The sequence below is a fragment of the Streptomyces sp. NPDC102467 genome, from assembly GCF_044765445.1.
Classification (GTDB): domain Bacteria; phylum Actinomycetota; class Actinomycetes; order Streptomycetales; family Streptomycetaceae; genus Streptomyces.
Genome location: NZ_JBIWKA010000006.1, coordinates 261,019 through 318,689, shown reverse-complemented (window position 1 = coordinate 318,689; position 57,671 = coordinate 261,019). Strand labels below are relative to the sequence as shown.

Here is a 57,671-nt window from a genome sequence, read left to right as displayed (position 1 = left end):
CCGAGCGTCGACAGGACGACCTCGCAGCCGCCGCCGTCGGGGGCGATGACCCGCTCTCCGACCACCTCGCGGACGCGGTCGAGCATGAGGTCGCCGATGTACGTGAAGTAGCCGCCGAGTACCACCAGGCCCGGGTTGAGCAGATCGGCCAGCAGGGCGATGCCGAGGCCGAGCCCGTCGGCGACCCGGTCCATCGCCTCCAGGGTGCGGGTGTCGCCCGACTCGGCGCGGCGGTGCAGCTCGGCGAGGCGGGTCGCCAACTCGACTCCGGCGTCGTGTACTTGGTCGTCGGGGTCGGCGGCGAGGCGCAGGATCGCGTCCAGGCCCACCATCGTCTCCCAGCAGCCGTGGCGTCCGCAGACGCAGGCGCGGCGCTCCGGGTCGAGGGGCATGTGACCGACCTCGCCCGCGAAACCGGCGGAGCCGCGCAGCAGCCGGCCGTCGCTGATGATGCCCGCGCCGATGCCGCGCTCGCCGGTGACGCAGACCATGTCGTGCACCTGTGTGTCCTGCGCCCGCAGGTACTCGGCGACGGCGCCGAGCTTCGCGTCGTTCTCCACGGTGAGGGGGAGCGGGAGGTCCGCGAGGCGGCTGCGCAGACCCGCGGTCACGGGGACGTCGCGCCACCCCAGGGCGGGTGCGTACGCGACGACGCCGGCGGCCGTGTCGACGACGCCGGGCACGGCGAGGGTGAGGCCGACCGGGCGCACGCCGGCGCGGGCGAGGGCCGTGGTGCAGTCGGCGACGGCCCGCGCCGTCAGGTCGAGCACGGCGTCGGCGCCGGCCTGCCCCGCGGCCACGGGGCTGCGGTGTTCGTAGGCGTGGTCGCCGTTCAGGGTGAGGGCGAGGACATGGACGTAACTCGTGCTGATCTCCACGCCGATGCCGCAGATGTCCCGGCCGTCGACGTGGACCAGCGTGCCGGGCCGGCCCACGGCGCCTTCCCGCCGCGTCGTGCCCTCGCCGGCCAGGCCGAGCGCGACGAGCTCGGCCACGAGGCTGGTGACCGTCGGTTTGGGCAGCCCCGTGTCGGTGGCGATCCGGGCGCGTGAACGCGGCCCCGCGTCGCGCAGGATGCGCAGCACCAGGGCCAGGTTGGTGCGCCGGACGGAGCTCCGGTCGTGGGGCCGGGAGGGCCCGAAGAGGGTCGCGTCCGGCACCGCCGTCGCGCGCAGGTCGGCCTTCACCGGTCCGTCTCGGCCTTCACCCGGTCCTCGTCTCTCGTCGGTCACAGCCGCCCTCATCATGGCAAACCCCTCGGAACGCCGGGCAGTTGCCCCATCTTCTCCGGCCTGTGTCTTGACAGCCCCTCGTATTAGTTCGGATTGTAGTCGAACTAATTGATGCGGGAGAGGAGCACGTGTGTCAGCCCGTTCGAGACATTCCGGAGCAAGGACCGTCGCCGCCCTCGTGGCGGTGGCCGCCGTGTTGGCCGGCGCGGCGGCGTCGGGACCGGCCGTCGCAAACGCCCCGTCGACAGGCACGTACACGGTGAGCATCGGACAGAAGGGCCCGTGGACGCACCCCGACGACTCGCCCGCCGCGACATTCGTCGACAAGGACGGCTCGTTCCACTACCAGTCGGCCCACGCCCTGTACGACGCGAAGGACCCGCGGGAGTGGATGTTCTACAGCGGCAAGGACTTCGACTCAGCCACGCGTGACGCCGGGTTGAGCGACGCGGTGAACCCCGCCAACGCGAACGACCGCAACAACGACACCACTTGGCGGTGCGACAACAGCCCCACCGGCCGCGAGGCCAGTAACGCTCCCGCCGGTTCGCACTACGCGCAGAAGAACTACTGCGACCTGATGGGCGTGTGGGTCGACCCGGACAGCGGCGACTGGTACGGGCTCGTCCACAACGAGTTCACCCCGGAGCCCTTCGGTGACGGCCTGCACTACGACGCGATCGACTACGCCGTCTCGAAGGACCAGGGCCGCACCTGGGACATCAAGGACCACGTCCTCACCTCGCCGTACAGCACGAAACGCGGCGACACCAAGGCCTTCCCGCACGAGACGTACTACTACGGCGACGGCGACCCGCGGCTGTTCGTGGACACCGCCTCCGGCTACTTCTACGTCTACTACAACTCGCGCGTGATACCGAAGGGCGGCGTCCCCGGCGGTTGGACGGACGGCAGCCGGGCGCACGTCGCCCGCGCTCCCATGTCCGGCAAGATGGCGCCCGGCTCGTGGAAGAAGTGGTACGACGGCGCCTGGTCGCAGCCAGGGACCGGCGGCCTGGAGAGCAACATGGAGCCGGTCGACGGCGCCCACCCGACGGGCTACACCGCCGTCGCGCACGATTACGACCCGGCCAACAAGGGGTCTGTGCGGGAGCAGCAGGATGCCGGTGAACTCCCCGCCAAGTCGGACCTGTTGACCATGAATGTCGCCTACGACGCCCACCTCGGCCTGTACATCGGCGAGCCCGAGGCGATCACCCAGGACAGCAACGAGCCGCAGCGCTTCTACGCCACCGACGACCTCGCCACACAGAGGTGGCGGCTGCTCGGCGACTCGGGAGACTACAAGACGGGCTCCTGGTACCGCTGGCTCCTCGACCCGGTCAGCAGGACGGGCTCCACGATCGTGGGCAAGACGTTCCGCAGCTACTGCTCGTTCCAGTGCTCGGGCGGCGTCGACGGCGAGTACTACGACACCACCATCGGTACCAGTACTCCTGCCGCCCCCGTTGCCACCGGCACCGAGTACACCGTCGGCAGCGGCGGGGGCCGCGTCCTCGCGGCGACCGGAGGGGGCGGTACGGTCACCTCGCTGCCCGTCAACACCGTTTCGCGGCAGGGGCGTTGGATCTTCTCGGCGAACGGTGACGGTTCGTACCGCATCGCCAACGCGGCCACCGGGCGTCTCCTCGGCGTCGACTCCACGGGTGACAAGGGGCGTGCCTGGGGCGCCGCGCCGACGGTGACGGCGGCGCCGCGCGGCGGGCCCACGGCCGGGCAGCAATGGTTCGTCGTCCCGGGCCGCACCACCGACGGCCACGCCACGGGCACCTTCCACCTGGTCAACCGCTACAGCGGCCTGGTCGTCGGGATGTCGGGCGTGCGGGGGCGCCTCGCCGAGACCACGCCCACCCGCGCCTGGACCGACACCGGGGGCAGCCGAGTCGGGGGTGGACGCACCGCTGCCGAGCAGACGCTGACCCTCACCCCCGCCGCGCATGTGAAGCACTGACCGCGCGCGGGCGGGGCGCCGCATCCCGCGACGCCCCGCCCGCGCCCACCCACCCCCCATTGAGCCCGCCGCATCAAGAGGAGACCCCGCGTGCCCGCCCGGTACCACCTGCGGTTTCAGATCCCTCCTGGCCCGGACGCCGGCCAAAGGGCCCTGGAACTCGCCGAGTTCTGTCACGAGACGGGTGTCGACGAGGTCGTTCTGCTGCTCGCCGCGGAGGAGTTCCACGACGGGCACCCGGCGGGCGCCGACGAGGACCGGCTGTACGACACCGCGGCCGTCACCACCGGGGCCCTGCGCGCCGCCGGCCTCGACGTGAGCCTCAACCCCTGGGTGACCACCGGGCACGCCGACCGAGGACGCCGGGACCGGCACGGGTTCGCGCCGATGGTCGGCCCGGACGGCACGGTCGCCACCGGGCAGGCGTCCTTCGCCTGCCCGCTCTGGCGGTCCTGGATCACTGCTCACTACGCCCGGTTCGCCGACCTCGGCTGCCGCGTTCTCTGGCTGGAGGACGACTTCCGCTACCACAACCACGCCCCGCTCACCTGGGGCGGCGGCTTCGAACCGGCGATGCTGGAGCGCCTCGCCCGGCTGGTCGGCGCCCCCGTCGGCCGCGCCCAGGTCGTGGCCGCCGTGACCGCCCCCGGGCCTCCGCACCCGTGGCGCGCCCTGCTCCAACAGGTGTGGCGCACGGCCCAGTTGGAGACGGCCACACTTGTCGCCGAGGCTGTCGACAAGCACTCCGGCGGCCGCGCCCGGCTCGGTCTGATGACCTCCGTGCCGGGCGCGCACGGCGTCGAGGGGCGGGACTGGACCGCGCTCTTCGACGCGCTCTCCGTGGCCGGGGAGAGCGTGCAGCGTCCGCACTTCGCCGGGTACGAGGATGCCCCGGGCCGCGAACTCAGCCGCTCCGTATGGCTGTTGGAGCAGCAGCGGGCGCTGCGCCCCTCGCACGTACGCTGCGAACCGGAGATCGAGAACTGGCCGCACACCGCCTGGTCCAAGTCCGACACCCAGACTTGGTCGGAGCTGGTCGCCGCGCAACTCGGCGGCGCCGACGCGCTGTTGCTCAACCTGCACCCCACGTACTCCGGCCGCGCCGGTCGCCATCCGCGCGTCGCCGAGCTGCTGCGCCGGGCGCGCCCCGCCGTGGACCTGGTGGCCGACCGCGCCGCCGACCTGGGTACCGCGGGGGTTTCCCTGGCCGTCCATCCGCAGGCCGCGGGCCACGTCCGCACCCGCCGCCCGGGGCACCTGGCGGACTTGATGGTCGACCCGGGCCCCGGCGCGGACTTCCTGTTGCGCTACGGCGTCCCTGTCACCGCCGGTGACGCCCCGGTACGGGCGCTGTTCGGGGAGACGGCCCGCGCTTTCGACGACGCCGAGACGCGCCGCATGCTCGCCGGGGGCCTCCTGCTGGACGGCACCGCCGCGCACATCCTCGCCGAGCGCGGATTCGCCGGGCTGCTGGGTGTCACCGTCTCCGGGATCGTCGACCGCGAGGAGCCCTGCGAACCCGGCCCGTACGCGTACGAGAGCGCGGGCGATGTCGTCCTCAGTGTCAATGTCCAGCCCGCGCTGGCCCGGCTGCTCCCCGGCGACGACACCGAGGTGTGGAGCACCGTCCGCACACCGGGCGGACAGGACTGGGGAGTTGGGCGCTGCGTCCACACCAACTCCCTGGGCGGCAGAGTCGGTGTCCTCGCCGCGACCGCCCCGCACCTGTTGCCGTACGACGACGAAGGGCAGCGCCTGTTGCACGCCATGGTCCGGTACCTGGAGGGAGCCGAACCCCGGCTTCCGCTGATCGGCGGCGGCCCTCACCTCATTCCGCGCCTCGGCCGCACGGCGACCGGTCTCTCCCTGGCCATCGCCAACGGCAGCGCCGACCCGGCCAGGCCGCGCATCGCCCTGCCCGGGGGCGCGGCCGACGCCCGGGGGACGCTGCTCGCCCCGCTCCGCGCCCCCGTGGACGTACCGGTCGAGGCAGTGGGCCGGATCCTCGCCGTCGACGCGGAGGTGCCGTACCGGGGGTGGCTGCTGGTGGAGTGGACGGACCGGCGCGGATCCCACACGGAGTGGCGCGTTCCATTGACGGATGCCCGCTGACGCCGTATTGGTATACCAAAGGTGTCGGCGGGTGGGGTCTTCCTGTGGAGACGTGCGCCAAATGCCCGATTCCGCAGGCGAGTTGCGCAGGTCTTATCCGCACAATCTTCGCGAACGCCTATTGACCGCCGATTCGGTACATCCGTACCGTCTCTCCGCGAAGAGGAAAACAACTTCCTCATTGTGGAAACTTAGGAGCGCGTCATGGTCGCCGTGCACGAACAGACCTCCACAACCGCGGCAGCCGGGCCGGCCGGGACCAGTCCCGGCCTCTACAGTCCCGATCTCGCCCCCACCCGCAGGGAAGGGCGCCGCTGGGGCGCGTACAACGTGTTCACGTTGTGGGGCAACGACGTGCACAGCCTGGGCAACTACGCCTTCGCCATGGGTCTCTTCGCGCTCGGGATGAGCGTCTGGCAGATCCTCATCGCCTTCGCCATCGCCTCCGCGCTGCTCTTCGGGCTGCTCACGCTCTCCGGGTACATGGGCCACAAAACGGGCGTCCCCTTCCCGGTGATGAGCCGGATCTCCTTCGGAACCCGGGGCGCGCAGCTCCCGGCGGCGGTGCGCGGCGCCGTCGCGATCGCCTGGTTCGGCATCCAGACCTACCTGGCGGCGTCCGTCCTGCGCGCCGTCGTCAAGAAGCTCGCACCCGGCGCCGCCTCCCTCGACCACAACTCGATCCTGGGCCTGTCGACGCTCGGCTGGATCACCTTCCTCGCGCTCTGGGCGATCCAGGTCGTGATCGTCAGCTACGGCATGGAGCTGATCCGCAAATACATGGCGTTCGCCGCGCCCGCCATCCTGATCACGATGTGCGGCCTGGCCGCCTGGATCCTCACCAAGACGGACTTCTCCCTCGCGGTCTCCACCGGCAACGCGCCCACCGGCCTCGACGCCTGGCGCCAGATCTTCGAGAGCGCCGCCCTGTGGGTGGTCATCTACGGCACGTTCGTCCTGAACTTCTGCGATTTCACCCGCTCGGCGAAGAGCCGCCGCGCCATCGTCGTCGGCAACCTCGTGGGCATCCCGCTCAACATGCTCTTCTTCGCCGGAATCGTCGTGGTGCTGTCCGGCGGCCAGTTCAAGCTCGACGGGCATGTGGTCACCGGGCCCGAGGACATCGTCGCCACGATCCCCAGCACGCCGCTGATGGTGCTCGCCTCGCTCGCCTTCATCACCCTGACCATCGCAGTGAACCTCCTCGCGAACTTCGTCGCCCCCATCTACGCCCTGGTCAACCTCTTCCCGCGCAAGCTCGACTTCCGCCGCGCAGGCCTGGTCAGCGCCGTCATCGGCCTGGTCATCCTGCCGTGGAACCTCTACAACAGCCCGACCGTCGTCAACTACTTCCTCGGCGGACTCGGTGCCCTGCTCGGGCCCGCCTTCGGTGTCGTCATGGCCGACTACTGGCTGGTGCGCAAGGCCCGCGTCAACGTTCCCGCCCTGTACACCGACGCCGCCGACGGCGACTACCACTACCGGTCCGGCTTCCACCTGCGGGCCATCGGCGCCTTCGGACCCGCCGCCGGTGTGGCCGTGGTCGTCGCCCTCGTACCCGCCTTCACGTCCGTCTCCGGTTTCTCCTGGTTCATCGGCGCGGGCCTCGCCGCCCTGCTCTACGTGGTCCTCGCCGACCGCACGCGCCCGGCGTGCGACGTGGACGGCGAGTCGATCGCGGTCGACGCCGTCTGAGCCGCCGCACCGAGAAGAACAGCAACACCCATGGCCGAGGGCCCGGTTCGAGTCCTCGGCTCCGCACAGAAAGCAGCACCGACACCGCCATGCGCATACTCGTCTGCAACGTCAACACCACCGGGACGATGACCGAGGCCATCGGCGCCCAGGCGCGGGCCGTCGCCGCGCCCGGCACCGAGATCGTGGCGCTCACCCCGGCGTTCGGCGCCGAATCCGTCGAGGGCAACTACGAGAGCTACCTCGCCGCGATCGCCGTCATGGAGACGGTGCGCGCCTACCCGGAGCCGTTCGACGCCGTCATCCAGGCCGGATACGGCGAGCACGGGCGCGAGGGGCTGCAGGAGATCCTCGACGTGCCGGTCGTCGACATCACCGAGGCCGCCGCCTCCACCGCGCAGTACCTCGGGCACCGCTACTCCGTCGTCACCACCCTGGACCGGGCCGTACCCCTCATCGAGGACCGGCTCAAGCTCGCCGGGCTCACCGACCGGTGCGCCTCGGTGCGGGCCAGCGGCATGGCCGTTCTCGACCTCGAGCGCGACCCGGACGCAGCGCTCGAGGCGATCGTCGAGGAGGCCGCGCGCGCCGTCGACACCGACCGGGCCGAGGTGATCTGCCTGGGCTGCGGCGGCATGGCCGGGCTCGCCGAGCGGGTCAGGGAGCGCACCGGCGTCCCGGTCGTCGACGGCGTCGCGGCCGCCGTGACCGTCGCCGAGTCGCTCGTACGGCTCGGGCTCACGACGTCCAAGGTGCGCACGTACGCGTCGCCCCGGTCGAAGAAGATCCGGAACTGGCCGCCCCTCATCGGCAGTTGAGGGTAGCCGGGCTTCGAGACACCGGTCCCGCGGGGCTCAGCGCAGCGTCCACCAGTCGACGGCGACGACACCGTGCCCGCCGCCGCCCGCGCCGACCAGGTACACGTCGTGCGTGCCGGAGACCGGCGCCCGCAGCGTCACCGACCGTTCCTGCCAGCTGTCCGCCGAGCCGGTGCCGGCCACGGGCAGCGTGCCCACGACCCGGCCGCCCGGGGAACCGAGCCGCAACTCCAGGCGGGCGCCCTTCGCCGGACGCGCGGCGGCGAGCCGGACGGTGAGCCGGTCCGCGCCGGCCGCGAAGGACACGTCCTGGAAGCCGAGCGCGGCCCCGGAGCGCAGCATCCCGCTCGCCGCCCCCGCGCGGCCGACGCCGTACGTTCGCTGCGCCTGCTCCGCCTGGACCGGGGTCGCGGCGTCCGCGCCGGCCGCGTAGAGACGTACGTCGCCGACCTGCCAGGGGGCCGAACCGTCCGCCGTCAGCGTGAAGCGCAGATAGCGGGCCGTGGTCCTGGCGAAGGTGGCGTCCTGCGCGAAGGCGCGGCCCGCCACCGTCGCGAGCGGCTCACCGAAGTGCTGACCGTCGGCGCCGGCGGACACCGTCCACCCGGACGGCTGGCCGGTCGCGTCGTACCCCGCGTCGAGGACGGCCCGGTCGAACGTCTTGGCCTCGCCCAGGTCCACGGTGAGCGACTGGCCCGCGCGCTGCGCGGCGGCCGACTCCCAGCGGGTCGTGTTCTGGCCGTCGGCGACCGCCGACGCGTCCGAACCGTCGCTCGACGTCGCCCGCCACGCGCCGCGCCGCACCTGTGACGCGCAGCCGGGCAGCGAGCAGCCCGCGGACCAGATCGCGTCGCCGTACTCGTACGCGCCCTGGTCGGGCGCCGCGCCCCGGTACCCGTCCGTGACGCCGGGGACCGTCTCGCCCGCGTCGACGGCGGGGGAGCCGTCGCGCAGCCACAACTCGCCGTTCAGCGGATCCTCGTAGCGCGGATCGGCGGGCGGAGTGAGGTTGGTGCGGGCGACGGCGGGTGGGTCGCCCGGTCCGCCGGTGATCTCCACCGACTGCCGCACGATGTTGTTGCTGAACACGGTGCCGGACGCGTCCAGCGAGCCGTTCATCCGGATCGTCGGGCCGGTGATGCCCAGGCCGTAGCTGGAGTTCTGGTCGCGGTTGCCGACGCTGGACGCGCCGTGGGCGTTGAAGAAGGAGCCGTTGCGGCCGATGTTCCAGGCGACGTTGTGGTGGAGAGAGAAGTTGGCCGAGGAGTTGTCGACGTAGTAGCCGATCTGTCCGTCGTGGTCGTGCGTGGTGTTGTGGTCGACGGACGTGCCGGTGGCGTCCAGGTTGCAGCACACGTAGAAGGAGCTACCGTCGCGGGACGAACGCATGCCTTCCGACAGGTCGTTGTAGGCGATGCGGTTGTCGTGGAACGGGACGCCGTTGAGCTGCCAGGCCGTGTCGATGCCCGAACGGCCGGTGCGTCGCACGGTGTTGTGCGTGACGGTCTGGCCGCTGCCGTTCACCTCGATGCCGGGCGTGTAGCTGCCCATCCAACCGACGTCGTGAATCAGGTTGTCGCTGACGGTGTTGTCGTCGCCGCGCACCAGGACGCCCGTGCCCGCCGAGTCGGAGATCTCGCTGTCGCGCAGCGTGTTGCCGTGCCCGCGGATCTGCACGCCTGAGTCCAGGATCCGGGAGGCCACGATGTGGCCCTCGCCCGGCTCGATCGCCAGATCCTCGTCCCTGGGCATGGGGAGCGTGGAGAACTCCGATACGTAGCGGGCGCGCAGGCCGCTGACCGTGACGCCGGCGGAGTCGTCACCGGTGCGGAGCGAGGTGCCCCACAGGCTCAGGCCGCGGACGTCCACGTGCGAGCGGCCGGTGAGGTCCACGCCCCACGCGCGGTGCTTGGCGGTGACGGTGTGCCCGGCGATGCCGCCCTTCGGCGGGACCAGGTAGAGGCGGTGCGCCTGCTGGTCGTAGTACCACTCGCCCGGCTGGTCGAGGGCGGCCTTCGCGCCTACGAGGTAGTAGTTGCGGTAGTTCTGGTCGCCCATGCACAGCGGGTCGCAGCGGTGATCGCCGCCCTTGAAGTCCAGGACGCCGGCGCCGGACGCGGTGACCGTGCCGGTCTGCTGGGCCCAGGGATTGGAGCCCGCCCACAGATGTACGGTCGCGCCGGACCAGTCGGTACCTGCGGGCAGTGCGGGGTCGTCGATGTGCTGGGAGGTGGAGGTGCGCTCGGCCACCGCCCATGTGGTGTCGAGCGGGTCGGCGCCCGCGTTCGGCCAGCGGCCCTCGGCGGCCCGCTCGCCGTCCATGAACAGCGCGTTCTCGCTCGGGTCGAGCGGCAGATCGGTGTCGGCCGCGACGAGCCCGCCGCCCGCGTCGTGCCAGCCGGTCACCTTCTCCGTGCCGTCCACGACGACCTCACCGTCACCGGCCGCCGCCAGGGTGACGGGCGCGTCGCTCGTGCCGGACGGCGGCACGACGCGCTCGCGGTAGCGGCCCGCGTGGATCAGGCAGGTGTCGCCCGGCCGTACCCGGTCGGTGCAGCGGCCGATGGTGCGCAAGGGGCTCGCGGATGTACCGGACGCGCGATCGGAGCCGCCCGGAGCGACGTGGTAGACGCGGCCCGGCGCCGCGCCCGCCGCCGGTGCGGTGAGTGCGGCGCCGGTGAGCAGCAGGGCGGTGGACGCCGTCACCGCCGCCAGGGCGGCGCGCGGTCTGGAGCGGGCGGTGGGCATGGCGGCTCATCAACTCCCAGCAGCATCGACGAATGGCCGTAACGTAGGAGAGACATCGGATGTCGTCAAGAAGGCCCAGGTGTATTTCGGGGAGCTGAAGCACGTATCGGGTGGCGCCAAGGCGCCTGAAAGATGCCACTGAACAGGGTGTTTATGTGAATGAGTGGAGCTCACTCCTGCGCTTGGCCCGAGCCAGGAGATCCGATGTATCTGCGGAGTTGGGGCCGTCGTGCTCAGCGCCGCGTCAGCCGCACCACCGTGCTCGGCCGGTCACCCTTGGGCAGGCGCAGCGGCAGACCGTGCGTCAGCAGCGTCGCCGCTTCGTGCTCGGTGCCGGTGGCGTCATCGACGTAGACCGCCGATGGGGAGAGGCCGGCCAGGCGCAGGTCGCGGTCCCGGCCCCATGCCAGGACGACGACCCGGTCGCCCGCCCGGTACTGCACGGCGTCCGCGAGCCGGTACTGCTCGCCGAACTGCACGACCGGGCGGATCTCCTTGTACAGCTCCACCAGGTCGCGCGCTTGGGCGAGTTGGGGCCCGGTCCAGCGCGAGAGGTCGCCGCCGATGCCGAGCGCGCCCGCCATCGCGACATGGAAGCGGTACGCCAGTGGCGTGCTGCGACCGGTGTGCGGGTTGGGGCTGTCGGTGACCCACGCGGACATGGTGCGGGCCGGGTAGATCTGGCTGTAGCCGTGCTGGATGGCGACGCGGTCGTCGGCGTCCGTGTTGTCGGAGATCCAGGTCTGGTCGGTACGGGCCAGCATCCCGAGGTCCGCGCGGCCGCCACCGCCCGAGCAGCCCTCGACGCGCAGTCCCGGGTGCGCGCGGCGCAACCGGTCGAGGACCGCGTAGACACCGCGCGTGTGGTCGGTCCACAGCCGTTCGGCGTCGGGGTGTCCTGGCCAACCCGCCTCGGTGAACGCCCTGTTCATGTCCCACTTCAGGAAGTCGATCGCGTACGTCGCCACGAGCCGGTCGAGCCAGCCGTACGCCCACTCGGTGACGTCGGTGCGGGCGAAGTTGAGGACGAGTTGGTGGCGCAGTTCGGTGCGGCGGCGGTGCGGCATGTGCAGCACCCAGTCGGGGTGCGCCCGGTACAGGTCGCTGTCCGGGTTGGTCATCTCCGGCTCGACCCACAGGCCGAACCGCATCCCGAGCCGCCGCACCTCATCGGTCAGCGGGCCGAGTCCGTGCGGGAACCGTTCGGGATTCGGCTGCCAGTCGCCGAGCCCGGCCCGGTCGCTGACCCGGCGCCCGAACCAGCCGTCGTCCACCACGAACAACTCGACGCCGAGGCCCGCGGCGCGCTCGGCCAGGGCCCGCTGGCCCTCCAGGGTGACGTCCCAGCCCGTCGCCTCCCAGCTGTTGTAGACCACGGGCCGTACCTCGTCGGGGCGCGGCAGCACGTGCGCGGCGGTGTACCGGTGCCAGCCACGACTCGTCGCGCCGAAGCCGCCGACACTGAACTGCCCGGCGAACACCGGGGTTTCATGACTTTCGCCGGGTTGCAGCCGCCAGCTCAAGCCATCGTGACCGGCGCCACCGGTCACCGTGAAAGGTCCGCCCGTGTGGTCGCGCTGCGCCGTGATCCGCCAACTCCCGGACCAGGCGAGGACCATGCTCCACACCTCGCCGTGCGTCTCGTCCGCGTCGCCCGCGTCGACCATCAGCCAAGGGTTCGCGTAGTGGCCCGACACTCCACGCCTACTGGTGAACACGGTCTCTGCGTACGGGGCTTCGGTGCGCCGCAGCTGGGTCTCGCCGGACCATTCACCGACCGCGTGGCTCAGCCGCACCCCGGACCCGGCGGGCACGGACCAGCTCGCCGCGTCGCAGCGCAGGATCTCGATGGCGTCGTCGCCGGCCTCGGCCGACCCCAAGTGGCGCAGGGTCAGGGAGCGTTCGATGACGTCGCTGTCCGCGTGGACCGTGTAGTGCAGCGTGCAGCCGAGTGGGTAGTGGCGGTCGCGCAGCCGTACGTGCAGCCGGTCGCCCTCGATCTCGTGGCCCTCGTGCACCCACTCGACGCCGCGTGTCCCGTCCGCGTACCGCACGAGCAGCGACGGCACCCCGAACCGGGCGCCGCCCTCAACAGCCAGTTCCTCACCGCTCGTCGAGGCGAAGCTGCTGGTCGCACCGTCATATGTGGGCAGGGCCGCCGCCTGGCCGAGCGTGAGGCGCGCGCCCCAGTGCACATGCCGTGGTCCCTCGTCCGCGCCGATGCGCAGCGCGTACGAGGTGGCGGGGGTGGTGAGCAGGAACGTACGGCTGGGCTCGTCGAAGAACACCTGAGAGTCGTAGGACATCTGAGACATGAGCCGGAGCCTAGATGCGAAAACCCTGAATTTAAATATTGACGAAGGAAATTATTGCCCCTACGTTTCCCCCATGTTGCTGAACCGAGCGAAGCTGCTCGCGTCTCCGGCGGCCAACTCGGTGTTCACGACAGTGCTCACGCGTGGTCCGGTCGTCCGTCCCGAGATAGCCCGGATCACCGGTCTCTCCTCCGCCGCCGTCACCAAGGCGGTCAAGCCGATGATCGAAGCCGGATACCTGGAGGAGCTCCCGCAGGGGCCGCGAACCGTCGAGGGCGCGGGCCGGCCCGCACACCCCCTCGCGGTCCGTGCCGACCGGGAGTTCTTCGTGGGCGTCAAGGTCACGGCCGACGAACTCATCGGTGTCGTCACCGACTTGAGGGCGCAGGTGAGGGCCGCCCACCGGATGCCCGTGTCCGGGCGGTCCGCCGCTCGGGTCGTGGGCGACATCGCCGCGCTCGTCGCGGAGCTGACCCCCGCGCACGCCGAGCGGACACACCACATCGGAGTCTCCGTCTCCGGTGACGTGGACCGGCCGGGCGGCGTCGTGCGCTACTCGCCGTTCCTCGGCTGGCGCGATGTCCCACTGGCCGAACTGGTCGGCACGGCAACGGGGTTGACGGTCACGGTCGAGAACGACGTGAAGGCGCTCACCGTCGCCGAGCAGTGGTTCGGCGAGGGCGTGGGCACCGACTCCTTTGCTCTCGCCACGGTCGGGGTCGGCATCGGCTGCGCGCTCGTCGTCAACGGCCGCCTGGTGGCCGGGGGTTACGGCGTGGCCGGCGAGATCGGCCACATTCCGGTCGCGGCCGGGGACGGGCCCGCCTGCCACTGCGGCGCCCGCGGCTGCGTCGAGGCGATCGCCTCCGAGGAGGCCATCGTCGGCCGGGCCCGGCGGGCGGCAGCCGACCCCGGCCTCGACATGGCCGGGGCGATCGACCGCGCACACGGCGGCGACGCCGCGGTGCGGGCCGTGTTCGACGAGGCGGGCGAGGCCATCGGGCTCGGCCTCGCCGCCATGGTCAACCTGGTCGGACCCGAGCGGGTCGTCGTCTCCGGGGAGGGCGTGGCCGCGTACGACCTCTTCGAGGAGCAGATCCGCGCCGCCTTCACCCGGCAGGCCTTCGGGGCCGCCGCCCGCTGCCCGCTCGTCGTGCGCCCCCTGCCCTGGGAGGAATGGGCGCGCGGGGCGGCGGCCGTCAGCATCCAGTCACTCTTCGCCGCGTGAACCCGTCTGCCGACCGACCCCTCGCACGTCTCCGTCCCCGGAAGGACCCTGTCATGACTGCCAGTTCCGCCCTGTCCCGCCGGGGATTTCTCGGCACGTCCCTGCTGTTCGTGGCCGGTGCGGCCGTCGCCTGCTCCAGCAACCCGCAGGAGACCGCCTCCGCCAAGGGGGCCAAGGTCACGCTCACGCAGTGGTACCACCAGTACGGAGAGGAAGGCACCCAGGCAGCGGTGAAGCGGTACGCCGAAAAGTTCACCAAGGCCAACCCGGACATCGCGGTCAACGTGGTGTGGGGCGCGGACGTCTCCCAGTACGAGACCAAGCTCAACGCTGCGCTGCTCGGCGCCGACGCCCCCGACATCTTCGAACTCGGCGACTTCCGCGCCGAGATGGCCCGCAAGGGACAGCTCGAACCCCTCGACGACGTGTACGGCTCCGCCAAGGACGGTTTCAACAAGGCGGACCTCGACTACCTCACCGTCGACGGCAAGCTCTACGGCATCAAGACCATCGACGACATCATGGTGCTGTACTACCGCAAGTCGATGCTGAAGAAGGCCGGCGTCACCCCGCCCACCACCTTCGCCGAACTCGCCGACGCAGCACGCAAGTTGACATCCGGTGGCGCGAAGGGCCTCTTCATAGGCAACGACGGCATCGGCGACAGTCCCTACCTGCTCGCCTGGTCCCAGGGCGTCGACCTCATCGACGGCAAGAAGGTCGTCTACGCGGACGCCGCCAAGTCCATCGGCGGCCTGCACGACCTGCACTCCGACAAGTCGGTGCTGCTCGGCTTCACCACCGACTGGTACGACCCCGGGGCGTTCAACCAGGGCGCCGCCGCCATGCAGTGGTGCGGCCTGTGGGCACTGCCCGCCGTCGAGAAGGCGCTCGGTGACGATTTCGGGGTGGTGCCCTGGCCCGCGTACGACTCCGCCGGCAAGGCCGTCGCCCGGCTCGGCGGCTGGACACAGGCGATCCACTCCAAGAGCAAGCACGTCGCCGAGGCCAAGAAGTACCTCCGGTGGCTGTGGGTCGAGCAGGCCGACATCCAGATCGACTGGGCCGTCAAGTACGGCTTCCACGTGCCGCCGCAGGCCGAAGTCGCGGCCAAGACACCGGAGTTGAGCAAGGGCGCCGCCAAGGATGCCGTCGCCATCGCGAACAAGAACGGCATCTCCTTCCCGGCGGAATGGACGCAGGCCATGCAGGCCGAGTTCATCGCCGCGGCCGCCGACATCGCGAAGGGCGAGGGCGCCGAGAAGGCCCTGAACAAGGCCCAGTCCAAGGCGCAGTCCGACCTCGACAAGCAGATGGGCTGAGGGTCATGACCGCCACCGGCACCGCGCCCGCGCGCAAGAGTGCCGCCCGGCCGTCGCCCGCCCCGGCGCCGCGCCGCCGGCGGCTGACCGAGCGGCAGTCGAAGGGCATCGCCTTCGCCGTCCTCACCGCGCCGATCCTCCTCGGCCTCGGCCTCTTCCGTTACGTCGCCATCGCCTGGAGCTTCCTGCTCAGCTTCAGCGAGGCGCGCCGCACCATCTCCCTCGGCAACTGGGTCGGCCTGGACAACTACAAGGAGCTCCTCAGCGACGAGCGGTTCCGCGACTCCCTCACGATGATCGTGCTGTTCACGGCGCTCATCGTGCCGCTCACCTTCGCCGCGTCCCTGGGCCTCGCCGTCCTCGTCAACCGGGTACGGCGCGGCCGGGCCTTCTTCCGCACCGCGTTCCTGCTGCCCGCCGCCGTCAGCTACGTCGCTGCCGCGATGATCTGGAAGATGGCCCTGTTCAGCGGGGTGCCGTCCGGCCTCGCCAACACCCTCGGCGCGCTCTTCGGCGCCGACCCCACACCCTGGATCCAGACCCAGAGCCCGCCCCTGTACTGGATCGTGCTGGTCACGCTGCGCCTGTGGCTCCAGGTCGGCCTCTACATGATCCTGTTCATCGCCGGCCTCCAGTCCATCCCGCCCCACCTGTACGAAGCGGCGTCCCTCGACGGCGCCGGCGCCTGGCGCACCTTCCGCAGCATCACCTTCCCCATGCTGCGCAACACCTCGGTGGCGATCCTGCTGCTGATGCTCATCGCCGCGCTCCAGGCCTTCGACGAGTTCTACGCGATCTTCTCCACCGGCGCCTCCCTCGGCAGCGAACCCGTGCGCACCCCGCTCATGCACCTGTACGGCGTCGCCCTCCAGGACCAGGACTACGGCGTCGGCTCCGCCGGAGCCTTCCTGCTCACCCTCCTGATCGTGCTGGTCACGCTCCTCCAGGGCCGGATCCTCGGGTTCGCCCGCGACAAGGACTGATCCATGAACCGTATGCGAGGCGGCGTCCTCGGCTCCGCCGCCACCTACCTGGGCCTGTGCCTGATGTCCGTGGTCTTCCTGATCCCGTTCTACGTGCTGCTGCGCAACGCCTTCATGACGACGCCGGAGGTCACGGCCACCGACTGGCACTGGCTGCCCTCATCGTTGAGCTGGTCCAACTTCACGTCCCTGTTCGACAACCCGGAGCGCCCCTTCGGCCGCTCGATCCTCAACTCCCTGTTGATCGCGGTCGTTTCGGCCCCCGTGTCGACGCTGCTCGCCTCGATGGCCGGATACGCGCTCGCCCGCATCGCCGTACCGGGACGGGCGGTCGTGCTCTCGCTCATCGTCGGCACGCTGATGATCCCGCAGGCCGTCACGTTCCTGCCGACGTTCGTCGTGGTCGGCTCCATGGGCGGCGTCAACACGATGTGGGGGCTGATCGCGCCGGGCCTGTTCAACGCGTTCGCCGTCGTCCTCTTCCGCAGCTTCTACGTGTCGTTCCCCGCCGAGATCGAGGAGGCGGGCCGCATCGACGGCCTCAGCTACCTCGGCGTCTACGGGCGCATCATCCTGCCCAACTCCGTCACGATGATCGCCTCCCTCGGCGCGCTCTCCTTCATCGACGCGTGGAACTCCTTCCTGTGGCCGCTGATGATCGGCCAGGACCCGAACAGCTGGACCGTGCAGATCGCGCTCTCCAGCTTCCTCACCTCCCAGACCGTCAACCTGCCCGAACTGTTCGCGGGCACGGCCGTGGCGATCCTCCCTCTCGTCGTCATGTTCCTGGTCGCCCAGCGCCACATCGTCCAGGGCATCGCGATGTCCGGCCTCAAATCCTGAACTCCCTCTTCCCCGGAGGTACTTCCAGTGATCGGAACCACCCGCCGCGCGGTCCTCACCGCCGCCTGCGCGCTGCCCCTCGCCCTCGCCCTGCCCTCGGGCGCCGCCGAGGCGAGAACCCCGTACGTCAAGCCCTTCATGGGCTGGAGCAGCTGGAGCGTGGAGTCGTCCACGCGCGGCGGCTACGGCACCCACTGGCTGAACGAGGGCAACATCAAGAACGCCGCCGACTCGCTCAGCGGCAAGCTCTCCTCGGCCGGATACCGGAACCTCAACATCGACGCCGGCTGGAACTTCGACTACGACTGGAACTTCCACACCGACGCGAACGGCATCCCGAACGCCGACAAGGACCGTTTCCCCAGCGGCATGTCCGCGCTCTCCGACTACGTCCATGGCAAGGACCTCAAACTCGGCCTGTACGGCGCCGCGGGCCTGGAGAAGGAGGTCTACGACAAGAACGCGCCGATCCTCGGCACCGACTGTCATGCGCAGGACATCGCGGTGCAGCCGCTGACGCCGACCAACAAGTGGGGCGGCAGCTGGAAGATCGACTACAGCAACCCCTGCGCGCAGGAGTACATCGACTCGATCGTCGCCCGGTACGCCTCCTGGGGCATCGACTTCATCAAGATCGACGGCGTGACGAAGGACAACGTCGCCGACATCAAGGCATGGTCCACGGCGATCGACCACAGCGGCCGCGGCATGTGGCTCTCCGCCAGTGCCTGGCCCGTCGACCTGGAGGCCGGTGACGGCCTGCGCCCTTACGCCAACGGCGTCCGCGTCGACACCGACATCGAGTGCTACTGCGAGACGACCAGCACCTGGACCAGCTCCGTCGACGACCGCTTCGCCGACCTGCCCCAGTGGCTGCCCAAGCTGTCCGCTCCCCACTACCTCGCCGACCTCGACTCGATGCCGATCAACAACAACACCGGCAGCGGCCTCCAGGACGGCATCGACGACACCGAGCGGCAGACCGTCATGACGTTCTGGTCGATGGCGTCGTCCCCGCTCTACGTCGGCGGTGACATCTGGTTCCTCGACGACAAGGCCAAGGCGATCCTCACCAACCCCGAGGTCATCGCTGTCGACCAGGCGGCGGTCCTGCCCAAGCAGCTCCGCGCCGGGGACACGCAGGTGTGGACGAAGCGCGTCGGCGGCGCCACGTACCTCGCGGTCTACAACCTCGGCTCCACGGCCACGGACATCACCGTCGACCTCACGTCCGCGGGCGTGCACGGCAAGCAGCGACTGCGTGACGTCGTCGCCCGTAAGGACATCGGCTCGGCCACCCGCTCCTGGACCGCGACGGACGTCCCCGCGCACGGCTCCCGCCTCATCAAGCTCTCCTGACCGCCCGCCGCGCCCGACTTGAGGAGCCGCACATGAGCAACGGACCGTCCCGGCGCCTGGTCCTCGGAGGACTCGGTACCGCACTCGCCCTGAACGCGCTGCCCGCTTTCACGGCACACGCCGCGCCCCACCGCCCTGCCACCTCCGCCCTCGTCCCCGCCGACGAGGCGACGACCCTGTGGTATCCGGAACCGGCGGACGAGGACCTCCTCGTCGAGCAGGGCCTGCCGCTCGGCAACGGTCGGCTCGGCGCCCTCGTCGGCGCCGACCCCGCCCGGGAGCTCCTGCACGTCACCGACGCCACCCTGTGGACCGGCGGCGCCAACGCGACCCTCGACGGCGACGGCCAATTCCCGTACGGCAGAGACGACTTCGGCAGTTTCACCCTTCTCGCCCGGGTCATGGTCAGCCTGCCGGGACACGAGCGCTCCGCCGTCACCGACTACCGCCGCACCCTCGACCTGAGCAACGGGCTCGTCACCACGGCGTACACCAAGGGCAAGGTCCGCCACGTCCGCGAGATGTTCGCCAGCGGCCCCGACGACGCCATCGTGATCCGCATGAGGCAGAGCGGCGGTGGCTCCCTCACCGGCGCCGTCATCCTCTCCGGCACCCACGGCGAGACGACGGGCGTGGACAGGGACCGCGGGATCGCCGCCTTCACCGCGGCCCTCGGCAACAAGCTGCGGTACGCCGCCGCCGTCACCGCCGCCGGGGACGGCACCATCGCCGCCACCGGCACCCGCGTCACGTTCACCGACTGCACCGAGGTCACCCTCGTCATCAGCGGCGGCACGGACTACGCGCCGGACCACGCCGCCGGCTACCGCGACCCGGGCACCGACCCGCTCGCGCTCGCCCAGGACAAGGTGATCGCCGCGGCGCGGACTCCGGCGGTCCGGCTGCGGGACACGCACGTCGCCGACTACCGCTCCCGCTACGACCGGCTGACCCTCGACCTCGGCCGCTCCGGCGGCGGACAACGCAAGCTCGACACCTGGTCGCGGCTGCGAGCGCGCGCGGCCGAGGGATCGGCCCCCGACCCTGAACTGGAGGCCAGTTACCTGCAGTTCGGGCGCTACCTGACGATCTGCGGATCGCGGGGCGGCCTCCCCATGGGGCTCCAGGGGCTGTGGCTGGAGGGCAACACCCCGGACTGGATGGGCGACTACCACACCGACATCAACGTCCAGATGAACTACTGGCTGTCCGACCGGGCCGGACTCGGCGACGCCTTTCCCGCCTTCGCCGACTACTGCCTCGCCCAGCTCCCCGCGTGGAGCGACGTGACACAGAAACAGTTCAACGACCCCCGCAACCGCTTCCGCAACACCACCGGCAAGGTCGCGGGCTGGACGGTCGCCTTCTCCACCAACCCGTACGGCGGCCTCGGCTGGTGGTGGCACCCGGCCGGCAACGCATGGCTCTGCGAATCCCTTTACGAGCACTACGAGTTCACGCAGGACACCGAGTACCTGTCCCGGATCATGCCGCTCCTCAAGGGTGCCTGCGAGTTCTGGGAGGCGCGGCTGATCACCACGACGGTCGACGGGCGCGACGTCCTGATCGACGACCACGACTGGTCGCCCGAACAGGGCCCGCAGGACGCCCGCGGCATCACGTACGCCCAGGAACTCCTGTGGTCCCTCTTCGGCCACTACGAGGAAGCGTGCCGCACGCTCGGCCGCGACGCCGAACACGCCGCGGCCATAGGGAAGTTGCGCGAACGCCTCTACCTTCCCGAAGTCAGCCCGAAGTCCGGCCGACTCGAGGAGTGGATGAGCGAGGACGACCTCGGCGAGACGACCCACCGCCATCTGTCGCCGCTCATCAACCTGTTCCCCGGCGACCGTATCCGCCCGGATGCCAATGACCCTGAACTCATCGTCGGTGCAACGGAGTTGCTTGCTTCGCGCGGTATGGAGAGTTACGGCTGGGCCTGCGCCTGGCGCGCGGCGTGCTGGGCCCGGCTGAAGGACGCCGACAAGGCCTACCGGTTGGTGCTCACCAACCTGCGGCCCTGGGCGGGCGGCGACACCGGCACCGCGATGAACTTCTTCGACATGTACCGGGTCTCGGACACCCGGGCCATCTTCCAGATCGACGCCAACCTCGGCACCCCGACGGCGATGCTGGAGATGCTGGTCCACTCCCGGCCGGGCCGCATCGAGCTGCTGCCCGCCCTGCCCGACGCCTGGGCCGCCTCCGGGTCCCTCACCGGCGTGGGCGCGCGCGGCGGGTTCACGGTCGACGTCGCGTGGCAGCGGGGACGGGTGCGTACGGCGACGATCCGCAGTGTCGGCGGGCGCAGGACCGGCGTCGTCATCGGCGGGAAGACCAGGAACGTCGTACTGGAACCGGGGCAGGCGGTGACGCTGCGCGGCCGGTGACCAGGCGCTCCACGTCCGACGCGGGCGGGACGGTCAGGTGCCGTCCGCGGAGCCCTTGCCCGACGCGTCGAGCGCGGCGACGGCGTCGCGCGCCGCCTGCACCGCACCCGTGCCCACGGTGTCGGCGGACGGCGCGCCCTTGGACTCGAAGTCGCTGCCGTTGTAGGTGACGGTCACCAGCGTGTTGGCCTTGCGGACCGTGACCACGGCCTCGCGGGTCTGCTGCTTGTTTTTGGTGACGAGGTTCGTGGCAAGGCGTGCCTGATCGCCGATGTCCTGCGCCGTGCTGTCCGCGTCGCTGCCGGACGTGAAGGCCTTCTTCGCCAGGGCGTCGGTCTCCTTCACCTCGAAGGAGACGTCGAGCCAGCGGTAGTCGTACCCCTTGAGGGCGCTCCAGGAGCAGCCGCGGCGCACCGACTCGTCGGTCGCCGCCAGCTCCTTGCCCGCCGTCTTCGCACTGGGTACGAGCGAGGTGACCGTCTTGCTCGCGACGGTGCCGCAGGGCACGGGCGGCTTCGCGTACGTCTTCGCCGCCACACTCCCGCTGGGGCCGCCCGACGCCGACGCCGACGCCTGCGGTGCCGGTTTCTTCTCCGCCGTGTCGGAGGTGTCGGACATCGGGCCCGTCGACCAGGCCCAGCCCACGCAGGCGAGCACGGCGACCGGCAGCAGCCGGGCGGTCAGGGTGACCGGGAGCGGGAGAGAACGCACGGCGTACGTCCCTTACGTGTCAGGGGGGTGAGGGACGCCAGTTTCACATGAGTTGCTGTGCGGCGATACCGCCACTTCTGTCACCCCGACGTCACACACGGGTATCACGCACCGTCATGACACCCCGCCCTCACACCCCGCCGTCATGCCCCGCTCACGCCCTGCGTCCCGGCGTGCTGCCGTGACCAGCCACACCCCGGCGCGCATCCGTACGCCGCGTGCAGAGGCGTACGGGCGGAGCGTGTCCTCCAGCAGGGCGCGCGTGGGGGCGGGCACGCGCCGGCGCGGCGTGCGGGAGAGGAGGAAGTCGACGGCGTCGGCGGGAGAATCGCCCCAGCGGGTGCAGACGTTCACCGGGTTGACGGCGATGTGCTCGAACGTGCGGTGCAGCACGGCGTGGATGCGGTACGGCTCGGACAGCGAGGCCATGGCGGCGCCCGCGGCGCGCGCGCCGGGGTCCGGCTCGGCGGGCGGCAGATCCTGGGTGCCCTCCGCCAGACGCCGGGCGAACAGCCCGAGAGCCGTGCTCTCCTCCGTCTCCGGGCCGGGGCGGCGCGGGCAGACGAAGACGAGCCGCCCGCCGCTGCGCAGCGCCCGCGCCACGTTCGCGAACGCCGCCACCTGGTCCTCGAAGAACATCACGCCGCCGCGGCTGAGCGCGACGTCGTAGCTGCCCGGCGGATACGGATGCGTCTGCGCGTCCCCCAACTCGTACGTCGCGCCCCGCGCCCCCTCCTCGGCGGTACGCGCGCGGGCCCGCGCGATCAGCGGCGCCGAGATGTCCACACCGACGGCGTGTCCCGGCGCCGCGAGCCGGGCCGCCCTGCGGGTCGTGGCCCCGGCGCCGCAGCCGATGTCGAGGACCCGGTCGCCCGGCGAGATGGCGGCGGCCGCGAACAGCGCGTCGTCGGCCTCACCGAGCAGCGCGTCGAAGCGCTGGTACTGCGTCGCCCAGTGGTGGCCCAGCGGACCGTTCCAGGCCTGCTCCTGACGGAGGTTGGCGGTGGTCACGACGCCTCCAGGAATTCCGGTACGGGCAGCGCCGACTCGATCCGGTCCACGGCGGCGAACGCCCCGTAGGCGATCAGATGCACCAGGCAGTGGTCGGTGAACGGCGGCACGCGCCACGCCGCGACGTCCTCGTCGGTGATCCGGTACGGCGCGAGCGCGGCCAGCAGCGCGAGCCGCGCCCCCGGCCGCTCGGCCCGGTCAGGCAGCTGCGGCCAGGCGGGCGCCGGGTGCGAGCCGTCCCACTGCGCGACCGTTTCCTGTACGAGGCCGAGGTCGGCGTCGTCGAGGAGGCCGGCGCCCGTCGTGGCCGCGGTGCGCAGGGCGTCGTAGGCAGGACCGACGGAGGTGCCGGCCGCCCACGCAGGGCCGGGGCCGGGGGAGTCGAGCAGGGCCAGCGAGGTGCCGGGCGCGTGGGCGGCCCGGACGACGCGCGAGACGCTCCGGCCGGCGAGTGAGCGGGCCGCCCGGAGGCGCTGGGCACCCGCGGGCAGCAGGTTCTCGGTGCACAGCGCGGACACGATCCGGTTGATGAAGTGGAAGGTCAGTGCGGTGCCGATGTGCGAGGCGAGATCGGCGCGGGCGAACGGCGGCGGCGTCAGGCCGGGGGAGCCGGGCACGCGGGTGGCGCGCCCCCACTCCAGGAGCCGGGCCGCCCGCTCGTCGCGCGGGGACTCGGCGCGGGCCACCGCCTCGCCGAGCGCGTGGTCGCCGTTCGCGTGCAGCAGCACGGCATGCGCGTCGATGCAGAACGGGCAGCGGTTCGCGAGGGAGGTACCGGCCGCGACCAGCTCGCGGTCGGTGCGCGAACCGCTGCCCGCGATCAGCGACTCGCGCAGCAACGACCAGGCGGGCGCGAGGAGTTCGGGCGCCGAGGCGAGGACGACGAGGGTCGAGGGGTGCGGGATGCCGAAGTCGGTCGCGGTCTGCGCCCAGACCGCGGCGGCGGTGCCGGTGGCGGACCGGGGCGACGGTGGTTCCGTATAGCGGTACGGGCCGGACATGCGGGCTCCTCGGGCCGGTGTGGCGGTGGCGCTGCGGACCCGTTCAGGCTCACCCGGAGCCCCGGCCGCGGGCGTCGTACGACCGAGCCCACCTCGGCCTACTCCCGGGGGAGTAGCCGCCGGGCCGGGGCCGTCCTCACGGCGGACGCCGATGTCAGTGGCGCCGTCTAATCTTCCGGACATGCAGGGGGACTTGGGCACGGAAACGGGCAGGGCAGCGGTGACGGGCGGGGCAGCGGTGATGGGCTCGCCCGCGCCGCCCGCCCTGCGTGGGCACGTGGCCGACGCGGCGCTCGCCGTCGTGGTCGGCGCCGTCGTGGTGCTCGCGGCGGCGCTCACCGACAGCGCCGCCGGGCCGCTGGACTACGTACTGATGATCGCGGCGGCGGCCGCTCTGGCGGGCTACCGCCGGGCGCCCCGCGCGGTCCTGGCGGTCACCACCGCGCTGACCTCGGCCTACGTCATATACGCGCACCCCGGCCCGGCGGCGGCGCTGCCCGTGCTCGTCGCGGTCCTCACGGCGGTCCGGGTGGGGTACCGGGGCCTTGCCGCGGCCACGGCGGGCGCCTTCCTCGCCGTCTACATCACGCGGGACGCACGCGCGGCGGACGGCGCCACCACGCGCGGCATGCTGCTCGCGGGCTGGTTCCTGTGTGCGGTCGTGACGGGGCTCGCCGACAAGAACTGGCGGGCGTATCTGCACCAGACCGAGCAGCGCGCCCTGGAGGCCGAGCGGACCCGCGAGGAGGCGGCGTTGCGCCGCGCGGGGGAGGAGCGGCTGCGGATCGCGCGCGAGCTGCACGATTCGCTCACCCACAGCATCTCGATCATCAAGCTGCAGGCGGGAGTCGCCGTCCACCTCGCGCGCAAGCGCGGCGAGGAGATGCCGCCCGCGCTGCTCGCCATCCAGGAGGCGAGTGGCGAGGCGATGCGCGAACTGCGGTCCACACTGGACGTGTTGCGCACGGACGAGCCGACGGGCAGCCCCGCGCTGCTGGTGGAGCGCGCCCGCTCGGCAGGCATCCGTGTCGAGCTCGCCGTGACCGGCACCGAGCGCCCGCTGCCCGCCCCGCAGGACCGGGCGGCGTACCGGATCGTGCAGGAGGCCCTCACGAACGTGGCACGACACGCCGGACGTGAGGCGCAGGTGGCAGTACAACTCGCCTATGGGGAGGCCGAGTTGCTGGTGTGCGTGACGGACACCGGTACCGCGTCCCGGGACCGCCCGGTCACCGAGGGCACCGGTCTGACCGGAATGCGGGAGCGGGTCGGCTCGCTGGGCGGCACGCTGTCCGCGGGGCCCCGTGAGAACGGCGGCTTCGAGGTGCGGGCACGGCTGCCGCTCGCCGTGGCGCCCGGGGCGGACCCGGGGACGCCGACGGCCGGCCGGACCGGCGACAGAATCGCGACGGCGAGCCCCGCACGCGCCGCACGTGACACGCGGGGAGCGCGCCAGGAGGCCCTCCCCGGGGCCGCCCCGTGATCCGCGTCGTGCTCGTCGACGACCAGGCGCTGATGCGCGCCGGGTTCCGCGCGCTGCTCGACGCCGAGGACGGGATCGAGGTCGTGGGGGAGGCCGCCGGTGGGGACGAGGGAGTGGGACTCGTCCGGGAGCGCGTACCGGACGTGGTCCTCATGGACGTACAGATGCCGGGCACCAGCGGCATCGAGGCGACGCGGCGGATCGCCGCCGATCCCGCCCTGGCCGGTGTCCGCGTCGTCATGCTCACCAACTACGGCCTGGACGAGTACGTCTTCGAGGCGCTGCGCGCGGGCGCGTCCGGGTTCTTGCTCAAGGACAGCGAACCGGAGGACCTGCTCACCGGGATCGGGGTCGTCGCGCGCGGCGACGCGCTGCTGTCGCCGTCCGTCACGCGCCGCCTCATCGGCGCGTTCGTGGCCCGGCCCCCGGACCGGGCGACCGCGCCGGGCCTGGAGTGCCTCACTCCGCGCGAGCGCGAGGTCACCGCGCTGGCCGCGCGCGGCCTGACCAACGAGGAGATCGCCGCGCACGTGGTGATCAGCCCCTTCACCGCCAAGACCCACATCAGCCGCGCCATGACCAAACTCGGCGCCCGCGACCGGGCCCAACTCGTCGTGTTCGCCTACGAGTCGGGGCTCGTCGCCGCAGGTACGACGGACGCCTCGCGGGGAGGTACGTAGGATCACGCCATGACGATCAGGGGGATGGCGGCGCTCGGCCGCGCCGGGGGACTCGTGGTGACGGCGCTGCTCGTCACGGCGTGCGGGACATCGGGCCCGCAGGCGTCGAGCGCGCAGGTATCGGGCCCAGGGGCACCGGCGGTGACGGGCGCCGCGGCCGACGCCGACCGCTGGCGGGTCCACGCGGACTCGCTCGAGACCGTGAGCCCGGCACCGCCGTACGGGAGCGTCGAGGTGCCGGGGGCCGCGAAGGCGACGGAGCCCGTCGGCCCCTGCCCCGACTCCGGAATGCGCATCACGGCGGGCGACGCCAACGCCGCCATGGGCCTGCGCGCTCTGACGGTCACCCTCACCAACTGCGGGGAGGCCGCCCTTCAGCTGTACGGCTACCCGCGGCTGAAGCTGGCGGAGAAGGACGGCACGCCCGTCGACGGCGTGCGCGTCATCGAAGGCACCGAGGACATCACCACCGCCCAGCCCGACGCGGGCCCGGCCCGCCTCACCCTGCGTCCCGCCGAGGCGGCGGTCACGGTCCTGGTGTGGCACAACACCTACGACGACACGACGAACCCGCCGGTCACCGTCGACCGCGTCACCGTCGACCCACAGCTGGGCCGCGGCACACAGACCCTCGTGCCCGACCCGGCACTCGATCTCGGCAGCACCGGCCGGCTCGGCACCACGGCCTGGCGCAAGAGGTGAACTCCGGCGGCTAGGATCCGACCGAGTTGCTGAGGGCGCGGACGCCGGGTCCGCCGTGGTGGTTGGGGGTCGGTGTGGTCGCTGGTCGTGTGGTGCGCTTCGACGGAGCGCGCGGGTATGGGTTCATCGCGCCGGACGACGGCGGTGAGGACGTCTTCCTGCATGTGAACGACCTCCTCATCCCCGAGTCGTATCTGCGCACGGGGCTGAAGGTCGATTTCGACATCGAGGAGGGCGACCGCGGCCCGAAGGCGTCGTCCGTGCAGCTCGCCGAGGGAGCCACCGCGCCGACGGCGCCCGGCCGGATCGCGGCCGAGGGCGACGACGTGCTGTGCGACGTGCTGCGCGTCGACGAGTTCACCAACGAGGTCACCGAACTGCTGCTGCGGGCCGCGCCCTCCCTGACCGGCGAGCAGATCCTCGCGGTCCGCCGCGAGCTGGTGCAGAGCGGCCGCAAGCATGGCTGGGTGGACAGCTGAACAGCCTGACCAGCACCTGAGAGCTGTCTTGAACGATTCCCGGGGCCCGGGCCGAGTCGACGTACTCGGTCCGGGCCCCGGGCGTTCTCCGCACGTTTTCCGGACGGGCACCAGGGGGACGCCGGGTCGATCTGCCCCGCACATCCCTCTATGTCGCGTCCAGTTATTCAATCTTCATCGTTTCCGGTCCGACATCCGGACAACCCCCTTGTCCTGCGGACTGTATGCGAAATACGTTCTGCGGTATTCCTTGATCGCCCACAGGTTTCCTGTCGACACGCACAGGCGCCTGCGGATCCACTCCCTGGCGGAGGTATGCCCTCGTGCGCCGAACAGCGGTTGCCCTCGCGGCAGTTGCCCTGGTGATGTCCACAACGGCGGGCTGCGGCTCCCTGCAGTCCTCGGCCACCGAGGTCGGCGGGGAGCGGATGACCGACGACCGCCCCGTACGCGACGGCGGCACCCTCACGGTCGCCCTCAACGCGGACCCCGACAAGCTCGACCCGACCCTCGCGCAGACCCTCGTCGGCCGCACCGTCTTCGCCGGGATGTGCGAGAAGCTCTACGACGTCGACGCGCGGGGCAAGGCCGTGCCGCAGCTCGCGACCGCCCTGCCGAAGGTCTCCGCCGACGGCCGCACCGTCTCCTTCGACGTCCGTAAGGACGCGAAGTTCAGCGACGGCACGAAGCTCGACGCGGCGGCCGTCGTCACGTCCCTGCTGCGCCACCGCGACCTCGCGGGATCGGCCCGCGCCACCGAACTCGCCCCGCTCAAGAGCGCCGAGGCCACCGGCCAGTACGGCGTGCGGCTCACCCTCAAGCAGGCGTACGTCCCGCTGACCGCGGTGCTCGCCGACCGCTCCGGCATGGTGATGTCCCCGGCCGCGCTCAAGAAGTACGGCAAGAACTTCACCAACCACCCGTCCTGCGTAGGCCCGTTCAAGTTCGCCGAGCGCGTCGGCGGTGACCGCATCGTCGTCACCAAGGACGCGAACTACTACGACGCGGCCGCCGTCCACCTCGACAAGGTGATCTACAAGCCGATCCCCGACGGCAGCGTCCGCCTCGCCAACCTGCGCTCCGGAGACGTCCAGGTCGGCGACCAGATGGTCCCGGTCGACGTGAAGAGCGCGCTCACCGACAACAAGCTTCAGCTGTTCAACTCGCCCTCGCTCGGCTACCAGGGCATCGGCATCAACGTCGGCAACGTCAAGGGCCTCGGGGAGAAGCCCGGCCGCGTCGACACCCCGATGGCCCGCGACGTCCGCGTCCGCGAGGCCTTCGAGCTCTCCATCGACCGCGACCTCATCAACAAGGTCGTCTTCCAGGGCATGTACGAGCCGGCCTGCGGCCCCATGTCGCCGGAGTCCGCCCTCGCACCCGGCGTCAAGGCCTCCGAGTGCCCCAAGCGCGATGTCGCCGGCGCCAAGAAGCTGTTGAAGCGGGCGGGCGTCAAGGGGCGGGTGCCCGTCGAGCTGAAGATCTCCACCACCCCCGAGTGGAGCCGCATCGGCCAGGTCATCCAGGCCATGGCCAAGGACGCCGGATTCACCGTCACACTGCGCCCCACGGAGTACGCCACCATGCTCGAAGAGACCGACGACGGGCACTACACGGCGTTCAACAGCGGCTGGTCGGGACGGCTCGACCCCGACGGCAACATCGCCAGCTTCCTCCAGACCCAGGGTGCGATGAACGCCTACGGCCTCTCGGACAAGAAGATCGACGCCCTCATCGAGCGCGGCCGCACCGAGGCGGACCCCGCCGAACGCACCAAGATCTACGGCGAGTTGACCCGTCGTGCCAACGACGCGCACGCGCTGATCTACCTCTACCGCCAGAAGAACTACATCGTCGCCGGGAAGGACGTCGCGGGCGTGCGCGTCTACGGCGACGGACTCGTGCGGGTGAAGGATGCGGGGTACGCCAAGTGACGACCGCCCAGAGCGCCCAGGACACCGAGAGCGTTTCCTCTGTGCGACCGGCGGCGAAGAAGGCCGGGTTGTTCGCAGGCCACCCCATGGCCAAGTACGTCCTGACCCGCCTTCGCCAGTCCGTCATCACCCTCTTCCTCGTATCGATCGTCGTCTTCGCGGGCATCCGCGCCCTGCCGGGCGACCCGGCGCTCGCCCTCGCCGGTGAGGAGCGCAGCCCGAAGGCGCTCGCCGCGATCCGCACCGAGTACGGCCTCGACGACAACATCGTGATCCAGTACGCGCGGTTCATCGGCCACGCCCTCCAGGGCGACCTCGGCACGTCCTCGCGGACCGGACTGCCGGTCGCCGACGCCATCGGCCAGGCGCTGCCGGTCACGCTCGAACTCGCCGCGCTCTCCCTGCTGTTGGCGATCGTCCTCGGCATCGGCGCCGGAATCGTCGCGGCCGTACGGCGCGGCAGGCCCGCGGAGTGGATCGCCAACGGTCTCGCCCTGCTCGGCCTCTCGATCCCCACCTTCTGGCTGGGCATCGTCCTCGTCCTCGCCTTCGCCATCGCCCTGCCCGTCTCCGCGGCCTCCGGCTTCGTGCCCTTCGGCACCGACCCGATCGACAACCTGCGCCGCATGGTGCTGCCCGCGATCGTCCTCGGCTCCGGACTCGCCGCCGTCGTCATGCGCCAGACACGGGCCGCGATGCTCGACTCGCTCTCCGCCGACTACGTCCGCACGGCCCGCGCCAAGGGCCTCTCGCGCCGCGCGGTCATCGGCGGGCACGCACTCAGGAACTCCCTCGTCACGGTCGTCACCGTGCTCGGCCTGCAGCTCGGCCACCTGATCTCCGGCGCGGTCGTCACCGAGCAGATCTTCGTGCTCCCCGGCTTCGGCAAGCTGACCATCGACGCCGTCTTCACGCGGGACTACGCGACCCTGCAAGGCGTGGTGCTGTGCACCTCCGCCGCGTACATCTTCATCAACCTGCTGGTCGACGTGGCGTACTCGGTCATCGACCCGCGCATCCGGCTCGGAGGTGCCCGGTGACCACGCTCACCCTCACAGGAATACGGGCCCGCGCCGCGGGGAGCGGCAAGCTCCGCGCCCTGCGCAAGAACAAGCTGGCCATGACCGGTGCCGTCATCGCCGCGGTCTTCGTGCTCGCCGCGCTGCTCGCCCCGCTCATCGCGCCGTACGACCCCGCGCAGCCGAACTTCGACGACGTGCTGGCCGCGCCCGGCTGGAGCCACTGGCTCGGCACCGACGACCTCGGCCGCGACCAGCTCTCCCGCGTCGTCTACGGAGCACGGGCCTCCATGCAGGTCGGCGTGCTCGCGGTCGTGTTCGCCTTCGTCATCGGCGTGCCGCTCGGCCTGCTCGCCGGCTTCTACGGGCGGTTCACCGACAGCGTCGTCTCCCGCGTCACCGACACGATGCTCGCGTTCCCCTTCCTGGTCCTGGCCGTCGGCCTCGCCGCCGTCCTCGGCCCGTCGCTGTCCAACGCGACCATCGCCATCGGCATCTCGCAGATCCCGGCCGTCATACGTATCACCCGCGCCGAGACGCTCCGCCTCAAGCACGTCGACTACGTGGCCGCCGCCGTGGCCAACGGAGGCGGTGACGGGACCGTCCTGTTCCGGCACATCCTCCCCAACGCGACGTCCGCGCTCACCGTGCAGGCCACCGTCGGCATCCCCGCCGCCATTCTCGGCGAGGCCCTGCTCAGCTTCCTCGGCCTCGGCGTGCAGCCGCCCGAGCCGTCGCTGGGCGTGATGCTCTCCTCCGCCCAGTCCTTCCTCGCGCCCGCGCCCTGGATGGCGGTCTTCCCCGGCCTCGCCGTCGTCGCCGCGACCCTCGCGTTCAACCTGCTCGGCGACGGCCTGCGCGACGTCCTCGACCCCCGTGGAGCGACCCGATGAGTACCGAATCCGTGCTGAGCGAACCCGCCCCGAGTGACCCCGTGCTGAGCGTGCGTGACCTGTCGGTGTCGTTCCGCTCCGACACCCGCACGGTCCACGCCGTCGACCACCTCTCGTTCGACCTGCGCGCGGGCGAGGTCCTCGCCGTGGTCGGCGAGTCCGGCTGCGGCAAGTCCGTCACGTCCACGGCCGTCATGGGGCTGCTGCCGCCCACCGCGCACATCACCGGCTCCGTCCGGCTCGGCGAACGGGAACTGGCGGGCGCCGACGACAAGGCGTACGGGAAGATCCGCGGCAAGGACATCGCGATGATCTTCCAGGAGCCGATGACCTCCCTGAACCCGGTGCTCACGATCGGACGGCAGATCGGCGAGGTGCTCCGCCGCCACCAGGGGCTGAGCAAGAAGGAGGCACGCGCGCGTGCCGTCGAACTCCTCGACCTCGTAGGCATCCCGGCACCCGGCCAGCGCGTCGACGAGTACCCGCACCAGCTCTCCGGCGGCATGCGGCAGCGCGTCATGATCGCCATCGCGGTGGCCTGCGACCCGTCCGTGCTCATCGCCGACGAACCCACCACCGCGCTCGACGTGACCGTCCAGGCGGGCATCCTCGAAGTCCTCCAGTCGCTGCGCGAGCGCCTCGGCACCGCCATCGTGCTCATCACGCACGACCTCGGCGTCGTCGCCGACATCGCCGACCGGGTTCTCGTCATGTACGCGGGCCGCCCGGTCGAACAGGCGCCGGTGGACGAGCTGTTCGCGACGCCCCGGCACCCGTACACGCGCGGCCTGCTCTCCGCCGTGCTGCGCCCAGGCCAGGCCAAGGAGCGGCTGCCGGAGATCCCCGGGCTCGTGCCGAGCCTCGACGAACAGCCCGACGCCTGCACGTTCGCCCCGCGCTGCGCCCGCGCCGACTCCACCTGCACCACGAGCCGCCCCGGCTTCAAGGCGGTCACGTCCGACGCGGGTGCGGACGCCGCGCACCGCGCCGCCTGCTGGCACCCGCACACCCTCCAGGAGGCGACCGCCCCATGAGCACCCCGGCACTCGAACTCATCGGTCTGGAGCGGCACTTCGCGGGCGCCGGCGGTACCGTGCGCGCCGCCGACGGCGTCACCCTGACCGTCGGCCGCGGCGAGGTCGTCGGGCTCGTCGGCGAGTCCGGCAGCGGCAAGTCGACCGTCGGGCGGTGCGCCGTCCGCCTCGACGAACCCACCGGCGGCACCGTCCGTATCAACGGCACGGACGTGACGACCATGTCGCGGCGCGCCCTGCGCCCGCTGCGCAAGAACTTCCACCTGGTCTTCCAGGACCCGTCCTCCTCGCTCGACCCGCGCATGACCGTCGGCCAGATCGTCGCCGAGCCGCTGAAGCTGCACGGCATCGCGAAGAAAGAGGCCGCCCACGCGCGCGTGGCCGAACTTCTCGCACAAGTAGGGCTGCGTCCCGAGCACGCCGACCGGCATCCGCACGAACTCTCCGGCGGCCAGCGCCAGCGCATCTCCATCGCCCGCGCGCTCTCCGTCGACCCCGACCTGCTGGTCGCCGACGAGCCGACGTCCGCCCTCGACGTCTCCGTGCAGGCCTCGGTCCTGAACCTGCTCGCCGACCTCCAGCGCGACCGCGGCTTCGGCTGCCTGTTCATCACGCACGACCTGGCCGCCGTCGAGTACCTGGCGGACCGGATCGCGGTCATGTACCTGGGCCAGATCGTCGAACAGGCCCCTACAAGCGAGCTGTTCGCGGACCCCAAGCATCCGTACACGCAAGCCCTGCTGTCGGCCGCGCCCGTCCCGGACCCGGTCACGCAGCGCACCCGCGAACGCATCGTCCTGAGCGGCGAGCTGCCGAGCCCGCTGGCGCCCCCGCCGGGCTGCCGCTTCCACACGCGCTGCCCGCTCGCCGTCGACCGCTGCCGTACGGAAGTGCCCGCGCTGCGCACCCTGGAAGGCGGCCGCGAGGTCTCCTGCCACCTCGTCGCCGACGACGGGACCGCGCCCGACGCCGCCGCGGCCACCTCTCGTACGATCCCGATCACCCGCACCGCCACCCGCTAGGAGCCTTCTTGTTCACCACCCGGCCGACCCTCCAGGGCACCTTCGGCATGGTGTCCTCCACGCACTACCTCGCCTCCCAGTCCGCGATGGCGGTCCTGGAGGACGGCGGCAACGCCTACGACGCCGCGGTCGCCGCGGGTTTCGTGCTCCACGTGGTGGAGCCGCACCTGAACGGGCCCGCGGGCGAGGTGCCGATCATCCTCGCCCCGGCCGGCGGGGACGTACAGGTGCTGTGCGGCCAGGGCGGCGCGCCCGCCGGAGCCACCGTCGACCACTACAAGTCGCTCGGCCTCGACCTCGTACCCGGCACAGGACCCCTCGCGGCCGCCGTGCCCGGCGCCTTCGACGCCTGGATGCTCCTCCTCAAGGACCACGGCACGAAGTCCCTCGCCGACGTCCTCAAGTACGCCATCGGCTACGCGGAGGACGGCCACGCCCCCGTCGAGCGGGTCGGCGAGACCGTCGAGACGGTGCGCGAGCTCTTCGAGAACGAGTGGCCCTCATCGGCCGAGGTCTACCTCGTCGACGGCAAGGCCCCGGCCCCCGGCGAGCTGCTGCGCAACCCGCAGCTAGCCGCCACCTGGAAGCGCGTCGTGGCGGAGGCCGAGGAGGCGGGCGCCGACCGCGCCGACCAGATCGAGGCCGCCCGGCGCGTCTGGCGCGAGGGCTTCATCGCCGAGGCGCTCGTGCGCCAGTCCGGGCAGCCCACCAGGGACACCAGCGGCGAGCGGCACACCGGCACCCTCACGCTCGACGACCTGGCCTCCTGGGAAGCGACCTACGAGGCCCCGGCGACGTACGACTGGAACGGCTGGACGCTGTGCAAGGCCGGCGGCTGGAGCCAGGGCCCCGTCCTCCTCCAGCAGCTCGCCGTACTCCCGCCCGAGCTGCCCGCCTACGGGTCCGCCGACTACGTCCACCTGCTCATCGAGGGCTGCAAGCTGGCCATGGCCGACCGTGAGGCCTGGTACGGGGACGCCGCTCCTTCGGGGGTGCCGGTCGCCGAGCTGCTCTCCGACAAGTACAACGCCGAGCGCCGCGCCCTCATCGACCCCGACAAGGCCTCCCACGAGCTGCGGCCCGGCAGCCCGCTCGGCGCCGAGCCGCGCCTCAGCACGCACGCCAGCGCCGTCGCCGCCGGTGAGCCCGGCTTCGACGCCATGGGGGTCGCGGGCGCCGGTGAGCCCACGGTCGCCAAGAGCCCCACGTCCCCGGTGCCCGGCGAGCCCGACGTCGGCAGCGACGGCCTGACCCGCGGCGACACCTGCCACCTCGACATCGTCGACCGCTGGGGCAACATGGTCGCCGCGACCCCGTCCGGCGGCTGGCTCCAGTCCAACCCGGTGGTGCCCGAGCTCGGCTTCCCGCTCGGTACGCGCCTGCAGATGGCGTGGCTCGACGAGGGGCTGCCGAACTCGCTCACCCCGGGCCGCCGCCCCCGCACCACGCTGACCCCGTCGCTCGCCCTGAAGGACGGCGTCCCCGTGCTGGCCTTCGGCACGCCCGGCGGCGACCAGCAGGACCAGTGGCAGCTGCACTTCTTCCTGGCGGTGGCGCTGCGCTCTGCGGTCCGCGGCGGGCTCGACCTGCAAGGCGCCATCGACGCCCCGAACTGGCACAACGACTCGTTCCCCGGGTCCTTCTTCCCGCGCGGCATGCGCCCCGGGTCCGTGACCGTGGAGTCGCGGATGGACGAGGAGGTCATCGCCGAGCTGCGGCGCCGCGGGCATGACGTGACCGTCGGCGACGCCTGGTCGGAGGGCCGCCTGTGCGCCGTCGCCCGCGATCCGCGCACCGGAGTCCTGTCGGCGGCGGCGAACCCGCGCGGCATGCAGGGGTACGCGGTCGGCAGGTGACAGCCCTGTGGGTGGAATCGCCGATTTCACGGTGATTCCACCCACAGTTCACCTGGTCAGTACGTGTTGTCAGTGGGGCGTGTTCTCATGGACACATGATCGAAACCATCACAGAAAGCATCGACGACTTTCTGACCCGCAATGTCACCGACCAGCTTCTGACCGACGTGGAGCGGATCGTCCGCGCCGCGGCAGCCGCCGAGATATCGCCCCGCTTCCGGCAGCTCGCCGCCCACGAGATCGAAGAGAAGAGCGCCCCGCACGACCTCGTCACCGTCGCCGACAAGCGTGCCGAGGAGTACCTCACCCGCGAGCTGCCCGCCCTGCTGCCCGGCTCCGTCGTGGTCGGCGAGGAAGCGGTCGCCGCCGACCCGAGCACGTACGAGGCGATCCGGGGCGCCGCCCCCGTCTGGATCGTCGACCCGGTCGACGGCACCCGCCAGTTCGTGCACGGCGACCCCGGCTTCTGCACCCTCGTCGCCCTCGCGCTCGACGGAGTCGTCCTCGCCTCTTGGACGTACGCGCCCGCGCTGGAGGAGTTCGCCGTGGCCGTACGAGGCCGGGGCGCCCGGCTCAACGGCCGCGTGCTGCCCGTCGGCGCACCCGCGCCGGGCCGGGACCTGACGGTCGCCACCTCGCACCCCGACTTCACCACCGACGACCAGAAGCGATCCCTGCTGGGCCTGCACACGGCCGGTGTCGCCCCGCGCCCGTGCGGCTCGGCAGGCCTGGAGTACCTGGCCATCGCCCGTGGCGACCTCGACGCCGTCGCCTTCGGCTGGGAGCTGGCCTGGGACCACGCCGCCGGACTGCTCCTGGTCGAGGAGACGGGCGGCGCCCACCTCACCCGTGACGGTGTCCCCTTCACGATCACCGGAGGCAACGCACTGCCGTTCACCGCGGCGCGCGACGCGGCGACGGCCCACCGGGTGGCGGGCCTGCTCTCGGACGGCGCCTGACCACGCACGCCGACCGCCGGTCGGGCGACGCGCGGACGCTGCCCGGCCGGTGGACGGCACCCGCGCCCGGTGTTGTCGGTACTCCGGCATATCCTGTGCGGGCAGTGGCCGTCGGCTGACAAAGGAGTCCGAAGGTGCCGTCGATGCTCGATGCCGTGGTGGTGGGTGCGGGGCCGAACGGTCTGACCGCCGCGGTCGAACTGGCCAGGCGGGGCTTCTCCGTGGCCCTTTTCGAGGCCGGGTCCACCGTCGGCGGCGGCGCGCGCACCGAGGAGCTGACGCTGCCCGGCTTCCGCCACGACCCCTGCTCGGCGGCGCACCCGCTGGGCATCAACTCCCCGGCGTTCAGGGCGATGCCGCTGGAGCGGTACGGACTTGAGTGGGCGCAGCCCGAGCTGCCCATGGCCCATCCGTTCCCGGACGGCACGGCCGCCGTCCTGTCCCGGTCCGTCGGCGAGACCGCCGCCTCCTTCGGCCCGCGCGACGCGGGCGCGTACCGGCGCCTGGTCGAGCCGCTCCTGCCGCGCTGGGACGCCCTCGTCCAGGACTTCATGGCGCTGCCGTCCAGCGCGCTGCCCCGGGACCCCGTCACCCTCGCCCGGTTCGGGCTCCGCGGCCTGCCGCCCGCGACGTGGCTGATGCGCCGCTTCCGCGACGAGCGGGCGCCCGCCCTGTTCTCCGGCCTCGTCGCCCACACCATCGCCCCGCTCGGTGGCTTCGCGACGTCGGCGATCGGCCTCGTCTTCGCCCTCGCCGCCCACGCGCGCGGCTGGCCGGTGGCCCGGGGCGGCTCCCAGTCCCTCTCCGACGCGCTCGCCGCATACCTGTTGGACCTCGGCGGGGCGATCCACACCGACTACGAGGTGAAGCGGCTCGACGACCTGCCGCCCGCCCGCGCCTACATCTTCGACACCTCGCCCACCGCCCTCGCCCGGATCGCGGGGTTCGGCCGGTACTACGACCGGTTCCGGTACGGCGCCAGTGTCTTCAAGGTCGACTACGCGCTCGACGGTCCCGTGCCGTGGACCGCGCCGGAGGCCAGGTCGGCCGGCACCGTGCAGATCGGCCCGTACCGCTCCGACATCGGCAAGGCCCTGCGCGCCGCGTCGGTCGACGGCCGGGCCCCCGAGGCGCCGTTCCTCATCACCGTGCAGCCGAGCGTCGCCGACGCCACGCGCGCGCCCGCGGGCAAGCACACGTTCTGGGCGTACGGCCACGTGCCGAACGGCTGGGACGGGGACCTGACCGCCGCCATCGAGCGTCAACTGGAGCGCTTCGCGCCGGGGTTCAGGGACCTGGTCCTCGCCCGCGCCACGGCGGGCCCGCCCGAACTGGCCGTGCGCAACGCCAACTACGTGGGCGGGGACATCGCCTGCGGCTCGGTCCGGGGACTCCAGCTGATGCTGCGTCCCAAGCTCTCCCTGTCCCCGTACACGACCCCGCATCCGGCCGTCTACATCTGCTCGTCGGCGACCCCGCCGGGCCCCGGCGTGCACGGCATGTCCGGGCACAACGCGGCGAAGGCCGTCTGGCGCAGGCTCCGGACGTCGTCATGAGCCCGCAACTCGTCCTGGTCCAGGGCGACATCACGCAGCAGGACGTGGACGCCGTGGTGAACGCGGCGAACTCGTCCCTCCTCGGCGGCGGCGGAGTCGACGGTGCCATCCACCGGCGAGGCGGCCCCGAGATCCTCGCCGAGTGCCGCAAGCTGCGGGCCTCGCACTACGGAAAGGGCCTGCGGACCGGGCAGGCCGTCGCCACGACGGCCGGGCGGCTTCCGGCCCGGCACGTCATCCACACCGTAGGCCCCCGCTGGTCGGCGACCGAGGACCGCTCGGAACTGCTCGCCTCGTGCTACCGGGAGTCGCTGCGGATCGCCGCCGAACTCGGCGCCCGTACCGTGGCGTTCCCCGCGATCTCCACCGGCATCTACGGCTGGCCGCTCGACGACGGCGCGCGGATCGCCGTCGAGACGGTCCGCGCGGCCGCGTCGCCGGCCGTCGAGGAGGTGTGCTTCGTCGTCTTCGACGAGCGGGCCCACGAGGCGTTCGCCCGGCACCTGCCGTGAAACCGGCTCACCACGTCACGGGCAGCTCCCGCAAGCCGTAGACGATGTTCCGCGTGGCGTACGAGAGCTGCGCCTGCGGGACGGCGAGGCGCAGGGTGGGTACGCGGCGCAGCAGCGTCGTCAGGATCAGCTGCAGCTCCACGCGCGCCAGGGTCTGGCCGAGGCACTGGTGCACGCCGAACCCGAACGCGAGGTGGCGGCGGGCGTCCCGGCCGAGATCGAGGGTGTCGGCGTCCTCGCCGAACAGGGCGGCTTCCCGGTTCGCCGTGGACAGCATGCAGATGACGCCCTCGCCCGCCGCGATGGTCACCCCGCCCACCTCGATGTCCTCCTTCGCGGCACGGGCGAGGCCCAGGTGGATGATGGTCAGATACCGCAGCAGTTCCTCCACGGCGCCGGGGACGAGCGCCGGGTCCGCCCGCAGGCGTGCCGTCTGCTCGGGCTCGCGCAGCAGCGCGCATACGGAGATCGCGGTCATGTTCGCCGTCGACTCGTGTCCCGTGACCAGAAGCAGGAAGCCCAGTGAGGCGACCTGCTGCGGGGTGAGGTCGGGGCGGGCGGCGAGTCGGCTGAGGATGTCGTCACCGGGTTCGCGGATCCTGCGCGCGGCGAGCCGTTCGAGGAACGTGGTCAACTCGCTGTGTGCGGACGTCACTTCGTCGTGCGAGGCGGTGTTGTCGAGCAGGGTGCGGCTGAGCGACTGGAAGCGGTCGTGGTCCGCGTAGGGCACGCCCAGCATGAGACAGATCACCAGGGAGGGGATCGGCAGCGCGAAGTCCGCGACGAGGTCGGCGGGTTGACCGCCCGCGAGCATCGCGTCGAGCCGTTCGTCGATGATCCGCTGGATCCCGGGGCGCAGCTCCTCGACGCGGCGCACCAGAAAGTCCTTGGTGACCATGCGGCGTAGGCGGGCGTGCTCCGGGTCGTCCATGCGGAGGAAACTCGGCCGTGCGGTGGCGAGTTCACGCTGCCCGGGTGAGAGGAACGGAAAACCCGGGGTTCGCGCGTCGGCGCTGAACCGGGCGTCGGAGAGCACCGACCGAACTTCCTGATAGCCCGTCACCAGCCAGCAGGGCGAACCGTCGGGCAGCGCGGAGCGGGTGACCACCGCCTGTCCGGCCGCCTCGGTGTAGGCCGAGGGCGGCGTGAACGGACAGGCTCCGTACGGGGCGGGCAAGATGAGCGGCGCGGGCGGGGCGGAGGTCATCGAAGGGGAGCGCCTTCCGTGGTCCTGGCTGGTGCGGTGAGAGGAGTCGGTGCGGTGGGGGGAGCCGGTGCGGTGAGGTGGATGGCGCCGCTTGGGCAGAGCGCGGCGGCCAGACGCAGCCGGTCCGTCAGGGCGGGCCGCTCCTCGACGAGCGTGACCAGGCCGTCCTCGTCGTGCGCGAACACCTCGGGGGCGGTGGACACGCACTGCCCGGCGCTGCAGCAGCGCGCCGCGTCGACGCGCACGGTGGGGCCGCCGCCGGGGGTGTGCAGCGTACTCAGTGTCGTACAGATCATGGCGCACTGGCCTACGAGGACGAGGAGTTCGAGCAGTTCGGGGGCGGTGAACACCCCCGACAGCTCGTGCCACAGCGGCTCGGGCAGCGCGGTGCCCACGGCGAGGAGGTCCACCGCGCGCAGCGTGGCCGCCTCACGCGTGCTCCAGTCGTACGCGCCCGGGTCCGCGGCGGCTGTCGCGGCGATGGCCGCCCGGGGGACACCGAGGTCCCGAGCGTGGCCCTCATGGCGGGCGCGCACGTAGGGCGAGCGCAGCTGATGCGAGGTGCGCAGCATCGCCAGCTCACGCAACCTCGGCTCCAACAGACCTTGATGAGTGAGGACTTGGGCCAGGTGAAGCCATGCCTCGGCGAGTGGCGGATGGTGGGCGAGCGTGCCGAAGAGGTTCTCGCGGCCGGGTCCGTCCTGGCGCGAGGCGTGCAGCAGCTCGCGCAGCGCGGGCGGCCAGGCGTCCGGGGGCAGCGGGGTGATGCGCGGCGTCACCACGAGCACACCACCACCCCGGCGCTCGCCCCGCTCGCGAACCCGAACAGGCCCACCAGGTCGCCCCGTTGCAGCCGCCCCGACTCCAGCGCGGTAGCGAGCTGGAGCGGGATGGTGTTCGTGGCGACGTTGCCGTGCGTCGGGAACGTCGCCTGGATCCGGTCCACGTCCACGCCCACCCAGTCGCACGCCACCCTCGTGAACGCGACGGACGGCTGATGGATGCAGACCAGGTCGAGGTCCGCCGTGGTCACCCCGATCTCGCGCACGGCAGAGCGCAAACGATGCGGCAACCCCTCGAAGGAGGCCACGAGTTGGGCCGAGTCGATGTGCAGATGGCCCAGGGTGCGATGACGCGCGTACGGGTTCGGGAGGGTGGCGGCGGGCCAGCCCCACGAGTTGGCGAAGAAGCGTGAGCCGAGCACGCCGGGCCGCTCGGACGCCTCCATGAGCAGGGCCGATCCCATGTCGCCCGTGCTGAGGCTGGGCAGCGCCGTCAGCACGTCGTCCTGGGCGTCGACCGACCACCGGCTCTCCCGGGTCGAGACCTCCGCCGTGGTGATCAGGACCCGCCGGTACTGGCCCGCCTTGATGAACGCGTCGGCGACCTCGATGGCGTTGAGTACCCCGTTGCAGGCGTTCTTGAGGTCGAACACCGGGCATTTCAAGCCGAGTTTGTCGGCCACGACATGCGCGGTGGCGGGCTCCTCCATGTCGGCGATGATGCCCGTGAAGATGAGCAGATCGATGTCGTCGGCGGCGGCGACGCCCGGCCCCTCGAAGAGCTTGAGGGCGGCGTGCGCGGCCAGGTCGGACGGCTGCTCGTCGGCATCGGCGACGGACCTTTCGAGCAGCCCGTACATGTGCTGGAGGACGCCGCGGGTCAGGGTGACGTCTGGACTGTGGGAACGGAAGCGGTCCTCCGCCTCGGCGACGGTCTGGCGGCCCGGCGGCACGTGCACGGCCGCATGGGAGAGGGAGCTGTACGCGGTCAAGGGGGGTGAGCTCTTTCGTGCAAGGGTCACGGACGGCGGGGCGGGGCTTCTCGGACGGGCACGGTCTACGCCGGGCGGGGTTTCTCGGACGGGCACGGTCTACGCCGGGCGGGGCTTCTCGGACGGGCACGGTCTACGCCGGGATCAGCGCGAGCACGACGTTGTGCCCGCCGAATCCGAAGGAGTGGCTGACGGCCGCCCGCACCCGCTGGGCCCGCGGCGCCCCGGTCACGCAGTCGAGGTCGAACTCCAGGTCCCGCGGCGTGAGGTTGGCGATCGGCGGAACCGTGCCGTGGTGGATCGTCAGCGCGGTGACGGCCGCCTCGATCGCCCCGGCCGCGCCCAGACTGTGGCCGAGCACGCCCTTCGGCGCGGTGACGCTGGGGCCGTGCGGCAGGACGCGGCCGATGAGTTCGGCCTCGGTCAGGTCGTTGAGCGGGGTGGATGTGCCGTGCGCGTCGACGTGGTCGACATCGGAGGCGGACAGGCCCGCGTCCGCGAGGGCGGCGCGCAGCGCGGTTTCCGCGACGACGCCGCCGGGCGCGGGAGCCGTCGGATGGTGGGCGTCGGTCGACTGGCCGGCCCCCGCGAGCAGCGCGTAGCCGCGCCGGCCGCGGGCCCGGGCGTCCGCCGTCCGCTCCAGGACACAGATCGCGGCGCCCTCCGCGATGACGAACCCGTCCCGGTCGGCCGCGAACGGCCGGGACGCGGCGGCGGGTTCGCCGCCCCGGGCCGACAGCGCGCCCATGCGCTGGAATCCGGTGGTGACCACCGGGGTGACGGCGGCCTCCGAGCCGCCCGCGACGGCGATGTCGCAGGCCCCGCTCAGCAGCAGATCGCGGGCGACGACCAGGGCGCTGGCCCCCGAGGCGCACGCGGAGTCGGTGGCCAGCGACGGGCCGCGCGCGCCGAGATCGAGGGCCACCTCGCCCGCCGCCATGTTGGAGATCAGCATCGGCACCAGCGTGGGCGCGACCAGTTCGGGCCCGCCCTGATGGAAGCGGAGGGTCTGGTCCTCCAGGTGCGCGGCGCCCGCGAGCCCCGAGCCGACGATCACGGCGACCCGCGCGCCGTCCCAGCCGTCCCCGGGGCGCAGCCCGGCGTCGGCGACGGCTTCCCGCGCGGCGAGCACCGCGTGCCGGGTGAAGCGGCCCATCCGCCATGCCTTGCCGCCACCGATCCGGCCCACGGCGGGCGGGAGTTCGGGGATGCGGCAGGAGAAGTCGACGGGGCAGCACTTGAGTTCGGGGTCGCGGGCCGCGGCGGAGGTGCCGCGCAGCAGGCCGGCCCAGGTGGCCTCGCGACCGGCGCCGGCCGGGGTGATGAGCCCCAGGCCGGTGACGGCGACGGAACGGTCCGCTGTGGTCACCGGGCCGCTGCCGCGGCGTACTTGGCGGCGAGGGAGGCGGTCAGCCCGGCGACGGTGGTGTGCTTCGTGGCCTCGGACTCCGCCACCTTCACGCCCAGTCGCTCCTGGAGCGAGAGGGCGAGTTCGGCGAGGGCGAGGGAATCGAGGTCGAGGCTTTCCAGCGTGGCGTCGGGACGGACCACTGCCGGGTCGATCTCGAACTTCTCGGTGAGGACGGTGGTGAGCGCGGACTCCACGGGGGATTTTGCGGACATGGTGCACCTTTCCGGGGTATCGATGGGGACGTTTCTCACGGGATTGCTCGCCGTCACGGCGCGGCGAGAGCGCGCGGCGACGGCCGTGAGCGGCCGTGCGCGACGGTGAACGACGGTGTGCGGCGGGCGCGGAGGCGCGGGCGGGCCACGCGGCAGGAGAGTGAGTGGCGCGGACCGGCCGCGCGGGGTTCAGCGGCGGGCGGCGGTCGCGGGAGTCGCTGTGTCGATCCCTGCGTCGACCGCTGCGTCGATCCTTGCGTCGGTCGATGCGTCGGTCGCTGCGTCGATCCCTGTACAGGTCGCCGTGTCAGCCTCCGGCGTGATCGTGTCGGCGACCGGTGCCACCGCGGGCAGGTCCGGCCAGCACAGTGTCGCGGACGCCCAGGTGAGGCCTGCGCCGAAGGAGGTCAGCAACACCCGTGCGCCGGCGACCAGTTGACCCCGGGATGCGGCGTCCGCGAGGGCCAGCGGCAGCGACGCGGCGCCGGTGTTGCCGACCCGGTCGATGTTGCTGACCTGCCGGTCGCCGGGTAGTCGCAGCCGCTCCCCGACGGTGTCGAGGATCCGGGCATTGGCCTGGTGCGCGGCGAACCGGTCGACGTCGTCGGCCGTCCAGCCGGTGCGGGCGAGCACCCGCTGCGACGACTCGGTCATCCGGGTCACCGCGTGCCGGTACACCTCGCGACCCGCCATCCGGAAGTACCGGTCGGCCGGGGTGTGGCGGGCGGGCCGGGCGCGCTCGGCCGCGCCCCCGCCGGGGACCTGGATCAGCTCGTGTCCGGTGCCGTCGCTGCCCAGGTCGAAGGCGAGCAGACTGCCCGGCTCGCCGTGTGTGCCCCGGCGCAGCAGCACCGCGCCCGCCCCGTCGGCGAAGACGACGCCGGCGCCGCGGTCCGCGGGATCCAGGAGGGTCGAGTAGACCTCGGCGGCGACCAGCAGCACCCGCCGCGCGTATCCGGCGGCGAGCGCGCCCGCCGCCGCGGCCAGGCCGTAGCCGAAGCCGCTGCACGCCGCCGCGATGTCCCAGGCGGCCACCTGCCCGAGGCCCAGGCGGGCCGCGAGGTGCGGCGCCATCGCCGGTATCGGCCGGTCCGGCGTCGAGGTCGCCACCAGGACGGTGTCCGGTTCGGGACCGTCCAGCGCGGCCAGGACCCGGTGCGCGGCCTCGAACGCCAGGTCACTGGTGCGGACCCCGGGACCGGCCCAGTGGCGGGTGACGATGCCGGTACGGCGCCGCACCCAGGCGTCGTCGACACCCCAGGAGGCAGGGAGCTCGGCGTTCGGGACCCGGCGCGGCGGCACCCGGCCCGCGAGCCCCTCGAGGACCGCGGCCGGGCGGTCGGAAGGGGCCCACGTGGGGCGGTCGGCAACGGTCACACGAACCTCGCTCTGTTCCTGGTGGCGGCCGCGTACGGCAGCAGCGGAAACGAATCAGCGGCATGACTGTAGGCACAGGGACAATCCCCGAAAACCACGCTTATTGTCCGACTGGACGGTGTGCACAACGGAGTTGACGAACTCCGCGCAGGTCAGGGGCGTGCGTTGCGTACGGGGGGCGGGCGGGACGCCACTGCGCGCCCCATGCGTGTCACCCGGAGGGATGCGCGCGCCCCCGTTCCGTGGCCGGAAAGGGAGGGCGAGGACGATGTCGGATTCTCGCCAGCCGGGCCGCTCACCATGCCCGATCCTTGAGTCATGTCCACCGACAAGGCGCTCATCGAAACCGGGACGGTTCGAGGCACCACCGCCATGCACACCGACACCGAGCGGTGCGTACGCGCGGTGCAGGCCAAGGACACCCGGTTCGACGGGGTGTTCTTCACGGCCGTCCTGACCACCCGCATCTACTGCAGGCCCGGCTGCCCGGTCGTGCCGCCCAAGCCGCGCAACATGGTGTTCCACCCGAGCGCGGCCGCCTGCCAGCAAGCCGGATTCCGGGCCTGCAAGCGCTGTCGGCCCGACACCAGCCCCGGCTCCCCCGAGTGGAACCGGCGCGCCGACCTCACCGCCCGCGCGATGCGGCTCATCGGTGACGGGACCGTCGACCGCGAGGGCGTCCCCGGCCTGGCCCGCCGCCTCGGCTACAGCGAGCGGCAGATCGAGCGGCAGCTGTTCGCCGAACTCGGCGCGGGACCGCTCGCCCTCGCGCGCGCCCAGCGCGCCCAGACCGCGCGGCTGCTCATCGAGACCACCGGGCTCCCCATGGCCGATGTCGCGTTCGCCGCCGGGTTCGCCTCGATCCGTACCTTCAACGACACCGTCCGCGAGGTCTTCGCGCTCTCCCCGAGCGAGCTGCGCACCCGGGCCCCCAAGGGACTGCCGAGCGCACCCGGCGCGATCGAGCTCCGGCTGCCGTTCCGCGCGCCCCTCAACCCCGACAACCTTTTCGGCCACCTCGCGGCGACCGCGGTGCCGGGCGTCGAGGAGTGGCGCGACGGCGCGTACCGGCGCACGCTCCGGCTCCCGTACGGCCACGGCATCGTGACCCTCACGCCGGGCGCCGCGTACATCGCGTGCCGTCTGAACCTCACCGACCAGCGCGACCTGACCGTCGCCATCAGCCGCTGCCGCCGCATGCTGGACCTCGACGCCGACCCGGTCGCCGTGGACGCCCGGCTGCGCACCGACCCGCTGCTCGGCCCCCTCGTCGACAAGGCGCCGGGCCGCCGGGTGCCGCGCACCGTCGACGAGGCCGAGTTCGCGGTGCGGGCCGTGCTCGGGCAGCAGGTCTCCACCGCGGCCGCCCGCACCCACGCCGCCCGGCTCGTCCTGGCCCACGGCGAACCGGTCGACGACCCCGAGGGCGGCCTCACCCACCTCTTCCCGTCACCGGCCGCGCTCGCCTCCCTCGACCCCGAGTCCCTGGCCCTGCCGCGCAGCCGCCGGACCACACTCACCACGCTCGTACGTCAACTGGCCGACGGGGAGCTGACGTTGGGCCCCGAGTCCGACTGGGACGAGGTGCGCGCCCGGCTCGCCGAACTACCCGGCTTCGGGCCCTGGACGATCGAGGCCATCGCGATGCGCGCCCTCGGCGACCCGGACGCCTTCCTGCCCACCGACCTCGGGATGCGGCGCGCCGCACAGGAGTTGGGGCTGCCGCACACCCCTGCTGCCCTCACCGCGCGCGCGGCGGCCTGGCGGCCCTGGAGGGCGTACGCGACCCAGTACCTGTGGGCCACCGACAGCCACCCGATCAACTTCCTTCCCGCGTAAGGGACGTACGGCCATGGAACACAAGAAGCAGCACACCGTCATCGACAGCCCCTACGGCTTGCTCACCCTCGTCGCCGCCGGCGGGGCGCTGTCCGGCCTCTATATGACCGAGCAGCGCCACCGCCCCGCCGAAGAGAGCTTCGGTGAGCGCGACGAACGCCCCTTCGGCGCCGTCATCGACCAGCTGGAGGCCTACTTCCGAGGGGAGTTGAAGGAATTCGACCTCCCCCTCGCCCTGCACGGCACGCCCTTCCAGCGCTCCGTCTGGGAGCAGTTGCGGAAGATCCCGTACGGCGAGACCCGTACCTACGGCGAACTCGCGGCAGCCCTCGGAAACCCGGCAGCCTCCCGCGCCGTGGGCCTCGCCAACGGAAAGAATCCCGTCGGCGTCATCGTCCCCTGCCACCGGGTGATCGGCGCGAGCGGCGGCCTCACCGGATACGGCGGCGGACTGGAACGCAAGCAGCGCCTCCTCGACTTCGAGCGCGGCGCGGCCCTCTTCTAGACCAGCTCGTTCAGCAACCGCGGCAGCGCCGTCCCGATCGGTTCGCGGACGACCTCGTCCGCCACCTCGTCGTACGGGGTCGGCTCGGCGTTCACCACCACCAGGCGCGCGCCGTGCTCCGCGGCCAGGCCCGCGAGGCCCGCGGCCGGCTGCACCTGGAGGCTGGAGCCGACGGCGAAGAAGACCTGGCAGGCCTTGGTGATCGCGACGGCCTCGCCGAGCACCGCCGGGTCGAGGCGCTCGCCGAACATCACGGTCGTCGACTTGAGGATGCCGCCGCAGACCGGACAGCCGGGATCGTCCTCACCGGCCTCGACGCGGGCGATCGCCGCCTCCATCGGGCCGCGCGCAGCGCACTGCGTGCACACGAACTGCCGGGCGGAGCCGTGCAGTTCGAGCACCTTGCGGGCGGGCATCCCGGCGAGCTGGTGCAGTCCGTCCACGTTCTGCGTGATGACCCGCACCGGCACGCCCGCCTCTTCGAGACCGGCGATCGCGCGGTGCGCCCCGTTCGGCTCGGCGGTCAGGGTGACGGCCCGGCGCCGCACCTGCCAGGCGCGACGCCGGATCTCCGGATCGTTCATGTAGTACTCGTATGTGACGAGCTTCTCGGCGTCCGGATCCTTGCGCCACACCCCGTTCGGCCCGCGGTAGTCGGGGATCCCGGAATCGGTGCTGATACCGGCACCGGTCAGGATCGCGACGAGCGGCTTTGCTGATGTCGCTGATGCAGCGGACGGAGGTGTGGCGCTCATGGCGTCGAGGGTAGGTCAGGCGGCCGCCTCCGCGTCCACCGGTTTCGGGATGAGCAGCGAGACGAACAGGGCCGCCACGATCAGTACGAGACCGGCCACGACACCGGCGCTGTAGCCGCCGACGGACGACCCGTCGGCCGGGGCGACCGCCTTCATCGCCGCGTAGAGGACGACGAAGCTCAAGCCTGCGCCCAGGTTGAAGCAACCGGCGTTGAGGCCCGGCAGGAAGCCCGGGTTCTCCTTGGGGGAGAGTAGGATGCCGAGGCCGTTGAGCATGATGTTGACCGTGCCCGCGTAGGTCGCGCCGAGCAGGATCGAGACCGCGAGCAGCAGGCCCGACGAGTCGGTGTGCAGCGTCAGGAGGGCGAGCACCGTGGCCACCGCGGTGGCGGTCAGCCCGATGCGCAGGATGCGGCCGTAACCGAAGGACGCCGCGAGCCGTCCCGCGAGGGGGCCCATGGCCAGGCCCGCGAGCGCGTAGGGCGTCAGCGTCCACCAGGTGGCGCCCTCGGCGCCGAGACCAAGGCCCACCGAGGTGTCCTGGGCGAAGCCGGGCAGCAGGCCGTTCATGATGGCGAAGACGCCGGTCATGGTCAGCATCGTCGACAGCAGGAGCGACCAGGTGGCGCGCCGCTTCAGCAGGTGCGTGGTGACCAGCGGGTGCTTGGCGCGGGTCTCCATGCGCCAGAACGCCCAGAACGCGAGCGCGGCCACGACCAGCAGGCCGATGGCGAGCGGCCAGTTCGCGTCGGCCAGCTTGCCCGCCTCGTTGAAGGCGACCAGCAGCGCGCCGACGGAGACGACCAGGAGCGCGACGCCCGGCCAGTCCATGGGCGGCCGCTCGTCCGCGCGCGAGTCGGGCGCGAGGAAACGGACAAGGAGGGCGGCGAGGGCCGCGAAGCCGGTCATGACCCAGAAGATCGAGGCGTAGCCGTGGTGCTCGGCCAGCGAGCCGCCCGCGAACGAGTCGACGCCCGCGATGCCGCCGTTGACCGCGGTGACCAGGCCGAGGAGCGTGCCGTACCGCTTCGGGTCGGGGACCTCGACGCGCAGCATGATCAGCGCGAGGGGGATGGTGGGGCCCGAGGCGCCCTGGATGACGCGGCCGACGGCGAGCGTGCCGACGGAGCCGGCGAGCGCGGAGATCACGCAGCCGACGGCCATCAGGACCATCATCCCGGTGAGCACCTTGCGCCGGCCGATGAGGTCGCCGAGCCGCGGCAGGAACAGCGAGAACATCGCGGCGGCCGTGAAGAAGGCCGTCTGGGTGACGCTGATGGCGGAGGCGCTGGTGTGCAGCTCGTCCGCCATCGTCGCCAGGGCGGGGCTGAGCATCGAGGCGTTGAGCTGGAAGGCGAAGCTGGCCACGAGCAGCGCGGCCATCAGGGCGCCGACCCGGACCGGGCGCCCCGCGCCGGGGCCGACGGCCGGGGTGTGGGGGGAGGTGGAGACGTTCATTACGCGGGGTCTCCGATGCGCACGAGAGCGTCCACGACGAGGCTCCAGAACCGCTCGTGGTCCAGGTCGACGGCGACCTGGGTGTGGCAGTCGGCGGGCGCGGGGGAGCGCAGGTCGGTGACGGTCATACCGAGGGTGAGCGCGCCGCGCAGCTCGATGTCGACGGGCGCCTTGCGTACGGTCATGACGCCCGGGTCGATGACGTACGCGACCGCGCACGGGTCGTGCACCGGCGGGTGCTCGAAGCCCTGGTTCTCGCGGTAGGCCTCGCGGAAGAAGTCGAGGAGTTCGAGGACGAACTGCGCCGGCTTGGTACCGACGGCCTTGATCTTGTCCTCGACGGCGGGCGTCGCGAGCGCCTGATGGGTGAGGTCGAGCCCGACCATGGTCACCGGCCACGTCTCGTTGAAGACGATGTGGGCGGCCTCGGGGTCGATGACGATGTTGAACTCGGCGACCGGGCTCCAGTTGCCCTCGTGGTAGCCGCCGCCCATCAGGACGACCTCGCGGACGCGCTCGGCGATCCGGGGCTCCTTGCGCACGGCCATCGCGATGTTCGTCAGCCCTGCCGTCGGCACGATCGTGATCTCGCCCGGCTCGTGCGCCATGACGGTGTCGATGATGAGGTCGACGGCGTGCCGCCGGTCGAGCTCGGTCGTCGGCTCGGGCAGATCGGGGCCGTCGAGTCCCGTCTCGCCGTGGATCTCGGGTGCGGTCTCGATCTCGCGCACCAGCGGCCGGGGGCAGCCCGCCGCGAACGGGACCCCGGTGATCCCGGCGATCGCGGCCACCGAGAGGGCGTTGCGCGTCACCTTCTCCAGGGTCTGGTTCCCGACGACGGTCGTCACGGCGACCAGGTCGATGTCGGGGTTGCCGTGCGCGAGGAGCATGGCGATCGCGTCGTCGTGCCCCGGGTCGCAGTCGAGGATGATCTTCCTGGCCAACGGAATGAGCCCCTTTGCTCCGGAGCACCGTCGCTCCGGCCGAGATAACACTGAAATAACTGTCCAGGGAAAGCTCACCCCTCGCCACCCGACTTGTCAACGCGCGTAGATGACCAAGTTGCGGTGATCTGGATTTCGTGCGGACCTCCGAAAACGCGGGAAGAGCCGGTCGGGAGGCCAGGTACATACGGACAGATTTCGACGGCGTACGGCATCCCGGGGGGCGGACGGCCATGGGCAGCGGGACCCTCCTGCGGCTATGGTCGCAGCGGCGCGACTGCCTTGACGCGAGCAAGGCCCGAACAGCAAGGGGAGCAAGGTGGCGGACGCTGCACAGGCCGCGCGGCACGTGTTGATCGCGGCGGACAAGTTCAAGGGGTCGCTCACCGCGGTGCAGGTCGCGCAGCGGGTGAGCGCGGGGCTGCGCCGGGTCGCGCCGGACGTCGACATCGCGTCCGTGCCGGTCGCGGACGGCGGCGACGGGACCGTCGCGGCGGCGGTCGCCGCCGGGTTCGAGCGCCGCGAGGTGCGGGTGACCGGGCCGCTCGGCGAACCGGTGACCGCCGCGTACGCGCTGCGCGAGGGCACCGCGGTCGTGGAGATGGCGGAGGCCTCGGGCCTCCAGCTCCTTCCCGAGGGCGTCTTCGCCCCCCTCACCTCGACGACGTACGGCTCCGGCGAGGTCATCGCCGCCGCGCTCGACGCGGGAGCCCGCTCCATCGTCTTCGGCGTCGGCGGCAGCGCCACGACCGACGGCGGCGCGGGCATGCTGGCCGCGCTCGGCGCCCGGTTCCTGGACGCGGCGGGCGAGCCCGTCGGGCCCGGCGGCGGCGCTCTCGCCACGCTGGCCTCCGCCGACCTGACCGGCCTCGACGCCCGGCTCGCCGACGTGGAGATCGTCCTCGCCAGCGATGTCGACAACCCGCTCACAGGACCCAAGGGCGCGCCCGCGATCTACGGCCCGCAGAAGGGCGCCACGCCCGAGGACGTGGCCGAACTGGACGCCGCGCTCGCCCACTTCGCCAAGGTGCTGGGTGACTCCGTCGGGCCGAAGGCCCTGGAGTACGCCGAGTCGCCGGGCGCGGGTGCCGCGGGCGGTATCGGGTACGGGGCCCTGGTCGGGCTCGGCGCGAGTTTCCGGCCCGGCATCGAGGTCATGCTCGACGTCCTCGGCTTCGCCCCCGCGCTGGAGCGGGCCACGCTGGTGATCACCGGCGAGGGCTCCCTCGACGAGCAGACCCTGCACGGCAAGGCCCCCGCCGGGGTCGCCGCGGCGGCGCGGGCCGCGGGCATCGAGGTCGTGGCGGTCTGCGGCCGCCTCACTCTTGCGCCGGAGGCCCTGGGCCGCGCCGGGATCCGCCGCGCCTATCCTCTGACCGACGTGGAGCCGGACGTGGCCCGTTGCATCGCCGAGGCGGGGCCCATCCTGGAGGACGTGGCGGAGCGCATCGCGGCCGATTTCCTGGTCTGAGTGCGTCGCCGTCCGCGGCCCGGTGGGGACTTCTCGCGCAGTTCCCCGCGCCCCTGAAAGGCGCACTTCGTGCGCCCTCAGGGGAGCTGCGGGGAAGCCGCACGCTCCAGGGGTGCGGGGAAGCCGCACGCTCTAGGGGTGCGGGGAAGCCGCACGCTCTAGGGGTGCGGGGAAGCTGCACGCTCCAGGGGCGCGGGGAACTGCGCGACCAGCCCCCACCGGCCCGCGGACGGCAAAGAAACCTCACCCCGAGGACAGCCGGTAGGCGTCCAGCGCCAACGTCATCTCCATAAGATCCCTCGGCCGCGACAACGACCGCGAAGTCAACTGCTCAAGACGCCGCAACCGGTTGAAGACCGTATTGCGGTGGCAGTACAACCGACCCGCCGCCCGCCCGGCGGACCCCTCACAGGCCAGCCACGCGTCCAGCGTCTCCAACAGCACGGCCCGGTCGGCCGGTTCGAGGGAGAGGAGCTCGCCGAAGACCCCCGACACCAGGCGCTGCGCCAGATCCGGCTGGCTGACCACGAGCGCCGTCGGCATGCGCTGATCGAGGCGTACGACACCGGTCGCGTCCGGCGGACAGGTGCGCAGGGCGAGTTCGGCCAGGCGGCGCGCGTGGCCGAGTTCGGCGAGGCCCGTGACGACCGGGCTGACCCCGCCGGGCCCGGGGCAGCGCCCGTCGAGCAGCGCCGCCAGCTCGCCGAGCTCACGGCCCGCGCCGAGCGCGACCACACCCACCTCGCAGTCCGCGCGCATCCGCCAGACGAACCGGAACCCCGGGTCCTGGATCCGCCGGTGGAACGCCTCCCGCCCGTCCCGCCGTTCCACCCGCAATACGATGACCGCGTACGGGCCGTGCTCCGGCAGATCGAGTCCGGCCGCCGCGCGCGCCGCGAGGCCCGGCGCGGGGCGGCCCTCCAGGAGTGCGTCGAGCAGCGCCTGCATCTGCTCGTCGGTACGGCGCCGCAGCTCCAACTCCGTGGCCCGGTACGCCTCCGACGCCGCTCCGGCCTGCGCGTCCACCGCCGCCCACACCATCGTCGCGGAGCGCATCAGCGCCGACAGCCGGTCGGGTTCGCCGCCCGCGCTCTCCATCAGGGCGTCCCAGACGAGATAGCCCGCGTTGCGGTACGCGTGCACCAGGAGGTCCAGGGGGAGGCCCTGCCCTGCCCGGCGCCGGCCCGCCTCCTCCGCGTACACCAGATCCCCGCGCGGCGAGTCACGGGGCGCCGAGATCGTCTCGATGCCGATCCGCATCGCCTCCTCGGCCTCCCGCCACTGGACGTCGTACGGCAGCACGCGCGCGTACACGTCGGAGAACGCGGACAGTTGCCGCACGTGCTCGTCGACCAGCTCGGGCACGCGGTCCAGCAGTGTCGTGCACGCCTCCTTCAGCAGCTTCCAGTCCTGCCCGGTGCGATGCCTGCGTCCGCCCATCGCCCCTCCCCAACAACCGTTAAAGCGACGGCAAAGGACTCATTTGCTTGTGCGGAGGATGCCACCCCGCGGCCGTCCCCGGCAGGCCCCTGACGCGGGGTCTTGTGCGCGCGCACAACGGAGGCGGGCGGGCGCTGGGCCCGCGCAGCGATTCCCGGGCCGCCCGTGGACGGGCCGCTCGCGCGGTGCTGTCGTGAGCGCCACCGGTCCAGGGAGGGACACAGAGTGACCGATGCACACAACGATGCACAGGGGGCGGGCCTCGCCGTCGACGACATGTCGGTCGGCTACGGCCCCGTACGCGCTCTGCGCGGCGTGACGCTGAAGGTGCCGCAGGGCGCCGTCGTCGCCGTGCTCGGCGGCAACGGCGCGGGCAAGACGACGCTGCTGCGCGCCGTCTCGCGCACGCTGGGATTCCACGGCGGGACGGTCACGTCCGGCGCGGTGCGGTTCGGCGGCCGCCGGATCAGCGGCCTGTCCGCCGACCGGGTCGTGGCCGCCGGGATCTGCCAAGTACCGGAAGGGCGACGGGTGTTCGCCCGGATGACCGTCGCCGACAATCTGCGGGCCGGCGCGCTCGGCTCGACCGGTTCGCGCGCCGACAAGGCTGCCGCGCTGCGCCGCGTCCACGAACTGTTCCCGGTCCTCGCCGACCGGGCGGCACAGCGCGCCGGGCTGCTGTCCGGCGGCGAACAGCAGATGCTGGCGGTCGCCCGCGCGCTGATGGCGGGCCCGCGGCTGCTCCTGCTCGACGAACCGTCCCTGGGCCTGGCCCCGTTGATGGCGGCCCGGATCGCCGACACCATCCGCGAGATCAACGCCCAGGGCGTCTCCGTCCTCCTCGTCGAACAGAACGCGGCCCTCGCGCTGCGCCTCGCCTCGCACGCGTACGTCCTGGAGGTCGGCGAGATCACCCTGCACGGCCCGGCCGGCGAACTCGCGGCCTCCGACGAGGTGCGCCGCCGCTACCTGGGCGTGGTCGACGAGACAGCCGCCGCGGACGCCTCCGGCGGTGCCTCGCACGCGCCGGTACTGCGCCGCTGGGAAGGTGCCTGATGACGACGGCTGCGACCACCGCCGACGTACTCCCGCTGAGGGTACGGGAGTTGACCGTGCGCTTCGCCGGACTGACCGCCCTCGACGCCATCAGCCTCACCGTCGAACCCGGCACGGTGCACGCCGTGATCGGGCCCAACGGGGCGGGCAAGTCCACCTGCTTCAACGTGCTGTCCGGGGTCTACCGGGCCACCTCCGGCAGCGTCCGCCTCGGCGAGCGGGAACTCACCGGGCTGCCCCCGCACCGCATCGCCGACCTCGGCGTGGCCCGCATCTTCCAGAACCTCGCCCTGCCACCGCGCGCCACGGTCGCCGACAGCCTGCTGCTCGGCCGCCACCGGCTGACCCGCACCGGCTTCCTCACCGCGGGGCTGCGCCTGCCGACGGCCGTCCGCGAGGAACGGCTGCACCGCGAACGGGTCCGTGAGATCGCGGAGTTTGTCGGCATCGCCGATCAACTCCACACGCCCACCGGGGCGTTGCCCTACGGACAGCAGAAACTCGCTGAACTCGCCCGCGCCCTGTGCATGGAGCCCCGCGTCCTGCTGCTCGACGAACCCGTGGCCGGGATGACGGCCGACGAGCGGCGCCGTACCGCCGCCGTCATCGCGGGCGTCCGCGACAGCCTCGGCATCTCCATCGTCCTGGTCGAACACGACATGGGAGTCGTCATGCGCCTCGCCGACGAGGTCACGGTCCTCGACTTCGGCCGCCGGATCGCCGGCGGACCGCCGGACCGCGTCCAGAACGACCCGGCGGTGATCCAGGCGTACCTGGGCGCACCCGCCGCGGACGACACCGAAGCCACCGAAGCCACCGAGGTCATCGAGGTCATCGACGTCACCGACAAGGAGGCCTCGGCGTGACCACGTTCCTCGAACTCCTCCTCAACGGCCTCTCGATGGGCTCCGTGTACGCGCTCATCGCCCTCGGCTTCGTCGTCATCTTCCGCGCCACCGAGGTCGTCAACTTCGCCCACGCCTCCCTGCTGCTCGCCGGCGGCTACGTCACCGCCTCGCTCCACGACGACATCGGCTTCTGGCCCGCGCTCGGCGTCGGTATCGCCGCCGCCGCGGTCGTCGGCGCCGCCGTCGAGTTCTGCGTGATGCGGCGCTACCGCGGGCACGACCACAGCGTCCTCGCCATCGTCACCATCGGCGTCGACATCCTGCTCACCACCGAACTCACCCGCCGCCTCGGTACCGACGTCCTCTCGCTCGGCGACCCGTGGGGCGACGCCGTACTCACCGTCGGCGGGGTGTCGATCGCCCACACCCGGATCGCCGCGTTCGTCGCCGCCGCCCTGCTCATCACCGGCTTCCTGCTCGTGTTCCGCTACACGTCGTGGGGCGTCGCGATGCGCGCCGCCGCCGAGAGCAGCGAGACGGCCGCGCTGATGGGCGTACGCCTCGGCCGGGTGTCGCTCGGCGCGTGGGCCGTGGCCGGCGCGCTCGCCGCCGTCGCCGCGCTGTTCCTCACCGTGTTCCCGACACCGGGCCTGGAGCGGGCCACATCCCTCGCCGCCCTGAAGGCCTTCCCCGCCGCCATCCTCGGCGGGCTCGACTCCACCACCGGCGCGCTCGTCGGCGGCCTCGTCGTCGGCGTCACGGAGTCCCTCGCCACCGGCTACCAGAGCGAACTCGCCTTCATGGGCAGAGGGCTCGGCGATCTCGCGCCCTACCTCGTGATGACCGTGATCCTCCTGCTGCGGCCCTCCGGGCTCTTCGGTACCAAGGAGCTGGCCCGTGTCTGACACCCTCGCCCCCACGGAGCCCGCGCGCCGCACGCCGTCCGGCACCGGCGCCCGGTCGCTGTTCACCCGCCGCCGCGGCTACGCCCTGGCCCTGGGCGGGCTGCTGCTCGCCCTGCCGTTCTACCTCGACCGGTTCTGGCTGCAGGCGGGCCTGTTCGCGATGGCCGCAGCGATCGGCGCCATCGGGCTCAACCTCCTCACCGGCGCCACCGGCCAGCTCTCCATGGGCCACGCGTTCTTCCTGGCCGTCGGTGCCTACGGATACTGCGTGTTCGCGGGGGAGCGCGGCCAGGACATCAACGGACTCGGGCTGCCCCCGTGGCTCGCCGCCGTCCTCGCGGTGCTCGTCGCCGGGGTCGCGGGCGGCCTGTTCAGCCCCATCGCGGGCCGCCTCAAGGGCGCGTACCTGGGCATCGCGACGCTCGCGCTCATCTTCATCGGGCAGCACGTCCTGTTCAACGCCGAGGAGCTGACCGGGGGCGCCAACGGCCGCGACGTGCCCGCCATGAGCCTGTTCGGCCTCACCTTCGACGACCGGGCGCTCACCGTCGCGAGCGTGCCGTTCGGCTCCGCCGAGAAGCTCTGGTACCTGGGGCTGCTGCTCACGCTCGGCTGCGGTCTGTTCGCCCGCGGAGTGCTGCGCGGGCGTCCTGGCCGTGCCATGAACGCCATCCGCGACCACCGCATCGCCGCCGGCGTCCTCGGGGTGCCCGTCGCCCGCTACCGAGGGGCCGTCTTCGTCCTGTCGTCGATGTACGCGGGCCTGGCCGGGGTGCTGCTCGCCCTGGTCTTCCAGCGCACGGTGCCCGACTACTTCGGCATCACGCTCTCCCTGGAATACCTCGCCATGATCGCCATCGGCGGGCTCGGCTCGGTGGCGGGCGCGGTCGTGGGCGCCGCGTTCGTCTCGCTGCTGCCCCAGATCCTCACCCGCTACAGCGACGCCCTGCCTCTCGTCTCGGCCCCCGGCACCGGCGGCGTCGCCCCCGGCGAGGCCGCCCGCTACCTCTACGGCGCCGCCGTCGTGGCGGTGGTCCTGTTCCTGCCGGGCGGTCTCGTACAGCTCACCGCCCGGCGCACCCGGAAACACCCTCAGGAGGAGTCATGACCACCCGTACCGGCCGCACCCGCCCGCTCACGGTGACCGCCGTGGCCGCGCTGCTCGCGCTGACCGCCGCATGCAGCTCCAAGGCCGAGGACGGGGGAGGAGACGACAAGCAGAGCGCGGGCGGAGTGAAGACCGGCCCCGGCATCTCCGGCAAGACGATCGACCTCGGCGTCCTCACCGACATGACCGGCGTGTACGCGACGCTCGGCAAGAGCGTCACCCAGGCGCAGCAGCTGTACGTGAAGCAGGCCAACGCCGACGGCGGGATCTGCGGCTACCAGCTGAAGCTCACCGTCCGCGACCACGGCTACGACCCGCAGAAGGCCGTCGCCGGGTACACCGAGCTCGCGCCCAAGGTCCTGGGGTTCACCCAGTTCATCGGCTCACCGTTCGTCGCCGCCGTGGAGAAGCGCATCACCGACCAGGACAAGGCGCTCGTGCTGCCGCAGGCCTGGTCGTCGAACCTGCTCGGCAGCCCCTACGTGCGGGTCATCGGCTCGACGTACGACATCGAGACGATCAACGCGATCGACTTCCTGATCAAGGAGAAGGGTCTCAAGAAGGGCGACAAGCTCGGCCACGTCTACTTCGAGGGCGACTACGGCGAGAGCGCCCTCAAGGGCTCGAAGTACATGGCGGGGGAGGCCGGGCTCACCGTCGTCGAGCAGAAGATCAAGCCCACCGACAACGACATGACCGCCCAGGTCGCCGCCCTGAAGAAGGCGGGCGTCAAGGGCATCGTGATCAGCGCGGGCCCGCGCCAGGCGGCCTCGCTCGTCGGGGTCGCGGCCGCCGCGAAGCTGAACGTGCCGGTCATCGGCAACAACTCGGCATACGCCCCGCAGCTCCTCGGCACCCAGGCGGGTCCGGCCCTGCTCGCCAACTACTACGTGGCATCCCCGTCGCTGCCCATCGGCGCCGACACCGCAGAGGCGAAGAAGCTCGTCGCCGACTACAAGAAGGCGTATCCGAAGGACGGCCTCGACAACGGCGTCGTCGCCGGCTGGACCGCAGCGGCCGTCTTCGGCGAGGCACTGAAGAAGGCGTGCGACAGCAAGGACCTCACGCGCGCGGGCGTCGACAAGGCACTGCTGTCCCTCAGCGCCTACGACATGGGCTTCGGCGTCGAGCAGGACTTCAGCGACCCGAAGGCCCCGTCCTCGCACCAGTCGGTCATCCTTCAGCCCGACAAGACGGCGGTGGGCGGCCTGAAGGTGGTCCAGGAGCCAGGAGAGGCCCCCCAGGCAAAGACGTACTCGGAGAACGCCGGCTAAGAGCTGAGAGCGCCCCGTGAGGGGCGCGGGGAGCTGCGCGACCAGCCACCACGAACTGGCACCCGCCGACACCCGGACGTCCCTGCGGCGCGCAAGCGCAAAAGAGGTGGGGCCCCGCCCAAATGGGCGGGGCCCCCCCCAGCACCATACGCGCGGGGGCCACGCGACGCGCCCCCCGCGCCCCCGGTTGAGCGGGATGTTTTAAAAACGCCCGCCCG

General features: G+C 72.1%; 47 protein-coding genes (1 of these 47 running past the window's edge). 31 read left to right on the top strand and 16 right to left on the bottom strand.

The window, feature by feature from the left end; all coding sequences use genetic code 11:
- On the bottom strand, positions 1–1,232 hold the 5' portion of the coding sequence (locus tag ACIREE_RS14565; RefSeq protein ID WP_404150933.1) for an ROK family protein. The gene continues 76 nt to the left of window position 1, outside the view; 1,232 of the gene's 1,308 nt are visible here — the first part of the coding sequence; the start codon lies at positions 1,230–1,232; the stop codon falls past the left edge of the window.
- Between the two features lie 130 nt (positions 1,233–1,362).
- Between ACIREE_RS14565 and ACIREE_RS14560 the strand changes: the two genes are divergently transcribed.
- The 4 genes from ACIREE_RS14560 to ACIREE_RS14545 all read left to right on the top strand — a co-directional run bounded on the left by ACIREE_RS14560 (position 1,363) and on the right by ACIREE_RS14545 (position 7,829).
- Positions 1,363–3,204 (top strand): RICIN domain-containing protein, encoded by a 1,842-nt coding sequence (locus ACIREE_RS14560; RefSeq protein ID WP_404150931.1) that lies wholly within the window; start codon positions 1,363–1,365, stop codon positions 3,202–3,204.
- 90 nt (positions 3,205–3,294) lie between these two features.
- Complete coding sequence (locus ACIREE_RS14555) at positions 3,295–5,316, top strand: hypothetical protein (RefSeq protein WP_404150929.1); 2,022 nt, start codon at positions 3,295–3,297, stop codon at positions 5,314–5,316.
- Between the two features lie 204 nt (positions 5,317–5,520).
- Positions 5,521–7,011 carry an NCS1 family nucleobase:cation symporter-1 gene (locus ACIREE_RS14550; protein WP_404150927.1) on the top strand — a complete coding sequence of 497 codons (1,491 nt, stop codon included), beginning with the start codon at positions 5,521–5,523 and terminating at the stop codon, positions 7,009–7,011.
- Positions 7,012–7,100: 89 nt separating this feature from the next.
- A complete protein-coding gene (locus ACIREE_RS14545) occupies positions 7,101–7,829 on the top strand; it encodes an aspartate/glutamate racemase family protein (protein WP_404150925.1) in 729 nt (242 codons plus the stop codon).
- 36 nt (positions 7,830–7,865) lie between these two features.
- Here ACIREE_RS14545 and ACIREE_RS14540 read toward each other — a convergent pair whose 3' ends face one another.
- Together ACIREE_RS14540 and ACIREE_RS14535 are read right to left on the bottom strand one after the other, a co-directional pair.
- Positions 7,866–10,577, bottom strand: a complete 2,712-nt coding sequence (locus ACIREE_RS14540) for a carbohydrate-binding protein (protein WP_404150923.1) — start codon at positions 10,575–10,577, stop codon at positions 7,866–7,868.
- A gap of 233 nt (positions 10,578–10,810) precedes the next feature.
- Positions 10,811–12,892 carry an alpha-galactosidase gene (locus tag ACIREE_RS14535; RefSeq protein WP_404150921.1) on the bottom strand — a complete coding sequence of 694 codons (2,082 nt, stop codon included), beginning with the start codon at positions 12,890–12,892 and terminating at the stop codon, positions 10,811–10,813.
- Positions 12,893–12,965: 73 nt separating this feature from the next.
- Between ACIREE_RS14535 and ACIREE_RS14530 the strand changes: the two genes are divergently transcribed.
- The 6 genes from ACIREE_RS14530 to ACIREE_RS14505 are packed head-to-tail and all read left to right on the top strand — an operon-like array spanning position 12,966 to position 21,017.
- A complete protein-coding gene (locus ACIREE_RS14530; RefSeq protein WP_404150919.1) occupies positions 12,966–14,120 on the top strand; it encodes an ROK family protein in 1,155 nt (384 codons plus the stop codon).
- Between the two features lie 53 nt (positions 14,121–14,173).
- Entirely contained in the window at positions 14,174–15,442 is a 1,269-nt protein-coding gene (locus tag ACIREE_RS14525) for an ABC transporter substrate-binding protein (RefSeq protein WP_404150918.1), read from the top strand.
- A gap of 5 nt (positions 15,443–15,447) precedes the next feature.
- Complete coding sequence (locus ACIREE_RS14520) at positions 15,448–16,425, top strand: carbohydrate ABC transporter permease (protein ID WP_404150916.1); 978 nt, start codon at positions 15,448–15,450, stop codon at positions 16,423–16,425.
- A 3-nt stretch (positions 16,426–16,428) separates the two neighbouring features.
- Entirely contained in the window at positions 16,429–17,268 is an 840-nt protein-coding gene (locus ACIREE_RS14515; protein ID WP_404150914.1) for a carbohydrate ABC transporter permease, read from the top strand.
- A gap of 27 nt (positions 17,269–17,295) precedes the next feature.
- A complete protein-coding gene (locus ACIREE_RS14510) occupies positions 17,296–18,627 on the top strand; it encodes a glycoside hydrolase family 27 protein (RefSeq protein ID WP_404150912.1) in 1,332 nt (443 codons plus the stop codon).
- A 32-nt stretch (positions 18,628–18,659) separates the two neighbouring features.
- Positions 18,660–21,017 carry a glycosyl hydrolase family 95 catalytic domain-containing protein gene (locus ACIREE_RS14505; RefSeq protein WP_404150910.1) on the top strand — a complete coding sequence of 786 codons (2,358 nt, stop codon included), beginning with the start codon at positions 18,660–18,662 and terminating at the stop codon, positions 21,015–21,017.
- Positions 21,018–21,050: 33 nt separating this feature from the next.
- Here the strand turns inward: ACIREE_RS14505 and ACIREE_RS14500 are convergent, their stop codons facing one another.
- The 3 genes from ACIREE_RS14500 to ACIREE_RS14490 all read right to left on the bottom strand — a co-directional run bounded on the left by ACIREE_RS14500 (position 21,051) and on the right by ACIREE_RS14490 (position 23,740).
- A complete protein-coding gene (locus tag ACIREE_RS14500) occupies positions 21,051–21,728 on the bottom strand; it encodes a hypothetical protein (RefSeq protein ID WP_404150908.1) in 678 nt (225 codons plus the stop codon).
- A 114-nt stretch (positions 21,729–21,842) separates the two neighbouring features.
- A complete protein-coding gene (locus ACIREE_RS14495) occupies positions 21,843–22,739 on the bottom strand; it encodes a class I SAM-dependent methyltransferase (protein WP_404150906.1) in 897 nt (298 codons plus the stop codon).
- The gene (locus ACIREE_RS14490; RefSeq protein ID WP_404150904.1) at positions 22,736–23,740 is read right to left on the bottom strand and encodes a carboxymuconolactone decarboxylase family protein; all 1,005 of its coding nucleotides are present in this window, start codon (positions 23,738–23,740) and stop codon (positions 22,736–22,738) included. The genes ACIREE_RS14495 and ACIREE_RS14490 overlap by 4 nt, the downstream gene beginning before the upstream one ends.
- A 241-nt stretch (positions 23,741–23,981) precedes the next feature.
- Between ACIREE_RS14490 and ACIREE_RS14485 the strand changes: the two genes are divergently transcribed.
- The 13 genes from ACIREE_RS14485 to ACIREE_RS14425 all read left to right on the top strand — a co-directional run bounded on the left by ACIREE_RS14485 (position 23,982) and on the right by ACIREE_RS14425 (position 37,869).
- On the top strand, positions 23,982–25,223 hold the full coding sequence (locus ACIREE_RS14485) for a sensor histidine kinase (RefSeq protein ID WP_404151228.1): 1,242 nt from the start codon (positions 23,982–23,984) through the stop codon (positions 25,221–25,223).
- A complete protein-coding gene (locus ACIREE_RS14480) occupies positions 25,220–25,903 on the top strand; it encodes a response regulator (protein ID WP_404150902.1) in 684 nt (227 codons plus the stop codon). The genes ACIREE_RS14485 and ACIREE_RS14480 overlap by 4 nt, the downstream gene beginning before the upstream one ends.
- 9 nt (positions 25,904–25,912) lie before the next feature.
- Positions 25,913–26,605, top strand: coding sequence for a DUF4232 domain-containing protein (locus ACIREE_RS14475; RefSeq protein ID WP_404150901.1), 693 nt, complete (start codon positions 25,913–25,915; stop codon positions 26,603–26,605).
- 89 nt (positions 26,606–26,694) lie between these two features.
- On the top strand, positions 26,695–27,084 hold the full coding sequence (locus ACIREE_RS14470) for a cold-shock protein (RefSeq protein ID WP_404150899.1): 390 nt from the start codon (positions 26,695–26,697) through the stop codon (positions 27,082–27,084).
- A 323-nt stretch (positions 27,085–27,407) separates the two neighbouring features.
- Positions 27,408–29,018: an ABC transporter substrate-binding protein gene (locus ACIREE_RS14465; RefSeq protein WP_404150897.1), complete on the top strand. Its 1,611-nt coding sequence runs from the start codon at positions 27,408–27,410 to the stop codon at positions 29,016–29,018.
- 86 nt (positions 29,019–29,104) lie between these two features.
- Positions 29,105–30,058, top strand: a complete 954-nt coding sequence (locus ACIREE_RS14460) for an ABC transporter permease (RefSeq protein WP_404151226.1) — start codon at positions 29,105–29,107, stop codon at positions 30,056–30,058.
- Positions 30,055–30,930, top strand: coding sequence for an ABC transporter permease (locus ACIREE_RS14455; protein WP_404150895.1), 876 nt, complete (start codon positions 30,055–30,057; stop codon positions 30,928–30,930). The genes ACIREE_RS14460 and ACIREE_RS14455 overlap by 4 nt, the downstream gene beginning before the upstream one ends.
- Positions 30,927–31,964, top strand: coding sequence for an ABC transporter ATP-binding protein (locus ACIREE_RS14450; RefSeq protein WP_404150893.1), 1,038 nt, complete (start codon positions 30,927–30,929; stop codon positions 31,962–31,964). The genes ACIREE_RS14455 and ACIREE_RS14450 overlap by 4 nt, the downstream gene beginning before the upstream one ends.
- On the top strand, positions 31,961–32,986 hold the full coding sequence (locus ACIREE_RS14445) for an ABC transporter ATP-binding protein (RefSeq protein WP_404150891.1): 1,026 nt from the start codon (positions 31,961–31,963) through the stop codon (positions 32,984–32,986). The genes ACIREE_RS14450 and ACIREE_RS14445 overlap by 4 nt, the downstream gene beginning before the upstream one ends.
- Before the next feature lie 8 nt (positions 32,987–32,994).
- On the top strand, positions 32,995–34,842 hold the full coding sequence (locus ACIREE_RS14440; protein WP_404150889.1) for a gamma-glutamyltransferase family protein: 1,848 nt from the start codon (positions 32,995–32,997) through the stop codon (positions 34,840–34,842).
- Between the two features lie 95 nt (positions 34,843–34,937).
- Positions 34,938–35,801, top strand: coding sequence for an inositol monophosphatase family protein (locus tag ACIREE_RS14435; protein ID WP_404150887.1), 864 nt, complete (start codon positions 34,938–34,940; stop codon positions 35,799–35,801).
- Between the two features lie 134 nt (positions 35,802–35,935).
- Positions 35,936–37,357 carry a phytoene desaturase family protein gene (locus tag ACIREE_RS14430; RefSeq protein WP_404150885.1) on the top strand — a complete coding sequence of 474 codons (1,422 nt, stop codon included), beginning with the start codon at positions 35,936–35,938 and terminating at the stop codon, positions 37,355–37,357.
- Positions 37,354–37,869 (top strand): O-acetyl-ADP-ribose deacetylase, encoded by a 516-nt coding sequence (locus tag ACIREE_RS14425; RefSeq protein ID WP_404150883.1) that lies wholly within the window; start codon positions 37,354–37,356, stop codon positions 37,867–37,869. The genes ACIREE_RS14430 and ACIREE_RS14425 overlap by 4 nt, the downstream gene beginning before the upstream one ends.
- 7 nt (positions 37,870–37,876) lie before the next feature.
- On the opposite strand, the gene ACIREE_RS14420 is transcribed toward ACIREE_RS14425, so the two are convergent.
- The 6 genes from ACIREE_RS14420 to ACIREE_RS14395 all read right to left on the bottom strand — a co-directional run bounded on the left by ACIREE_RS14420 (position 37,877) and on the right by ACIREE_RS14395 (position 43,850).
- Entirely contained in the window at positions 37,877–39,076 is a 1,200-nt protein-coding gene (locus ACIREE_RS14420) for a cytochrome P450 (protein WP_404150881.1), read from the bottom strand.
- Entirely contained in the window at positions 39,073–39,858 is a 786-nt protein-coding gene (locus ACIREE_RS14415; RefSeq protein ID WP_404150880.1) for a 4Fe-4S domain-containing protein, read from the bottom strand. Before ACIREE_RS14415 ends, ACIREE_RS14420 begins: the two co-directional genes overlap by 4 nt.
- A complete protein-coding gene (locus ACIREE_RS14410; RefSeq protein ID WP_404150878.1) occupies positions 39,852–40,850 on the bottom strand; it encodes a 3-oxoacyl-ACP synthase III family protein in 999 nt (332 codons plus the stop codon). The genes ACIREE_RS14415 and ACIREE_RS14410 overlap by 7 nt, the downstream gene beginning before the upstream one ends.
- Positions 40,851–40,983: 133 nt before the next feature.
- Positions 40,984–42,219, bottom strand: coding sequence for a beta-ketoacyl-[acyl-carrier-protein] synthase family protein (locus tag ACIREE_RS14405; RefSeq protein WP_404150876.1), 1,236 nt, complete (start codon positions 42,217–42,219; stop codon positions 40,984–40,986).
- Positions 42,216–42,473 carry a phosphopantetheine-binding protein gene (locus tag ACIREE_RS14400; protein WP_404150874.1) on the bottom strand — a complete coding sequence of 86 codons (258 nt, stop codon included), beginning with the start codon at positions 42,471–42,473 and terminating at the stop codon, positions 42,216–42,218. The genes ACIREE_RS14405 and ACIREE_RS14400 overlap by 4 nt, the downstream gene beginning before the upstream one ends.
- 189 nt (positions 42,474–42,662) lie before the next feature.
- A complete protein-coding gene (locus ACIREE_RS14395) occupies positions 42,663–43,850 on the bottom strand; it encodes a ketoacyl-ACP synthase III (protein ID WP_404150873.1) in 1,188 nt (395 codons plus the stop codon).
- A 372-nt stretch (positions 43,851–44,222) separates the two neighbouring features.
- On the opposite strand from ACIREE_RS14395, the gene ACIREE_RS14390 reads away from it, so the two are divergent.
- A complete protein-coding gene (locus ACIREE_RS14390; RefSeq protein WP_404151224.1) occupies positions 44,223–45,689 on the top strand; it encodes an AlkA N-terminal domain-containing protein in 1,467 nt (488 codons plus the stop codon).
- 13 nt (positions 45,690–45,702) lie between these two features.
- Positions 45,703–46,194 carry a methylated-DNA--[protein]-cysteine S-methyltransferase gene (locus ACIREE_RS14385; RefSeq protein WP_404150871.1) on the top strand — a complete coding sequence of 164 codons (492 nt, stop codon included), beginning with the start codon at positions 45,703–45,705 and terminating at the stop codon, positions 46,192–46,194.
- On the opposite strand, the gene ACIREE_RS14380 is transcribed toward ACIREE_RS14385, so the two are convergent.
- From ACIREE_RS14380 to ACIREE_RS14370, 3 genes are read right to left on the bottom strand one after another with little or no spacing between them, the layout of a single operon-like run.
- The gene (locus ACIREE_RS14380; protein WP_404150869.1) at positions 46,191–46,949 is read right to left on the bottom strand and encodes an SIR2 family NAD-dependent protein deacylase; all 759 of its coding nucleotides are present in this window, start codon (positions 46,947–46,949) and stop codon (positions 46,191–46,193) included. The two genes, ACIREE_RS14385 and ACIREE_RS14380, sit on opposite strands and share 4 nt — an antisense overlap.
- 15 nt (positions 46,950–46,964) lie before the next feature.
- Positions 46,965–48,407: an MFS transporter gene (locus ACIREE_RS14375; RefSeq protein ID WP_404150867.1), complete on the bottom strand. Its 1,443-nt coding sequence runs from the start codon at positions 48,405–48,407 to the stop codon at positions 46,965–46,967.
- Positions 48,407–49,351: a nucleoside hydrolase gene (locus ACIREE_RS14370; protein WP_404150865.1), complete on the bottom strand. Its 945-nt coding sequence runs from the start codon at positions 49,349–49,351 to the stop codon at positions 48,407–48,409. Before ACIREE_RS14370 ends, ACIREE_RS14375 begins: the two co-directional genes overlap by 1 nt.
- 319 nt (positions 49,352–49,670) lie before the next feature.
- Here ACIREE_RS14370 and ACIREE_RS14365 point away from each other — a divergent pair, with 319 nt between their 5' ends.
- A complete protein-coding gene (locus tag ACIREE_RS14365) occupies positions 49,671–50,822 on the top strand; it encodes a glycerate kinase (RefSeq protein ID WP_404150863.1) in 1,152 nt (383 codons plus the stop codon).
- 243 nt (positions 50,823–51,065) lie between these two features.
- Here the strand turns inward: ACIREE_RS14365 and ACIREE_RS14360 are convergent, their stop codons facing one another.
- Positions 51,066–52,262, bottom strand: a complete 1,197-nt coding sequence (locus ACIREE_RS14360) for a PucR family transcriptional regulator (protein ID WP_404150861.1) — start codon at positions 52,260–52,262, stop codon at positions 51,066–51,068.
- 276 nt (positions 52,263–52,538) lie between these two features.
- On the opposite strand from ACIREE_RS14360, the gene ACIREE_RS14355 reads away from it, so the two are divergent.
- Genes ACIREE_RS14355 through ACIREE_RS14335 form a run of 5 tightly spaced genes read left to right on the top strand, consistent with a single transcriptional unit; the run spans position 52,539 to position 57,453 of the window.
- On the top strand, positions 52,539–53,318 hold the full coding sequence (locus ACIREE_RS14355) for an ABC transporter ATP-binding protein (RefSeq protein WP_404151222.1): 780 nt from the start codon (positions 52,539–52,541) through the stop codon (positions 53,316–53,318).
- A complete protein-coding gene (locus tag ACIREE_RS14350; RefSeq protein ID WP_404150859.1) occupies positions 53,318–54,184 on the top strand; it encodes an ABC transporter ATP-binding protein in 867 nt (288 codons plus the stop codon). Before ACIREE_RS14355 ends, ACIREE_RS14350 begins: the two co-directional genes overlap by 1 nt.
- Complete coding sequence (locus ACIREE_RS14345; RefSeq protein WP_363191857.1) at positions 54,181–55,071, top strand: branched-chain amino acid ABC transporter permease; 891 nt, start codon at positions 54,181–54,183, stop codon at positions 55,069–55,071. Before ACIREE_RS14350 ends, ACIREE_RS14345 begins: the two co-directional genes overlap by 4 nt.
- Positions 55,064–56,179 carry a branched-chain amino acid ABC transporter permease gene (locus tag ACIREE_RS14340; protein ID WP_404150857.1) on the top strand — a complete coding sequence of 372 codons (1,116 nt, stop codon included), beginning with the start codon at positions 55,064–55,066 and terminating at the stop codon, positions 56,177–56,179. The genes ACIREE_RS14345 and ACIREE_RS14340 overlap by 8 nt, the downstream gene beginning before the upstream one ends.
- Complete coding sequence (locus ACIREE_RS14335; protein WP_404150855.1) at positions 56,176–57,453, top strand: ABC transporter substrate-binding protein; 1,278 nt, start codon at positions 56,176–56,178, stop codon at positions 57,451–57,453. Before ACIREE_RS14340 ends, ACIREE_RS14335 begins: the two co-directional genes overlap by 4 nt.
- The last annotated feature ends 218 nt before the right edge of the window (positions 57,454–57,671 follow it).

Coding starts and splice junctions, on each gene's coding strand:
- ACIREE_RS14550 (WP_404150927.1), top strand. CDS start 5,521: ATGGTCGCCGTGCACGAACAGACCTCCACAACCGCGGCAGCCGGGCCG.
- ACIREE_RS14545 (WP_404150925.1), top strand. CDS start 7,101: ATGCGCATACTCGTCTGCAACGTCAACACCACCGGGACGATGACCGAG.
- ACIREE_RS14540 (WP_404150923.1), bottom strand. CDS start 10,577: ATGCCCACCGCCCGCTCCAGACCGCGCGCCGCCCTGGCGGCGGTGACG.
- ACIREE_RS14535 (WP_404150921.1), bottom strand. CDS start 12,892: ATGTCTCAGATGTCCTACGACTCTCAGGTGTTCTTCGACGAGCCCAGC.
- ACIREE_RS14530 (WP_404150919.1), top strand. CDS start 12,966: ATGTTGCTGAACCGAGCGAAGCTGCTCGCGTCTCCGGCGGCCAACTCG.
- ACIREE_RS14525 (WP_404150918.1), top strand. CDS start 14,174: ATGACTGCCAGTTCCGCCCTGTCCCGCCGGGGATTTCTCGGCACGTCC.
- ACIREE_RS14520 (WP_404150916.1), top strand. CDS start 15,448: ATGACCGCCACCGGCACCGCGCCCGCGCGCAAGAGTGCCGCCCGGCCG.
- ACIREE_RS14515 (WP_404150914.1), top strand. CDS start 16,429: ATGAACCGTATGCGAGGCGGCGTCCTCGGCTCCGCCGCCACCTACCTG.
- ACIREE_RS14505 (WP_404150910.1), top strand. CDS start 18,660: ATGAGCAACGGACCGTCCCGGCGCCTGGTCCTCGGAGGACTCGGTACC.
- ACIREE_RS14490 (WP_404150904.1), bottom strand. CDS start 23,740: ATGTCCGGCCCGTACCGCTATACGGAACCACCGTCGCCCCGGTCCGCC.
- ACIREE_RS14485 (WP_404151228.1), top strand. CDS start 23,982: ATGGGCTCGCCCGCGCCGCCCGCCCTGCGTGGGCACGTGGCCGACGCG.
- ACIREE_RS14475 (WP_404150901.1), top strand. CDS start 25,913: ATGACGATCAGGGGGATGGCGGCGCTCGGCCGCGCCGGGGGACTCGTG.
- ACIREE_RS14460 (WP_404151226.1), top strand. CDS start 29,105: ATGGCCAAGTACGTCCTGACCCGCCTTCGCCAGTCCGTCATCACCCTC.
- ACIREE_RS14450 (WP_404150893.1), top strand. CDS start 30,927: ATGAGTACCGAATCCGTGCTGAGCGAACCCGCCCCGAGTGACCCCGTG.
- ACIREE_RS14445 (WP_404150891.1), top strand. CDS start 31,961: ATGAGCACCCCGGCACTCGAACTCATCGGTCTGGAGCGGCACTTCGCG.
- ACIREE_RS14435 (WP_404150887.1), top strand. CDS start 34,938: ATGATCGAAACCATCACAGAAAGCATCGACGACTTTCTGACCCGCAAT.
- ACIREE_RS14425 (WP_404150883.1), top strand. CDS start 37,354: ATGAGCCCGCAACTCGTCCTGGTCCAGGGCGACATCACGCAGCAGGAC.
- ACIREE_RS14420 (WP_404150881.1), bottom strand. CDS start 39,076: ATGACCTCCGCCCCGCCCGCGCCGCTCATCTTGCCCGCCCCGTACGGA.
- ACIREE_RS14400 (WP_404150874.1), bottom strand. CDS start 42,473: ATGTCCGCAAAATCCCCCGTGGAGTCCGCGCTCACCACCGTCCTCACC.
- ACIREE_RS14390 (WP_404151224.1), top strand. CDS start 44,223: ATGCACACCGACACCGAGCGGTGCGTACGCGCGGTGCAGGCCAAGGAC.
- ACIREE_RS14385 (WP_404150871.1), top strand. CDS start 45,703: ATGGAACACAAGAAGCAGCACACCGTCATCGACAGCCCCTACGGCTTG.
- ACIREE_RS14380 (WP_404150869.1), bottom strand. CDS start 46,949: ATGAGCGCCACACCTCCGTCCGCTGCATCAGCGACATCAGCAAAGCCG.
- ACIREE_RS14375 (WP_404150867.1), bottom strand. CDS start 48,407: ATGAACGTCTCCACCTCCCCCCACACCCCGGCCGTCGGCCCCGGCGCG.
- ACIREE_RS14360 (WP_404150861.1), bottom strand. CDS start 52,262: ATGGGCGGACGCAGGCATCGCACCGGGCAGGACTGGAAGCTGCTGAAG.
- ACIREE_RS14355 (WP_404151222.1), top strand. CDS start 52,539: ATGTCGGTCGGCTACGGCCCCGTACGCGCTCTGCGCGGCGTGACGCTG.
- ACIREE_RS14350 (WP_404150859.1), top strand. CDS start 53,318: ATGACGACGGCTGCGACCACCGCCGACGTACTCCCGCTGAGGGTACGG.
- ACIREE_RS14335 (WP_404150855.1), top strand. CDS start 56,176: ATGACCACCCGTACCGGCCGCACCCGCCCGCTCACGGTGACCGCCGTG.